The 46,912-nt window shown below is 68.8% G+C and carries 48 protein-coding genes; 20 read left to right on the forward strand and 28 right to left on the reverse strand.

Annotation, left to right across the window (positions count from 1 at the left end):
• Window positions 1-219 precede the first annotated feature (219 nt).
• The 5 genes from ACYVF6_RS38380 to ACYVF6_RS38400 all read right to left on the reverse strand — a co-directional run bounded on the left by ACYVF6_RS38380 (window position 220) and on the right by ACYVF6_RS38400 (window position 3,744).
• Window positions 220-1,137 carry an NADP-dependent oxidoreductase gene (locus tag ACYVF6_RS38380; protein WP_460529042.1) on the reverse strand — a complete coding sequence of 306 codons (918 nt, stop codon included), beginning with the start codon at window positions 1,135-1,137 and terminating at the stop codon, window positions 220-222.
• Between the two features lie 189 nt (window positions 1,138-1,326).
• Complete coding sequence (locus ACYVF6_RS38385) at window positions 1,327-1,956, reverse strand: TetR/AcrR family transcriptional regulator (RefSeq protein WP_460529044.1); 630 nt, start codon at window positions 1,954-1,956, stop codon at window positions 1,327-1,329.
• Between the two features lie 10 nt (window positions 1,957-1,966).
• The gene (locus ACYVF6_RS38390; protein ID WP_460529046.1) at window positions 1,967-2,503 is read right to left on the reverse strand and encodes a nucleotidyltransferase domain-containing protein; all 537 of its coding nucleotides are present in this window, start codon (window positions 2,501-2,503) and stop codon (window positions 1,967-1,969) included.
• Window positions 2,504-2,539: 36 nt separating this feature from the next.
• Window positions 2,540-3,499 (reverse strand): quinone oxidoreductase family protein, encoded by a 960-nt coding sequence (locus ACYVF6_RS38395; protein WP_460529048.1) that lies wholly within the window; start codon window positions 3,497-3,499, stop codon window positions 2,540-2,542.
• On the reverse strand, window positions 3,496-3,744 hold the full coding sequence (locus ACYVF6_RS38400; protein ID WP_460529050.1) for a hypothetical protein: 249 nt from the start codon (window positions 3,742-3,744) through the stop codon (window positions 3,496-3,498). The genes ACYVF6_RS38395 and ACYVF6_RS38400 overlap by 4 nt, the downstream gene beginning before the upstream one ends.
• 110 nt (window positions 3,745-3,854) lie before the next feature.
• Between ACYVF6_RS38400 and ACYVF6_RS38405 the strand changes: the two genes are divergently transcribed.
• Complete coding sequence (locus ACYVF6_RS38405) at window positions 3,855-4,487, forward strand: TetR family transcriptional regulator (RefSeq protein ID WP_460529052.1); 633 nt, start codon at window positions 3,855-3,857, stop codon at window positions 4,485-4,487.
• A 68-nt stretch (window positions 4,488-4,555) separates the two neighbouring features.
• Here the strand turns inward: ACYVF6_RS38405 and ACYVF6_RS38410 are convergent, their stop codons facing one another.
• From ACYVF6_RS38410 to ACYVF6_RS38420, 3 genes are all read right to left on the reverse strand, one after another.
• A complete protein-coding gene (locus ACYVF6_RS38410) occupies window positions 4,556-4,915 on the reverse strand; it encodes an MmcQ/YjbR family DNA-binding protein (protein WP_460529054.1) in 360 nt (119 codons plus the stop codon).
• Between the two features lie 66 nt (window positions 4,916-4,981).
• Window positions 4,982-6,229: an MFS transporter gene (locus ACYVF6_RS38415; protein WP_460529056.1), complete on the reverse strand. Its 1,248-nt coding sequence runs from the start codon at window positions 6,227-6,229 to the stop codon at window positions 4,982-4,984.
• Window positions 6,226-7,431, reverse strand: coding sequence for a cytochrome P450 (locus ACYVF6_RS38420; protein ID WP_460529058.1), 1,206 nt, complete (start codon window positions 7,429-7,431; stop codon window positions 6,226-6,228). The genes ACYVF6_RS38415 and ACYVF6_RS38420 overlap by 4 nt, the downstream gene beginning before the upstream one ends.
• A 383-nt stretch (window positions 7,432-7,814) precedes the next feature.
• Here ACYVF6_RS38420 and ACYVF6_RS38425 point away from each other — a divergent pair, with 383 nt between their 5' ends.
• From ACYVF6_RS38425 to ACYVF6_RS38460, 8 genes are all read left to right on the forward strand, one after another.
• Window positions 7,815-8,780: a nucleotidyltransferase family protein gene (locus ACYVF6_RS38425; protein ID WP_460529060.1), complete on the forward strand. Its 966-nt coding sequence runs from the start codon at window positions 7,815-7,817 to the stop codon at window positions 8,778-8,780.
• A 29-nt stretch (window positions 8,781-8,809) separates the two neighbouring features.
• Window positions 8,810-10,669, forward strand: coding sequence for an FAD-dependent oxidoreductase (locus ACYVF6_RS38430; protein ID WP_460529062.1), 1,860 nt, complete (start codon window positions 8,810-8,812; stop codon window positions 10,667-10,669).
• Window positions 10,666-11,490, forward strand: coding sequence for a phosphotransferase family protein (locus ACYVF6_RS38435; RefSeq protein WP_460529064.1), 825 nt, complete (start codon window positions 10,666-10,668; stop codon window positions 11,488-11,490). Before ACYVF6_RS38430 ends, ACYVF6_RS38435 begins: the two co-directional genes overlap by 4 nt.
• A gap of 207 nt (window positions 11,491-11,697) precedes the next feature.
• Entirely contained in the window at window positions 11,698-12,654 is a 957-nt protein-coding gene (locus tag ACYVF6_RS38440; protein ID WP_460529066.1) for a cyclase family protein, read from the forward strand.
• A gap of 215 nt (window positions 12,655-12,869) precedes the next feature.
• The gene (locus ACYVF6_RS38445; RefSeq protein ID WP_460529068.1) at window positions 12,870-13,289 is read left to right on the forward strand and encodes a hypothetical protein; all 420 of its coding nucleotides are present in this window, start codon (window positions 12,870-12,872) and stop codon (window positions 13,287-13,289) included.
• 123 nt (window positions 13,290-13,412) lie between these two features.
• Window positions 13,413-13,907, forward strand: coding sequence for an aminoglycoside phosphotransferase/kinase family protein (locus ACYVF6_RS38450; protein WP_460529070.1), 495 nt, complete (start codon window positions 13,413-13,415; stop codon window positions 13,905-13,907).
• A gap of 178 nt (window positions 13,908-14,085) precedes the next feature.
• Entirely contained in the window at window positions 14,086-14,868 is a 783-nt protein-coding gene (locus tag ACYVF6_RS38455; RefSeq protein ID WP_460529072.1) for a sigma-70 family RNA polymerase sigma factor, read from the forward strand.
• Complete coding sequence (locus tag ACYVF6_RS38460) at window positions 14,849-15,007, forward strand: hypothetical protein (RefSeq protein ID WP_460529074.1); 159 nt, start codon at window positions 14,849-14,851, stop codon at window positions 15,005-15,007. The genes ACYVF6_RS38455 and ACYVF6_RS38460 overlap by 20 nt, the downstream gene beginning before the upstream one ends.
• Before the next feature lie 78 nt (window positions 15,008-15,085).
• Here the strand turns inward: ACYVF6_RS38460 and ACYVF6_RS38465 are convergent, their stop codons facing one another.
• The 3 genes from ACYVF6_RS38465 to ACYVF6_RS38475 all read right to left on the reverse strand — a co-directional run bounded on the left by ACYVF6_RS38465 (window position 15,086) and on the right by ACYVF6_RS38475 (window position 18,551).
• Entirely contained in the window at window positions 15,086-16,600 is a 1,515-nt protein-coding gene (locus tag ACYVF6_RS38465; protein WP_460529076.1) for a SpoIIE family protein phosphatase, read from the reverse strand.
• 489 nt (window positions 16,601-17,089) lie between these two features.
• Window positions 17,090-18,097: a DNA topoisomerase IB gene (locus ACYVF6_RS38470; protein ID WP_460529078.1), complete on the reverse strand. Its 1,008-nt coding sequence runs from the start codon at window positions 18,095-18,097 to the stop codon at window positions 17,090-17,092.
• Between the two features lie 118 nt (window positions 18,098-18,215).
• Window positions 18,216-18,551, reverse strand: coding sequence for a hypothetical protein (locus ACYVF6_RS38475; RefSeq protein WP_460529080.1), 336 nt, complete (start codon window positions 18,549-18,551; stop codon window positions 18,216-18,218).
• 334 nt (window positions 18,552-18,885) lie between these two features.
• Between ACYVF6_RS38475 and ACYVF6_RS38480 the strand changes: the two genes are divergently transcribed.
• Window positions 18,886-19,251 carry an STAS domain-containing protein gene (locus ACYVF6_RS38480; RefSeq protein ID WP_460529082.1) on the forward strand — a complete coding sequence of 122 codons (366 nt, stop codon included), beginning with the start codon at window positions 18,886-18,888 and terminating at the stop codon, window positions 19,249-19,251.
• Between the two features lie 32 nt (window positions 19,252-19,283).
• Here ACYVF6_RS38480 and ACYVF6_RS38485 read toward each other — a convergent pair whose 3' ends face one another.
• Window positions 19,284-19,754 (reverse strand): hypothetical protein, encoded by a 471-nt coding sequence (locus tag ACYVF6_RS38485; RefSeq protein ID WP_460529084.1) that lies wholly within the window; start codon window positions 19,752-19,754, stop codon window positions 19,284-19,286.
• An 84-nt stretch (window positions 19,755-19,838) separates the two neighbouring features.
• Here ACYVF6_RS38485 and ACYVF6_RS38490 point away from each other — a divergent pair, with 84 nt between their 5' ends.
• Window positions 19,839-20,483, forward strand: coding sequence for a DUF2461 family protein (locus tag ACYVF6_RS38490; RefSeq protein WP_460529086.1), 645 nt, complete (start codon window positions 19,839-19,841; stop codon window positions 20,481-20,483).
• 189 nt (window positions 20,484-20,672) lie between these two features.
• Here ACYVF6_RS38490 and ACYVF6_RS38495 read toward each other — a convergent pair whose 3' ends face one another.
• A complete protein-coding gene (locus ACYVF6_RS38495) occupies window positions 20,673-21,647 on the reverse strand; it encodes a phosphotransferase family protein (RefSeq protein WP_460529088.1) in 975 nt (324 codons plus the stop codon).
• 293 nt (window positions 21,648-21,940) lie between these two features.
• Here ACYVF6_RS38495 and ACYVF6_RS38500 point away from each other — a divergent pair, with 293 nt between their 5' ends.
• On the forward strand, window positions 21,941-22,402 hold the full coding sequence (locus ACYVF6_RS38500; RefSeq protein WP_460529090.1) for a hypothetical protein: 462 nt from the start codon (window positions 21,941-21,943) through the stop codon (window positions 22,400-22,402).
• 14 nt (window positions 22,403-22,416) lie between these two features.
• Here the strand turns inward: ACYVF6_RS38500 and ACYVF6_RS38505 are convergent, their stop codons facing one another.
• From ACYVF6_RS38505 to ACYVF6_RS38535, 7 genes are all read right to left on the reverse strand, one after another.
• The gene (locus tag ACYVF6_RS38505) at window positions 22,417-23,070 is read right to left on the reverse strand and encodes a transcriptional regulator (protein ID WP_460529093.1); all 654 of its coding nucleotides are present in this window, start codon (window positions 23,068-23,070) and stop codon (window positions 22,417-22,419) included.
• 80 nt (window positions 23,071-23,150) lie between these two features.
• Window positions 23,151-25,838 (reverse strand): bifunctional acetate--CoA ligase family protein/GNAT family N-acetyltransferase, encoded by a 2,688-nt coding sequence (locus ACYVF6_RS38510; RefSeq protein WP_460529096.1) that lies wholly within the window; start codon window positions 25,836-25,838, stop codon window positions 23,151-23,153.
• The gene (locus ACYVF6_RS38515; protein ID WP_460529099.1) at window positions 25,835-28,342 is read right to left on the reverse strand and encodes a cation-translocating P-type ATPase; all 2,508 of its coding nucleotides are present in this window, start codon (window positions 28,340-28,342) and stop codon (window positions 25,835-25,837) included. The genes ACYVF6_RS38510 and ACYVF6_RS38515 overlap by 4 nt, the downstream gene beginning before the upstream one ends.
• A 59-nt stretch (window positions 28,343-28,401) precedes the next feature.
• On the reverse strand, window positions 28,402-29,016 hold the full coding sequence (locus tag ACYVF6_RS38520) for a DoxX family protein (RefSeq protein ID WP_460529102.1): 615 nt from the start codon (window positions 29,014-29,016) through the stop codon (window positions 28,402-28,404).
• Window positions 29,017-29,181: 165 nt separating this feature from the next.
• Complete coding sequence (locus tag ACYVF6_RS38525) at window positions 29,182-29,874, reverse strand: CBS domain-containing protein (RefSeq protein ID WP_460529105.1); 693 nt, start codon at window positions 29,872-29,874, stop codon at window positions 29,182-29,184.
• Window positions 29,834-30,373: a flavodoxin domain-containing protein gene (locus ACYVF6_RS38530; protein ID WP_460529108.1), complete on the reverse strand. Its 540-nt coding sequence runs from the start codon at window positions 30,371-30,373 to the stop codon at window positions 29,834-29,836. The genes ACYVF6_RS38525 and ACYVF6_RS38530 overlap by 41 nt, the downstream gene beginning before the upstream one ends.
• A complete protein-coding gene (locus ACYVF6_RS38535) occupies window positions 30,370-30,849 on the reverse strand; it encodes a universal stress protein (protein WP_460529111.1) in 480 nt (159 codons plus the stop codon). The genes ACYVF6_RS38530 and ACYVF6_RS38535 overlap by 4 nt, the downstream gene beginning before the upstream one ends.
• Window positions 30,850-31,131: 282 nt before the next feature.
• Between ACYVF6_RS38535 and ACYVF6_RS38540 the strand changes: the two genes are divergently transcribed.
• From ACYVF6_RS38540 to ACYVF6_RS38555, 4 genes are all read left to right on the forward strand, one after another.
• Window positions 31,132-31,383, forward strand: coding sequence for a hypothetical protein (locus tag ACYVF6_RS38540; RefSeq protein WP_460529114.1), 252 nt, complete (start codon window positions 31,132-31,134; stop codon window positions 31,381-31,383).
• A gap of 206 nt (window positions 31,384-31,589) precedes the next feature.
• On the forward strand, window positions 31,590-32,420 hold the full coding sequence (locus tag ACYVF6_RS38545) for a universal stress protein (RefSeq protein WP_460529117.1): 831 nt from the start codon (window positions 31,590-31,592) through the stop codon (window positions 32,418-32,420).
• Window positions 32,395-33,288, forward strand: a complete 894-nt coding sequence (locus ACYVF6_RS38550) for a class I fructose-bisphosphate aldolase (RefSeq protein WP_460529120.1) — start codon at window positions 32,395-32,397, stop codon at window positions 33,286-33,288. Before ACYVF6_RS38545 ends, ACYVF6_RS38550 begins: the two co-directional genes overlap by 26 nt.
• Window positions 33,289-33,322: 34 nt before the next feature.
• Window positions 33,323-34,147: a universal stress protein gene (locus ACYVF6_RS38555; protein WP_460530496.1), complete on the forward strand. Its 825-nt coding sequence runs from the start codon at window positions 33,323-33,325 to the stop codon at window positions 34,145-34,147.
• A 10-nt stretch (window positions 34,148-34,157) separates the two neighbouring features.
• Here ACYVF6_RS38555 and ACYVF6_RS38560 read toward each other — a convergent pair whose 3' ends face one another.
• Genes ACYVF6_RS38560 through ACYVF6_RS38570 form a run of 3 tightly spaced genes read right to left on the reverse strand, consistent with a single transcriptional unit; the run spans window position 34,158 to window position 38,250 of the window.
• Window positions 34,158-34,814, reverse strand: a complete 657-nt coding sequence (locus ACYVF6_RS38560; RefSeq protein ID WP_460529123.1) for a potassium channel family protein — start codon at window positions 34,812-34,814, stop codon at window positions 34,158-34,160.
• 14 nt (window positions 34,815-34,828) lie between these two features.
• Window positions 34,829-35,488 carry a potassium channel family protein gene (locus tag ACYVF6_RS38565; protein ID WP_460529126.1) on the reverse strand — a complete coding sequence of 220 codons (660 nt, stop codon included), beginning with the start codon at window positions 35,486-35,488 and terminating at the stop codon, window positions 34,829-34,831.
• Window positions 35,485-38,250 (reverse strand): cation-translocating P-type ATPase, encoded by a 2,766-nt coding sequence (locus tag ACYVF6_RS38570; RefSeq protein ID WP_460529129.1) that lies wholly within the window; start codon window positions 38,248-38,250, stop codon window positions 35,485-35,487. Before ACYVF6_RS38570 ends, ACYVF6_RS38565 begins: the two co-directional genes overlap by 4 nt.
• A 225-nt stretch (window positions 38,251-38,475) precedes the next feature.
• Here ACYVF6_RS38570 and ACYVF6_RS38575 point away from each other — a divergent pair, with 225 nt between their 5' ends.
• Entirely contained in the window at window positions 38,476-39,315 is an 840-nt protein-coding gene (locus tag ACYVF6_RS38575; RefSeq protein WP_460529132.1) for a universal stress protein, read from the forward strand.
• A 40-nt stretch (window positions 39,316-39,355) separates the two neighbouring features.
• Here ACYVF6_RS38575 and ACYVF6_RS38580 read toward each other — a convergent pair whose 3' ends face one another.
• A complete protein-coding gene (locus tag ACYVF6_RS38580) occupies window positions 39,356-40,006 on the reverse strand; it encodes a DUF4232 domain-containing protein (RefSeq protein WP_460529135.1) in 651 nt (216 codons plus the stop codon).
• A 277-nt stretch (window positions 40,007-40,283) separates the two neighbouring features.
• On the opposite strand from ACYVF6_RS38580, the gene ACYVF6_RS38585 reads away from it, so the two are divergent.
• The 3 genes from ACYVF6_RS38585 to ACYVF6_RS38595 all read left to right on the forward strand — a co-directional run bounded on the left by ACYVF6_RS38585 (window position 40,284) and on the right by ACYVF6_RS38595 (window position 43,334).
• Entirely contained in the window at window positions 40,284-41,195 is a 912-nt protein-coding gene (locus tag ACYVF6_RS38585) for an ABC transporter ATP-binding protein (RefSeq protein WP_460529138.1), read from the forward strand.
• Entirely contained in the window at window positions 41,192-42,793 is a 1,602-nt protein-coding gene (locus tag ACYVF6_RS38590) for an ABC transporter permease (RefSeq protein WP_460529141.1), read from the forward strand. Before ACYVF6_RS38585 ends, ACYVF6_RS38590 begins: the two co-directional genes overlap by 4 nt.
• Window positions 42,794-42,911: 118 nt before the next feature.
• The gene (locus tag ACYVF6_RS38595) at window positions 42,912-43,334 is read left to right on the forward strand and encodes an Hsp20/alpha crystallin family protein (RefSeq protein ID WP_460529144.1); all 423 of its coding nucleotides are present in this window, start codon (window positions 42,912-42,914) and stop codon (window positions 43,332-43,334) included.
• Window positions 43,335-43,398: 64 nt separating this feature from the next.
• On the opposite strand, the gene ACYVF6_RS38600 is transcribed toward ACYVF6_RS38595, so the two are convergent.
• The 4 genes from ACYVF6_RS38600 to ACYVF6_RS38615 all read right to left on the reverse strand — a co-directional run.
• Window positions 43,399-44,802: an NAD(P)(+) transhydrogenase (Re/Si-specific) subunit beta gene (locus ACYVF6_RS38600; RefSeq protein WP_460529147.1), complete on the reverse strand. Its 1,404-nt coding sequence runs from the start codon at window positions 44,800-44,802 to the stop codon at window positions 43,399-43,401.
• Window positions 44,799-45,110, reverse strand: a complete 312-nt coding sequence (locus ACYVF6_RS38605; protein ID WP_460529150.1) for an NAD(P) transhydrogenase subunit alpha part 2 — start codon at window positions 45,108-45,110, stop codon at window positions 44,799-44,801. Before ACYVF6_RS38605 ends, ACYVF6_RS38600 begins: the two co-directional genes overlap by 4 nt.
• Window positions 45,107-46,288 carry an NAD(P) transhydrogenase subunit alpha gene (locus ACYVF6_RS38610; RefSeq protein WP_460529153.1) on the reverse strand — a complete coding sequence of 394 codons (1,182 nt, stop codon included), beginning with the start codon at window positions 46,286-46,288 and terminating at the stop codon, window positions 45,107-45,109. Before ACYVF6_RS38610 ends, ACYVF6_RS38605 begins: the two co-directional genes overlap by 4 nt.
• Window positions 46,289-46,310: 22 nt before the next feature.
• On the reverse strand, window positions 46,311-46,912 hold a 602-nt coding region (locus tag ACYVF6_RS38615; protein ID WP_460529156.1), incomplete at its 5' end, for a zinc-binding dehydrogenase.

Consider the following 46,912-nt stretch of genomic DNA (forward strand, 5'->3'; position numbering starts at 1 on the left):
GGAAGCCGGCGTTGAACGCGTTCTCCATCACCTTCGCAGACCGGTTCCCGGCTGCGGAGACCTACTAACAAGCCGCCGGAAACACCGTTAGCGAAACACACCCCAGCGCTGGCGCGGCCCCAGCGGTTCGCTCTTTTGCAAGATTGGGGTGGTGGACGGGCGCGGTGCGGTCAGGTGGCGTGCCGGGAAGCCGACCTTGCGCTCTGGACTCTCACGAACTCACCTACGAACGCTGACGATCGACTTGCCCTTGCGTCGCTCGGTCGAGTTGAGCGCTGCGACGGCGTCGTCGAGGGATACGGTGGTTCCGATGTTCGTACGCAGCCGGCCGTCCCGCACCCGCTGCACGATCTCACCCAGCTGGGTGCGATCGGCCTCCACGACGAAATCCACCGCCAGGCCGTCAGTGGGGCGGGTCTCGACCGGGCCCACGACGGACACCAGCGTGCCTCCGGACTTGATCAGGGCCGCGGAGCGTTCCTGGATGCCGCCGCCGATGACATCGAAGACCACGTCGACCGCGCCGACATCTTCCAGCGCGTCGTTCTCGAGGTCGACGAACTCCTGCGCGCCGAAGTCGAGCGCCTTTTGACGGTCGGCGGCGCGCCCGGTGCCGATGACGTACGCTCCGGCCTCGCGGGCGAGCTGGGTCACCATCGTTCCGACCGCGCCGGCCGCACCGTGGGCGAGGACGCTCTGCCCCGCCTGAAGCCGACCGTGCTGGAACAGTCCCTGCCACGCGGTCAGACCCGAGATCGGCAGGGACGCGCCTACGATGAAGTCGACGTCGCCCGGGAGCGGTGCGAGGTTGCGTGCCTCGATCGCCACATACTCCGCCAGCGTGCCGTCGCGGTGCCAGTCGGCGAGGCCGAACACCCGCTGTCCCACCGACAGTCCCGTCGTGCCGTAGCCGAGGGCGGTGACGACTCCGGCCAGCTCGTGCCCGGGGATGGCCGGCGTTCGACGACGGTTGGCGCGATCGGCCCAGGTCGAGGGCCACTCCAGCTCGGTCGAGACGAATCCCGCGGCATGAATCTGAACGATGACGTCGTTGATCGCGGCAGGCGGCTCGGGCCGGTCGGTCAGCGTCATCCCGGCCGTTCCCGCGGCCTCGTCGGTTACCACGATCGCCTTCATCTCGGCACCTTCCTGTTATCCAGCCCTTGACCACGGCACGCGTTCCAGGCGTGTCACGACCACGATACATGGACTAAATAGTCCACGCCAAGGGACCGCCTGGCGTGAGCATATAGGCAAGCGCAGCCGCCGCGCATGGACTGTAGCGTCCATTCAGGTCGGAAACAATCGGCTCGGAGAACGCCGATGTCAGTCCGGGACGAATGTCCTGACCTGATCGAGCGCCATGTCGAGTGCGATCTCCATGGGTGTGACGTCGTGTGCGGCCTGGGCCAGCAGGTAACCCCCTTGCAGCGCTGCCATCAGCCCGACCGCGAGCTTGTGAGGGTCGGCGTCGCCGGCGAGTGTCCGGGCGTCCTGCATGCGGCGCAGGCCGGCCTCGATGAGCCGTTCCCACTCTTCGAAGGTCTCCGCCAGGGCCATGCGAGCGACCTCGTCCTGGTCGGAGACCTCTCCGGCGATCGAGCCGATGACGCAGCCGTACGCGCCCTTTTGCAGTGCGTTGCGCTGGACGAGCGCGTCCCGCCACCGAACCAGGCCACTGAACGATCTGAGGCGTCGTAGCGCAGCCTGCTCGCGCTCCAGGATCTCCTCCGCACGCACCGAGACCACGGCGCGGACCAGCTGCTCTTTGTCGGCGAAGTGGTTGTAGAGCTGGGATTTGCTCGTGCCGCTCGCGGCCCGGACATCGTCCAGAGTGGTCGAACTGACACCCTTCACGTACATCAGCTCGGCCGCGGCCTCGATGATGCGCCGCCTCGTCGCCGCGCCCCGAGCTGTCAGCCTCGGCTCCCCGTCGCCACTCTCTGCCCTGGTCACAAAGGCAAGGCTACCGGCCGGAACTGTCGGCACCCGACAACGGCGGGTTCCGTTGTCGGGTGACGACCGCACTGCCCAGATCGCTCCAGCACGCTCTCTGGAGCTGGGTTACAAGGCCACGAGCCAGTGATGTTCCGGGTGTGCACGATCGAGTAGCTCGGCAAGCGTTTCGCGCTGAGCTGGGGTCATGTGTGGGACGGTTTCGTTGAAGTCTGCCTGGTCCTTTGGGCGGACGTTTTTCGCCTTGAACAGCAGGACCAGTTCGGGCGCGAGGTACGGGATGCCGTCCCGGGTGTGGTGGATGATGTCGCTGGAAGCGATCGCGGACCTCAGGAAAGCGTGCGGCGGGGATCGCGATCTCGATGTCGCCGTGCTTGCGCGTCTGCCTGCCGAGGAACAGATCCAGCGCCCAGCCCGCGGCCACGCACCAGGGCGCAGCGATGCCGGTCAGGTGATGTGCGATCTCGCTCGGCGTCCAACAGGAGGACCACCTGGCTTTGATCTCGGCGGGTGATCGTTGGATGCCGCCGGGCAGCTGTTCACTCACCGCAGGAATCTATCAACGGATCGAAGACGAGGCCGGCTACGGCAGCACGACGAGCCGTTTGCCGCGCAGGTCGGTGCGTTGCCAGGCGACCTCGATGTCGTTGAGCGGTACCTTCTCCACATCGAAGGTGAGCTCGCCCGCGCGGGTCCAGGTCAGAACCTGCTCGTACGCCTGGGCGATGGTCTCGGCGTTGAAGCCCTTGGCCGCGCCGATGATTTCCAGTCCCGAGGTGCGCAGGCTGGCGGCGGGCAGGGTGACCCGGGCGCCGGCAAGCTCGCCGATCTGGATCAGCCGGGTCCGCTTCCCGAGAGCGAAGGTGTCCGGGATCAGCGCGCGCAGCAGGACGTCGGTGGGCTTGCCCCACAGGTAGTCCGCGATCACGTAGTAGCCCTCGCCCTTGCTGACCTGGTATGCCCGCAGCAGGTCCGCCTCGGGTACGGCGGTGTTGATCACGGTGTCGGCGCCGAGCTCTCGTAGTTCGCGGAGCTGGGTGTCGTCGCGGCCGGTGGCGACGATTCGGCCGGCGCCGAGCAGGTTGGCGATCTTGATCGTCAGCCGGCCCGCGACCCCCGTCCCTCCCTGCACGAGCACCGTCTGGCCGGCTTCGAGCTCGCCGCCCACCTTGACGGACATGGCGGTGACGGCCGCGCTCATCACGGACAGTACGGCCGGGTCGATGCCCTCTGGGATCGGCTTTGTCATCCTCGCGTCCACCGCACACAGCTCGGCGAGTGCGCCGTAGGGCGGGCGGGGATTGCCGAAGGTCACCAGCGTCCCGTCCTCCAGTTCGCCGACACCGTCGAACGCGGGGATCATCGGGAACTCGGTGAGGTACGTGCCGGCGGCATAGTGCTCGCCGTTCACGATCGCCTTGTCGACGTTCTCGACCGCGACCGCCCGCACCCGGATGAGGACTTCACCCTCCTGCGGCACCGGGTCCGGGAAGTCCTCGTAGCGAGGAACGTCTCCGACCTCGTGCACGACCGCCGCCTTCATGACAGCTCCTGACCGAAGAACGTGGCGATCCGTCGCTGCCAGGCCACCAGCACGCGAGGGGCCCGGGCTCGTGAGTGGTTCCACGTGCGGGCAGTCCGATGGCGCTCGGTGGTCGAGGTGTGCGCCGGACGGTCGTGGTGGGTGTCGCCGTGGTGCCCGGCCGGCTGGTTCACGTGAGCGGGAACGCCAGGGAGGCGGTGGGTTGCCTCATGCAGGGCGTCGAGGAGCGAACGTCTGTCGGTCATCGTGAGTCACTGTCCTTCGAGAGGTCTCTATCGGTGATAGACGAGGACTCTATCACCGATCGAGAGCGGTCTCAATCACTGATAGAGTGACCGTGGAGGAGGTGGTACCAATGGCGTTGGACAAGCGGCAGATCGTCAGCGAGGCCGTCGCGCTGCTCGACGCGGACGGCCTGGACGGGGTGACGCTGCGCAAGCTCGCGGCCAGGCTCGGCGTGCAGCAGCCCACGCTCTACTGGTACCTGCCCAACAAGGCCGCCCTGATCACCGCGATCGCAGATGCCGTCCTCGAGCAGCAGTTCCCCGAGATGGTGCCTCCGAAGCCCGAGGAGCACTGGCAGGAGTGGCTGGCCGGCCTCGCCGAGCAGTTGCGCCGAGCGCTGCTGGCCCATCCGGACGGCGCGCGGCTGATCTCGACCTCGCAGCTCTCGCTGAGAATGGCCGCCATCTCCGAACTCGCGATCAGCACCCTGGTCGCCCGCGAGGTTCCCTTGCGGCAGGCCCGCCTGATCGTCCTGACCGTGGAGCACTTCACCGTGGGCCACGTCCTGGAAGAACAGACCGGCCGTCCCACCGCGGAGTCCGCGCAGGACTTCGACCTGGAATCCTTCGCCAAGGCCTACCCGACCGTCGTGGCCGGGATCACCGAATACTTCCAAGCCGACCGCACACCCGACGACCTCTTCCGCGATTGCCTGCGGGTGATCATCCAGGGCGCGGCGACCACAGCCGGACTCAGGTCATAGATCGTCTAGCCCACCGAAAGGCCGCGCACACCGCCGCCGCGATCACGCGATCCTCGACGCGCGGCGGCTCAGGCAGGACCATGGGGGTGAGCTTCGTCGTAGGCACGGGAGACCTTCTGCGGCACGACCATGCGCCAAGCGTCGACGACGAGCTCGCGGGCTTCCGCTGGGTCTAGGGCTGTGAGGTCGGCATGGACCCAGTTGAACCGTAGGTCGGATGTCGACGGCAGTTGGAACTTGTGTGGCTCGGCCGCGACGAGCGCTGCTCGTTCCTCCTTGGGAAACGCGAACTCCATGACGGTCTCGTCGAGGGAGAACGCCACGTAGACGATCTGCTTGACCCGGAACTTCAGCCTGGCACGCACATACACCTCGTAGGAGCGCTCCAGCTCCGTTCCGAGTGGCCTGACATCGCTGATCGTCGCCATGATCGGGTCCTTCTTCTGTTCCTGAGTGCGTCCGTCCAAGCGGTAGACCGAGGTGGCGGCCAGAAGTCATCGGTCGCCGGCGGACCTGTCTGTCGCTGCGGGCATAGCGAGCCCGGCAGCGACGAACACGGCGGCGAGGACGATCCACCCGGCCTGGCCCGCCTCGACGACGGCGACCAGGGCCATGGGAGCGACGACGCTCGTGGCGCTGCGGCCCATGGCCACGACTCCTTGGTACTGGCCGGGTGCGTGCTGGTGTGCGAGCTGGAAGCTGAGTCCCCATTCGCCGGCGACTTGATACATCTCGCCCCAGGTGTGGGCCAGCATCGCCAGGACGAGAACTCCAGCCGCCACCAGGGTGTTTCCCCATCCGGCGGTGCCGTACAGCAGGCAGGCGAGGCCGAGGAAGAGTCCGCCCAGCCGCGAGATGCGCGCCCACGCACCCGGGTTCTTGTTGCTGCGTTGGGAACTGACGTTCACCTGGAAGATCACCACAATGATCGTGTTCATCACGATCAGGACGCTCAGCAGCCAGTCCGGCGCCCTGGTGTAGGTGACCAGCCACAGGGGGAGGGCGATCTCCATCAGCCCGCTGTTGAAGAACAGCACCGAGTTCAGGGCGGTGAACCTCAGGAACCGCACGTTCTTCAGCGCGGCCCACGCCGGCGGCCGCTCGCCGAGGGTGGCGGCCGGAAGTCGCACCGGGATGCGGTTCAGCACGAGCGCTGAACCCACGTAGGCGAGTGCGGCGCCGACCAGGAGCGCCTCGTACGCGGTTCGGTTGTCGACGTACAGGGCTATCCCGGCGGCCCCGGCGCCGAGTGAGATCCCGATGTTGCTGGCAACCTGCTGGTGCGCTCGGGCCACCACCCGTTCCTCCGGCGAGGCGATCACGGCGACCAGTGCGGGCAGGACGGTGCGACATCCACGCTGGATGATCCCGACCAGGCAGGCCGTGAGGACGAACGCCAGGAACGATCCGGCGACGAGATAGCACAGCACCGCCGGGCCGGCGGCGAAGGTGAGTACGACCAGGACGCGTCTGGCGCCGACGCGGTCGGCCAGGTGACCGATCGGCAGCGCCACGAGCAGGCCCGCCAAGCTGGCGAGGGTGAGGCCGAGACCCACCTCCACCAAGGGCAGGCCCATGACGCGGTGGAAGAACAAGACGCTGATGGTGGCGAACAGTCCGTCGCCGAGCGTGGTCAGCGACGTGGACACCGTCAGCCCGCGCACTGGACCGGCCGGAGGGACGGCTTTGACGATGAAACTCCGGACGCCGCCCCGCAGCGCCGGCGGCGCGGTACCGGTCACTCGGAGTCGGCAGTCTGGAACGTGACTGGCAGGGTCGCCAGATAGCGCATGGTGGCAGTGCGATGGCGACGGGGCGTCGCGGCCGGCCGCAGGGGTGCCGAACGCCGTTGGACGGCCTTGATGAGGGCCTGCAGGGTCATCTTGGTGAACAGGTTCCCGATGCAGGTGTGTGGGCCGCGGCCGAACGCCAGGTGCTGATTGGGCGAGCGGTCGAGTATCAGCTCGTCCGGGTGGGGAAACTTCTCCGGGTCGCGGTTGGCGGCGCCGAAGAGCATGACGACGACGTCTCCGCGCGTGAGCGGGACGTCGCCGACGACGGTGGGTTCGGTGACCATCCGGCTGGTTCCCTGCACCGAGGAGTCGTAGCGCATCAGCTCGTCGAAGCCGCTGGACAAGAGTCTCGGGTCGCGCATGGCCTCGAGTGATTCAGGGCTTTCCAGCAGGGTCAGCATGGCGTTTCCGGCGCCCGCGACGATCGAGCTGTATCCCGACAGGAAGACGACGCGCACGGTGTTGCGGATGTACGACTCGGGGATGTCAGTGCCGCCGCGGTTACCGGCGAGGTGACTCAGCAGCCCGGGGCGCGGGTTGGCGACGAACCAGGACTCGACCAGCTCGCTGAGCCGGCCACGGGCTTCGACCCCCTCTTTCCTGAGCTCGGCTCTGGTCTGGGATCCGTCTTCGGGGTTCTCGGGGGCCAGGCCGGTGTCCATGCTGCGCACAATGGCGTTCGATATGGACGCGAAGGTCGCCACGTCCGGGGAGTCGATGCCCATCAGCTCCGAAATGGTCGACAGCGCGAGCGGTTCGACGACGTCCTCTATGAGGTCGAATCGCGGCTTGTCCGCAAGGGAGTCGAGCAGTTCGCCGACGAACGCCTCGCCGTGTCTGCCTATCGCCTCCAGGTCCTGGGCGCGCAGCGCCTTGGTGAAGAGGCTGCGCAACGGGCCATGGTCCGGCGGGTCCAGGGTCTGCATGCTGAGCCAGGGCTCGGATACCGTCTCGCCCGCTCGTCGCCAGTCGGCGGCGAAGACTCCAGGGTTTTGAAGCACCATCTGACAGTCGCGGTAGCGCGACAGCACCCAGCCCTGCATCGTCTCGTGCCAGTGCACGGGTTCCGAAGACCGCAGGGCGGCGTAAACCGGGTAAGGGTTGGCCAGAGTCGAACTGTCAAGCGGGTCGTACTGGACAAGGGAGACCATGGGACGTTCCTCGGGAGCTGGTACGGCCTTTTGAGTGGAAGAGCATGTCGGACTCGAGGAAATTCGAGTCCGACATGGCCCAATCGACACTGGCGAACCGTGTCACGTTGTTGTTGATCGTTGTTGATCTACTCGCTGTAACGCATCGCAGGCTCCTTTCCAAAGTCCGCGCTGCCGAACGTCGTCGATTCGGCAACGCAACCAACGGCTCGGTTTCTCGCCGGCTGTACGCTGCAGTCAGGTTCGGTCGGGAGCACCCGCGGTTGATGCCGCCCACGTAGACGGTGACGCCTCGATACGAAGAGGTCCGTCCCGCAGGCTGGCAGGCGCCTCTAACAAGTCGCTAATCGGCGCGTTGTCTCTCGTATGGCAGGCTGTGCCGGATGGGCGACGGCGCAACCGATCCGCGACTACGGCACTGGCGCGAACGACTGAGCGCCCGGGCCGAGGAGGCCCTCGACGCGCTTGCGGCGGTGCCAGGCGTCGTCGGGCTCGTACTGGGCGGCAGTTACGGGCGCGGGCAGCACTGGCCGCTCAGCGACCTCGACGTGATCGTGGTCAGCGCCGGGCGAGCGATCCCCGAGGTGGCGGCCGAGGTGTCCATGTGCGCCTATCAGATGAGCGAGATGTGGGGCACCAGCGGCATCTACACCGCTGTGGATGCCGGGCGGCTCAGCTTCGACGAGGCCGAGGTCCGCGACCCCGGCGACATCCCGGCGCGCATGGACGACAGCCGCTGGCTGTTCGGTCTCGACAAGGTCTACGGCGGCACACCGCACCGCGACAACGGCGCGGCGGCGGCACTGCTGGAGCTGTCAACGAGGTGGCGTTTCGCCGAGCCCGTCGTCTCCCGCCGGATCGCGGCGTTGCGTGACCTCGGGCGGAAGCTGCTCGCCCAGGCCGAACGACTCACGGAGGAGGGCGACCGGGTCGGCGCCTGGATCGCGGTCCGCCGCGCCGCGGGTGTCGTCTCCGAGATCGCCACCGAGGGCTGGGGCGAACGATCCGGCTCCCTCGGCAGGCATTGGACGCTGTTCGAAGCCCGCGCGCGAAGACACGGTGCCGCTGGCTTCGCCGACCACCTCCTGGCCGTCGCGCGGCTCGAGCCCGCACCCGCACCTGCGGTACCGGAATGGTTGGCCGACCGGATCGCGCTGTCGTACGAGGCTCGCGGCCTGATCGGCGAACCCGTCACGCCAGAGCAGAACGCCCGCGACAACCTGTTCGCCTACGCCGGCCTGTACCGCGGCCGGTTCCCGACCGCGGCGTACGGCTGGATGGCCCCACCACCCGAGGCAGACGTCCGCGCCGCCATCCACGCGATGCGCGAGCTCGTCCTGACAACGTAGGTGACTCTGGTCCTCAGAGTGAACAGATCGTGGCATGGCTTTGGCGGCAGCAGGCACTGGACGGCACCGGACTATGGGAGGCCGGCGGCGTCGTCGGCATTGCGATCGGCGGGGGCCCGAGCCATCCGGCCCGGCTACTGTGGAGCGCTGACCGGCAATCGGCCTGGGAGGGCTGGGGGATGTCGTTTTCGCGAAGAATGCTCCTTGGCGGCGCGGGTGTCACAGCGGTTGGCGCGCTGACGTTCGGCGACTACGAGGCGGCCTATGCGGCAGGCGAAACGTACACGCTGGAGGAGCTCGAGGCGCAGGTCGTCGTGATCGGCGGGGGAGCCGGCGGCGTCGCCGCCGCGCTCGGGGCGCTGCGCAACGGCGCGACGGTCGTGCTCACCGAGAGCACGGACTGGATCGGCGGGCAGTTCACCACCCAGCTCGTCCCGCCGGACGAACACCGCTGGATCGAGCCCAACACCGGTGCGTACGGCCAGACCGCGGCGTACAAGAACCTTCGCGCGGCCGTTCGCCAGTACTACAAGACGTACTATCCCGTCACGGCCGCGTTCAAGAGCCAGAACCAGCCCAACCCCGGCAACGCCTGGGTCTCGCGGCTGGCGGCGGACCCGGCGGTGTGGCGGGTGTGCCTGTGGAACCTCCTGCTGCCCTACGTCGCGGCGGGCAAGCTCGAGATCCTGCTCGGTCACCGGCCGCAGGGCGCGTCGGTGGAGAACGGGCGGATCACCTCGGTACGGCTGGTCGGGCCGGACGGTGTGGCGCGTACGGTCAGCGGGGCGTACGTCGTGGAGGCCACGGAGTTCGGCGACCTGCTGCCGCTGGCCGGGGCGGACTCCGTTGTGGGCCGTGAGGCCGGCGGCCCGTCCGGCACCAACGAGCTGCACAACACCAACCCCGGCGCGGATCCGGTCGATCAGCAGTGCTTCACGATGGTGCTCGCGCTGGGATACAACCGGGCAGGCGGCGACCACCGGATCGGTAAGCAACCGGCCTACCGGAAATACCGCGCGTCGTTCCAGGAGTTCTTCGCCGGCAATCTCTTCGACCCGCGACGCGACTACCCGTTCTCAGAAGGCCCGAACTACTGGCAGTACAGGCGCGTCGCGGCGCTGACCAGCTTCCTGCCGAACACCTTCGCCGAAGAGGTGTCGCTGATCAACTATCCGTGCAACGACTTCAAAACCGGCAACCTGCTCGACGTCACCGAGGCCGAGCGGCGGGAGAACATTCAAGCGGGCAAGGAGCTGTCGCTCTGCCTGCTGTACTACCTGCAGAACGAGATCCCGCACCCGGACGACGACGGCCACGGCTATCCCGCGCTGCGGCCGCGGCCGGACGTCTCCGGCACGTTCGACGGTGTCGCGAAGGTGCCGTACATCCGCGAAGCACGCCGCATGCTCGGTCTCGAGCGCATCTACGAGTGGCAGATCGGTGTCGACAATCGAGTTGCCCTGCTCGGCAAACCGGCCGAGGAGCTGACGGCCGCGGACTTCCCGGACACCGTTGGCGCCGGGCACTACTGGATCGACATCCATCCCGGTCTGAAGAACCAGTACGGTCTGTGGACGCGGTGCTATCCGTACCAGATCCCACTGTCGGCGATGCTGTCGCGCAACATCGACAACCTCCTGGCCGGCGGCAAGACGATCAGCGCCACCCACGTCACGAACGGCGCCTACCGGCTGCACCCCACCGAGTGGAACATCGGCGAGTCGGCCGGCGTGCTGGCCGCGTACTGCATCGCGAACAACACCGATCCACGGTCGGTGTGGACATCGCGGCTGAACGACCTGCAGGACCTCCTGCGCGCACAGGGCGTCCAGACTCACTGGCCCGACTCCGCGCGCAACCAGTGGTTCAAGCCACCCGCGCGATCGTGACAGCTGAGGAGCAGAAGGAGATCACGGCAGCCGCGTCCAAGCTGCTCGGACGTGAGGTCGAGCTGGTACGTCCACTCGCCGGCGGTCAGCATGCCACGACCCTGCTGGTCGCCGACGCCACTTCGCAGTATGTCGTGAGGGCGTTCCCGCCGGCCGATGACGCCGCGGCGCGGGAAGCGGAGATCCTGGAACGCGTGAGCTCACTTGGTGCCCTGGTCCCGCAGTTCGTAGCCCACAGCGAAGACTTCCCGCAACCGGTCATCGTCACCTCGGCGATATCCGGCACCGCGCCCGAGCCGACGCTGCCGTTGGAAGCCGTCGCCTCGCAGCTGGCCGCGGCGCTGGCGCGCGTCCACCAACTCGAGGGCACCGGGCTACGCACCGCCCCCGCACGTCCGCCGTCCGGAGACTCCGAAATCGCCGCTCGTGCAAGACGTGAGTGGGATCGCCTCGACACGAGTGAGACGGTGCTGACCCACTACGACTACTGGTGTGGGAACGCCCTCTGGGACGCGGGCCAACTCACCGGCATCGTCGACTGGTCAGGTGCCCGGAACGCGCCCCGAGGCGTCGATGTCGCATGGTGTCGTCTCGATCTCGTCCTGCTCGGGTCGCCCGATGCGGCCGAGCACTTCCTCGCGGAGTACGAACACCACTCCCGTCAACCGTTGCCCGACGTCAACGCCTGGGACGTCCAAGCTGCCGCCCAAGCCACCTCCGCGGTCGAGTCCTGGCTTCCGAACTACCACGGCATCGGCAGGGCCGACCTGACCGCCGGCATGCTCAGAGAACGCATGGACGCCTGGATCGCCGTCCTCTGACCCGCCGATCAGACCGGCCGGCCATCGCTCTCGCTGAGCTCGCACACGGCACGGCAGGTGTGCCGGCCCGTCCTCCTGACCGGCCGGTTGCTGGTCCGCTGATGTAGTGTCATGCCGGTTCAGCGGGTCTTGGCAGGCCTGAGAAGAGGGCGGGATTCCCTACCTGCTTGGGCCCGACCCGCGTGACCGAAGGGAGTCGATGCCGGGATGACGGCAGGGCGAGCGATGCCCACACAGGACGACGTGCTCGGGTACTTCGACACGTTGTCGAACTGGGGACGGTGGGGCGACGATGACGAGCTCGGGACGCTGAACCACATCACCGACGACGTCCGGCTGGCGGCGGCGCGGGCCGTGCGCCATGGCAGGAGCGTGTCGTGCGGATGGGAGGTCGCCGTACCTGAAGAGATGGAGCGGTCGACGACGGCGTGCCCGTGCTTCGCCGACCTGCCGGGTGCCGAGAACATGCCGCTGCCCGGGTTCCGCAACGACCGGCACTGGGGCTATTCGAACGAGCGGCTCGGCATCCTGTTCCACGGCAACACCATCACCCACGTCGACTCGCCGTGCCACATCTTCTGGGACGGCATGATGTACAACGGGCGGTCGCACTCGTTGGTCGACGCCGAAACGGGATCGGCGTGGGGGGCCGTCACGGCGGCGGCGAACGGGATCGTCACCCGTGGTGTCCTGCTGGACATCACGAAGGTTCGCGATGTGCCGTGGTTGGAACCAGGCGACGGTGTGTTTCCCGAGGATCTCGAGGAGGCCGAGCGTCGCCAGGGCGTGCGGGTGCGATCCGGCGATGCCGTACTCCTGCGTACCGGCTATGGCCGCGTCCGGCACGACTCCGGTCCGTCCGGCGACTTCACGCAGGCCGGCTGGCACGCATCCTGCCTGCCGTGGTTGCGGGAACGAGAGGTCGCGCTGATCGGCGCCGACACCCCTCAGGACGTTCAGCCGTCGGGCTACGACGACCTGGCGATGCCGGTTCACACCGTGGGTCTCGTCGCGATGGGCCTGTGGCTGCTCGACAACTGCGACCTGGAGGCCTGCGCGACGACGGCTGCCGAGCTCGGCCAGTGGGACTTCCAGCTCGCAGTCGCACCGGTCCGCTTCGCCGGCACATCCGGCAGCCCGGTCAACCCGATCGCCACCTTCTGACCGCGGAGCGCCGGCCCCAGATTTGTGTGCCCTCCAGGCTCGGCCTGGAGGGCACGTCTTGCGATCCACAAGGCTCGTCAACCAGCGGAACGTGAGTCGGTGAGGCGGTAGGCGTGGACGAAGGTTTGCTCCACCTCGTCGCCCTTCGAGTCGATCGCCTTCGCCCGTAGGGATGCCAAGCCGGCCCGGCGGGTGTACGGAACGCCGCGACGTAGGTGCGCCCGCTGACCGCCGTCAGCCTGCCCTTCGTCCAGGTCGCGCCGTCGTCGGTGGAGACCTCGAGGCTGGCTTGGCTGATCCTTCCGGTGTCAGCGCCGGGTGCCGCCTCGAACGTCACCAGTACGTCTGTGACGTCGCCGCCGTCATGGTTGATGTCGTGCGCGTCCACCTTCGGCGCCAGCCGTGCGGTCCACAGCGGCAGGACTTCGCGGTGGCCGCGGGGCTGGTTCGAGTGGAACCTCCACGTCACCTGGACCTGGCAGTCGTTTCCGGTGCTTCCAAGCCGCCGCGAACACTTCGGACACGATGTCGTCGACATCATCAGCCGCGACTCGGCGACGCACGTGCTGGCGGATCGGCTGGCCTCGTCGGGCTGCTTCATGTCCAAGGAGAATCCACTTCTCCCGCGGATGTGACACCCTCCCACCGGAAGTCCAACGTCGTCCCCTCCAACGTCCAAGGGCAGTCTGCAGTGAGGCGCCGACGCAACGATCAGGACCTCGGCCGGCCCAGATGTGTGGATAGCGTTGGACATATGGATGACGGGCAACTACTCGGAGACGTCGCCGACACGCTGGCCCGCGCCTACGGCATGCAACCTGTCGCAGCTGACCGTGCAGATCGTGCACGGCGACCTTGCTTCTCCGAACGTTCTGCTGCGCGACGACAAGGTTGCGGCCATCATCGACTTCTGGCCGCCGATGCAGCGTTACGTCTCGTGGGAGATCGTGAGGATTGGATGCGATCCCGGGACCGTCCTCGCAGGTGATCAGTGGGTCACCGGGCTTCCCGACCTCCTCGCCGCCTATCGGGAAGAGCACCCCGCCGCCCGCCCGGTCGACCTCATCTCCAGCGTCGCCGTCGGCTGCGCGTGGACACTGGCCTCGACGTACACGCTCGTCGAGCCGCTGGAACGGCCAAATGTGGTCGACGCGTCTCTGCTGGCATACGGCCGAGCACGGCACGAGGCCGCCCTCGCGGTCCTGGACCGGCTCGACGAGGTCCAAGAGATGCTGCACGACCACTTCCGATGAACGGTCACTACGGCCTGCTCGTGGACCTGGAACGTTGACACCACGAACCTGCGCAGTCACGAATCGTGAACCACACAAGGGCAAAGGATCGGGCTTCGCTGTTTGAGCGGCGATGCGACGGGGGAGCCGTCAGGGGGACGATCGCGGGGGCGAGGAGAACAACCACTGAAGGGTCTCCGTGCCGACTGATCACACCACTCAAGTCTCGGATGGCGTTCCGTCTTCTCTGTCCGAAGAGCTGATCGAGCAACACATAGGACTGGCCAGGAAGCTGGCCTACCGTTATGCCGGTCGTGGCGAGCCCGCCGAGGAGCTGGTGCAAGTCGCCATGCTTGGCTTGGTTCTCGCTGCCAGGCGTTACGATCCCGAACGAGGGAACGGATTCACCTCGTTCGCCATCCCGACGATCCTCGGCGAGCTGCGTCGCTATTTCCGCGACCAGTGCTGGGCCGTCCGCATCCCACGTGCGATGCACGACCTCTACCGCCGGATCGGACCGGCGCGCGAAAAGCTTCAAGCCCGGCTCAGCCGAGCACCCACACCGCGCGAGCTGGCCGCCGAGCTCGACGTGGCAGAGGACGACGTCCTGCATGCGCTCGAGTGCAGCAGCGCCTACAGCGCCATCTCCCTGGACGCACCGGACCAGAGTTCGGACGACGGTGGCCGCACCATCGCCGACACCGTGGGCGAGGACGACAGCCGGATGGACCTGGTCGAACAACGCGAATCGGTCCGGGACGCGCTGGCCCACCTGCCCGCCAGGGAACGACGCATCCTCGTTCTGCGCTACTACGGCGAACGCACGCAGGCCGAGATCGCCGAGGAGCTCGGAATCTCCCAGATGCACGTCTCGCGGCTGCTCAGCACAACGCTGGAACGAATCCGGCGCGCCATCGACAGCGACAGCGCAGAACCCATCCAGTGGCCGTCACCGCGAAACCGTGCTGTGGAAGCCGCGTGAGCGTGGCGGTACGATCGGTGTGGAAGAGGAGTTCCTGCTGGCCGATCCCACCACCGGGCGGCCGGATCCGCTGGCAGGTGAGGTGCTGACCGAAGCGGCCGGCCGTGGCCAAGGTCTTCCAGGTCACGGCGATCGATGAGCTCATACCGGTGTACGAGATGCTCGGCGAGACATGTTCGCCCCAGTCGTCGCTCTTGCGGTGAACGCCGAACGCGGCTCAGGTGTAGGGGAGTGCGGCAAGAGCCAGGACGTGCTGTGCCGTGCTGCCGGCCGGGGCGATCAGGTCCAGCCGCTGGGCGTGCTGGAGACAGCGGCGGTGTGCCGCGTACAAGACCCGCACGCCCGCGCTGGCGAGCAGCGTGACGCCGGACAGGTCGACAGCCCGTGACGTCGTACCGCCCAGCGTGGCAGTCCGCAGCAGGTGATCCAGCTGGCCGGCGTTGGTGGTGTCGACCACTCCTCGCACGATGAGACGGGCACCCGCCTCCTCGGCGGCCAGCTCCGTGGCGAACGGCTCGCCGTAGTCTGCGGCCTGCTGTCCGGCGGGCGTACGCGGTGCGTCGCCCGAGGCGAGCAGCCTCACCTCGTGTCGCACGGCGTGGACCAGGCGGACCGTCGTGCCGGCTTCGCCACGGTCGATGTGCATCTGGTCGGCGAAGGAGCCGGCAACGGCCAGACCCAGCCCACCGGACGAGTCGTCCGTACGCGGCCGGCGCCACCGGCCGCTGTCGGAGACGGCGACCAGCACGCTGCTCTGATCGGTCAGCGATCCGGTGACGCCGATGACCTGGCTCGCCTCCGGCTCGTCGACGTACGCGTGCTCGATCGCGTTGACAACCAGCTCGGTGACCGCCTGCTGAACCGCCGCCAGCAAGGTCCCGTCCAGCCCGAGCTCGCCGAGCCATTCGCCGAGCGCACGTCGCGCGGCGGCCGGCGCGTCGTCCGCGTTCGGCAACGTGAGCTCGAGACTTGGGCGTCGGCCGCGCCGGCGAGCCGCCAGCAACGTGACATCGTCGCGGTAGCCCGACGCGCCGACGAGCAGCTCCAACGTCTGGTCACACACGCGTTGTGCGTCCGATCCCTGCCGGCTCGGTCGCGGTCCGCTGAGCCGTCCGCCCGACGGCACCCGTGTCACGGCCGAGTCCGCGGCGGCCTGGGCGAGTTCGACCATCCCCCGACTCGGTGGGACACCGGGGCGTTCGACGATGCCGTCGGTGTAGAGCAGCAGAAGCTCGCCCTCGGCGAGCGTCGCCGTCAGCTCGATGTACCGCGAACCGCTGGCCAGTGGACCGCCTCGGGACGGTGCGAGAAAGCGGCTGACCTCCCCGCCCGCCGACACCAGCAGGGGCGGCGGGTGTCCGGCGGAGGAGTAGCTGACCGCGCCCGTCGCCGGGTCCAGGACGGCGACGCACACGGTGGTTCCCTCGCCACCTTCGACCTTGGCCGCGAACGTGTCCAGTTCCGACAACGCCGCTGCCGGGCGCATACCGGCCAGCAGCCGTTCGGACAGGACCGCTCGCAGCCGGCCCATCGTCACCGAGGCGGCCACTCCGTGGCCGACGACGTCGCCCACGACCAACGCCAGTTCGCCATCGTTCAGCGCGATCGCCTCGAACCAGTCGCCTCCTGCAGACGCCTCGTCCGCGGGCAGGAGGTAGGTCGCTCCGACGTCGGCGCGGGACAGAACCGGGACCGCGGCCGGCAAGAGGGCTCGCTGCAGGTCAGCCAGCATCGGTCCGGTTCACCTCTCCCGTCCAACCCGCCGCGCGGCAATCGTGCCGGTGTGGCCGGGGACGCCTTCTCGCTCGACATGTCGACGATGCTCACACCCGGCGCGCGTCGGCCGCCATGCTCACCGTCCCTCGAGATCCGGCTCAGCGTCGCCATACCCCGCTGGAAACCAGCCATACGCAGCCGAACCTGTACATCACGCGAGGTTCAACGACCTGGCAGCCGCTGCGTCGGCCGTGCGCGGGGATCGGATGCCCGCTCAGGTCCGCGGCGACAGCTGCCAGGTCGGCGTGGCGATGACGAGGCGAGCCGGACCAGGTTGGTCTCGATGCCCTTTGTTCCTTGGGTTCGTCGATCTGGCCGAGGGCTTCGGCACGACATCGCCGAAGTAGAAGCGGGTCGCTCTGGCGCGGATCCACCACTTCACCCACCGCCGAGGTCGAAGAAGCCGGCCAGCTTCCCGGCCTGTTTGGGTTTCAGCGGAACCTGCTCAGCTCAGCAGCCGGAGCACGGCTTGTTCCGCGGCGCCTTCGGTGGCCAGCCGGCCTGGTTCGACGTCCTTGCCCAGCTCCGGCAGGGCCGGCGCTATCGTCCGGCCTTCGGTGAACCGGTCGACCAGCCTCGGATCCACGTACGAAGTCCGCGCCACCGCGGGCGTGTTGCCCAGGTACCCGGCGACCTCTCGCATGACCCGCGCCACCGCACGCTTCCGGGCCGACTGGCTCTTGGCGGAGGCTCCTGAGACCGCCAGGCCGACGGCAGCCAGGACGGTCGCATGCCAGGTACGGAAGTCCTTCGCGGAGACCTCCCTGCCGAACACGTCCTGCAAGTATGTGTTGATGTCGCTGCTGTGTACGTCGTGCCAGGCCCGGTGCTGCCAGTACGCCAGCAGGTCGGGACTGGGGTCGTTACGCCGGAGCAGGCGCCGCAGCACGTCGATGACGCCCGGGTCGGCGACGCCCTGCTCGAGCTGGGTTCCGCCCTTGCCGGCATAGTGAAACGTGACCGTGCCGCCGCGCTCGATCGTGACATGGTCCCGGCGCAATGTGGCCAGACCGTACGACCCGTTCTCGGCGTACTCGTCGCCGCCGACGCGGAAGAAGCCGAGATCCAGCAGCCGGCCGGCCGCGGCCAGCACCCGCCGTTGGTTCAGGCCACGCGATCGGAGGTCGTGGTCGATGAGGCGACGTGCCTTCGGCAGGGCGCGGGCCATCACCAGTACGTGGTCGTGCTTGATGGCGTCCTGCTTCTCCCGCCAAGCCGGGTGGTACAGATATTGCCGCCGGCCGGCGGTGTCGGTGCCCACGGCCTGCAGATGTCCGTTGTGGTGCGGGCAGATCCAGACGTCCTTCCATGCCGGAGGAACGACCAGGTGCTCGATCCGGCGCACCTCGGCGTCGTCGACCGCCGTGCCGTCGTCCCACTTGTAGCTGAAGCCGCGCCCGCGGCGGCGCCTGCGGATGCCGGGCCCGGAGCAGTCGGACCGCCGAAGTCTCATCGCCGGCTCCGACGGCGGTTTGCCGGGCCGGCGCCGCGTGACACAGGAATCACCCTGGCGCTCTACCCGGAAACCGGCGCCTCAACAGCGGGCCGGCGCGGCCTACGTCGTCGGGCGGTCAACCGCAGTGATCGATCGATGCGTGCGTACACGGCTCGCTCATCCGCGAACTGTTGGCGAGCCAGCGGCCGAAGCCGTCCGGGTCGCGCAGTGCCAGCTCCTCGAGGGTCAGTCGCCGAAGCTCCACGATCGACGCAACCGTGGCAGGCAGGTGCCGTGCCCGCAGTTCCTCCCCGGCGAGCTGCCACAGCTGCCGCAGTTGCCCGACCGACGCCTCCTTCACGACGCGGCCGAGGTCGGTGCCCTTCGCAGGCTCGAGTTCGGAGCAGAGGCAGGGCTTCCGGGGAGAGTGGCGAGGTGGTCGCCACCCGCGGTTTCCGGACTCGTATGCCATCGGACTGGAGCACCACCTGAAGGACGGATGCGGCGGGAGGATTGCAGGTACCCCTGGTTCGGCTCGCCAATCGTGGTCGCCGTCGGTGCCGGCGGCGCAGGCGGGGCCTTGCGGCAATGGGAAAGCGCCTTAGCGGATATGACTGATGACATGACGACATTTCGGGCGTAGCGTGGCAACCGTCGCCGGGTCCCCGATCATGACGCCGGCAGGGTTGTGCCTGGGGTTTCCGCCTCAGTTGCCCGTGCCGCGCGGCTGGAGCGGGGGGTCGAGGCCCGCCTCGGCGGCACCCTGAGCATCACCAGCACGTCGCGGACCTCAGAGATGAGGCACCGTGAAGTATCTCGAAGCTCCCACGGAGCTGGTCATCACCGAAACCGAGGTCGCCGGCTGGGTCGTCGTCCGTCCGGTCGGCGAGTCCGACCTGGCCAACTCCGCGGCGTTTCGGACCTACCTGTGCAGGACCCTCAACCGGTGGCGCCGGCCCGTCGTGGTCGACCTCAGCGGGCTGACGTACATGGACTCCAGCGGGCTCGGCGCGCTGCTCGCGGCGTACCGTCGTGCCACCCAGCTCGGTTGTCAACCCGTTCTTGCAGCCCCGACAGCTCCGGTCGCGAGGCTGCTGGACATGACCGCGATGGGCCACGTCCTCCAGGTCCACGACTCGGTGCACGCGGCCTGCCGTACGAGCGGAGCCTGAGTCTCGTCGTGCGTACCGAGGCGTCCGGCGCCTCATCCCACCCAGGCGGCCCAGTGCGGGCCGGCATCGCGTTCGAGTGCGCGCAGGTAGACGCTCAGCTTGCCGTAGAAGATGTACACCGCCTCGCGGTAGACCTGGTGCTGGACGAACGGTGAGGCGACGAAGCTGCCGCCGCGGTCGATCCGGTCGATGCGCAGCTCTTCCTCGGTGAAGCGGTCAAGAGCGCCTTTCATGGCGTCGTCCTGGGCGTCGAACCAGGCGCGCAGGCTGTCAACCGTGATCGACGGTGGCGGCGGAAGCTGACGGTGTGACCAGTCGAGGGTGAACGTCTCGAACGAATGGGTGTAGACGCCCTGGAGGTCGCCCATCTCGATCAGCAGGCCCCCCAGGGTTGGGTTCTGGCCGGCCAGCTTGTACGCCAGGTCGGCGTCGGACACCACTGTCAACACGTGGTCGCGCATGCTGTGGTGCCCGCGAATCTCCTCGTCGAACAGCTTGTTCATCGGCTATCCCTTCATAGGTGCGGCAAGAGCATCGTCTGTTTGTCGGTACGCCGGCAGGGCGTCTGGTGTGCCATTGTGGGGCACATGGGGATCGATCTCGCGAGCTGGACGGAGGAGGCGTACGACCTGCTTCGGCGCCTGGGAGGTGACCCGTCTCCCGCCGTCCTGCGGGTTCACCGTGAGGAGCACGACCAGCTGGTGCGCCGGCCGATGCAGGCGCTGTCTGATGCGCTCGGTGACGTAGGCGGCTACGGCCGGGCCTGGCTGTCCGCCGTGAGTGCCGATCCGGCGACGTGGCGGCGCACCGTCGCGTCGGTGTGGGTCGCGCGACGCGTGCGGATCGACGTGGTGTTCGGGCTCGACGGGCTGGTGGTCGAAGGCGGATGGACCGGCAAGTCCACCGACCAGCTGTGGCGTTACCGTGCTGCCGTCGACGCCGACCACAGCGGCTGCCGGCTGGCGGAGATCATCGCAGACCTCGACGAGGTCGGGTTCGGCTTGACCAAGGGTCAATGCCTGACCAAGATGCCCCGCGGGTATCCGAGGGACCATCCCCGGGTCGGCTTGCTCCTCCGCCGCACGGTGTTCGTCCGGCGCGACCTCGGCACCGGGACGCGGCCGCAGACCGAGGGCGTCGTCGAGCAGGTCCGCGAGGCAACCGGCCAGGTGTTGCCGTTGGCGTCGTGGTTCGTGGCTCACGTCGCGACCAGTCGGGCGGCGTCGTACTGACACCCGCTCGGGCGCGGAGCGGGTTGCGGTGCCGGTGGCGAGTTCGGCCATTTCGAGAGGATGCTCCGGCTACCGGTCGTATGTCCAGGCGCAACGGCGTGTCGACAGGCGCAACGGCGTGTCCGGGCAGGCGGAGTTGAGCGTGTGCTGGGCGCTTTCGGACGCTGTTGGCCGGGGCCGGACAGGTCGCTAGAAGGCCGGCTCGTCGAGGTCGGCGAGCAGGGTGCGGATCAGCTGGCCTGAGCGTTCGATGCAGGCTTGGTCGTCCTCAGTCACACCGAACCCGAGCGAGCCCATCGCGATGATCAGTGTGTGCAGGTCCAGCTGCCGCCGGTACGTCTGGTCAGCAGGCGCGCCGTAGCCGGCCAGAAGCGGGGGCAAGTCCAGCCGCGGGCCGCGAACCCGGAGCACGGCCAGGTCATGGACGGGGGCAGCGGGCAACCAGTCGCCGAAGTCGATGATCCCGCTCACCCGTACGGCCGCGCCGTCCATGCCGTCACCGGTCACGAAGACGTGCTTCGGGCCGAGGTCCCCATGGCACAGCACCCACTGCTCACAGGGAAAGTCGCGGACGTATCCCTCGAGCAAGTCGAGCATCCGATCGAACTGAAGTGCCGAAAATCCGCCGGCGAGGATCGTGTCCCGTTCCGCATGTCGGTCGGCCAGGACAGCCGCCATCGCAGTCGTCCAGTCGCGTTCGTCATCGATCTGGATCCCGTTGAGTCGGGCGATCAGTCCGCCGATCTCGGCGAGCACGTCGTGCCGTTGCCGCTTCGAGAGGCGATCGATCACCTCCGGGAGCGGACGGCCGGGTACGGTGCGCTGCACCATGACGGGGAACTCGGCGCCGTCGACTCGTACCGTGTCGAGCAGCAGGATCTCCGGGGCGGGCACACCGGCGGCGCGGGCCCGTTCGATCGCCCTGGCCTCGCCAGCCGAGGCCGAGCCGGAGACGTCGTCGTCGAACCGGAGGATCCGGACCACCACATCCTGCTCGTCGGCGCACCGGATCCGGTAAACCTCGTTGGAGTAGCCGTCGATGATGCGATCCACCCGGTCGATCCCGGCGCCGACCGCGCGGCGTACGAGCTCGGCAAGGACCGAGCGTGGCGTACTCGCCTGCGCGAGCTGCCACTCGGCATACGAACCCAGGCGCGTCGACATGCCGGCCATTCCAACAGCTCGGCGCTGATGGGGCAAAGGGTTTCGGGACAGGGAGGTCACTGCCCTAGACGATCTATTCCAAGGGGTCGCCTGACGCGCGGCGCCTGGCATCCACGCTGGCTGCGTTGTCGTCGATCGCCGGAGGCCCCTCCTGGCTCCTCCTCCGGCTGTGCCCACCCCCACGAACGGCGCCATGCGCCGCGCGCTTGACCGGCGACCCCCTGGAACAGATCGTCTAGGCTGAGGCGTGCAGAGCTCGTGGGGACAGCCCGGCACCGGTGGAGGAGTTGCCAATGATCACCGACCCGATGATCGTGCGGATCGGCGAGGGGGTGGAGTTGCACCACCATCGAGGGCAGCGGGAGGCCGCCCGCGACCTGTTCGGGGAGGTCTGGGACGAGATCGGCGGTGAGCAGGGCGATCCGCTGCACGTTTGTGTGCTCGCGCACGCGATGGCCGATGTGCAGGACGACGTCGGCCAGGAGCTGATCTGGGATCAACGCGCGCTCGCCGCTGCCGGCCTGATCACCGACGAGCGGGTCGCCGAAGCGGGCGTGACGCTTTCGGTGGCCGGCTTGTACCCCTCGTTGCACCTGAACGTGAGCGAGTGCTATCGCAAGCTCGGAGATCTCGGCCGCGCCCGTGAGCATCTCCGGCAGGCGCAGGCCACGATCGGTGCGCTTGGCGACGACGAGTACGGGCAGCTGATCAAGGATGGCCTGAAGCGGCAGATCGAGCAGCTCGGACCCGGGTGACGTCCAGGACGCCCCTAGTGCGCGGCAGGTTTGTGGGTACGTTCGACAGCGTAGACGGCGGCTTCGGTGCGGCGTTGCAGGCCGAGCTTGCGCAGCAGCGCGGAGACGTAGTTCTTGACGGTCTTCTCGGCGAGGTACATCGTCTGCGCGATCTCGCGGTTGGTCATGCCCTGCGCGACGTACTCGAGGATCCGCTTCTCCTGTGGTGAGAGGGAGGCATACCTCGGGTCCTCCTCCTCGGTCCCGTGCCGGAGCCGTTCGAGGACCGCGGCGGTGAGCTTCGGGTCGAGCAGGGACTCGCCGGCCGCGAGGCTCTTGACGGCGTCGATCAGGCGGTCGCCCTCGATCTGCTTCAGCAAGTAGCCGGACGCGCCGGCCATGATGGCTTCGAACAAAGCCTCGTCGTCGGAGTACGACGTCAGCATCAGGCAGGCCGGCGGCGGGTCCATGGCCGAACGGATCTCGCGGCAGACGGTGACCCCATCGCCGTCGGGGAGCCGGACGTCCAGCACGGCGACGTCCGGGCGCAGCGCGGGGACGCGAGCCACCGCCTGCGCCGCGGTGCCGGCCTCGCCGACGACCTCGATGCCGGGCTCGCTCTCCAGCAGCTGCCGTAGGCCGACGCGAACGACCTCGTGGTCGTCGAGCAGGAAGACCCTGATTGTCATGCCTCGAGCCTCCCAGGCAGGCGACGGTACGGACAGGTCCCAAGGACCCACTTCAGTACGGGCATTTAGGACCCTTCCGATCACCTGAGGCGGCGGAGGAACGGGTCGTAAGGCCTGCGTGGCTCGATCCGGACCTTCACGTCGATCAGCGAAACACCGTCCGCGCGGGCGAGCACGGGGTTGAGGTCGAGGTCCGCCAGCTCCGGTACGCGTTCGGCCAGCACGGACACCCGTAGCAGGAGGTTCCGGAGGGCGTCGATGTCGACCGGCTTGCCGGCGGCGGCCTGGTCGAGCAGCCTGGCGGCCCGGATCTCGCGGAGCATCCGTTCGGCGGCCAGGCTGGTGAGCGGCGCCAGGCGGACCACCCGGTCGGCGAGAGCGTCGGCTTCGGTGCCGCCGAGGCCGAACGCCACGACCGGGCCGAACACGGAGTCGTTGCTCACACCGACCAGCAGCTCGACGTCTCCGGACGTGATGCGCTGCACGATGGCGCCGTCCATCGCAGCGCCCTGGCGTTCGGCCAGTGAGGTGTACGCGAGCCGGGCCTGCGCCTGGCTGCGGATGCCGAGCACCACGCCGCCGCTGTGTTGCTTGTGGATCAACCTCGGGCCGGACGCCTTCATGACGACGGGCGTGCCGAGCTCCGCGGTGGCGGCCGCCGCCTGCGTGGCGCTGGAGACGACACGTACAGGGACCGGTTCGACGCCGGTCGCCGCGACGAACTCCACGGCGTCGGCCGGTGCGAGCCAGCCGCCGTCGGGATGCGCGGCGAGGAACCGCCGGACAACGCCACGAGCCTGGTCGAGATCGAAGCCCGGGAGGTCGTTCGGGTCCGGCACGAGCCCTGACTCCCTTCGCCGCCAGGCAGCGTAGGCCGCCGCCTTCGCGATCGCCCCGGCGGCATCGCGCGGTGCCGCGTAGACAGGCACGTTCGCGTCACCCTCGACCGCGGGAGCCTCCAGCCGGACTCGTTCGGTCTGGTCGAGGCGTACGCCGGCCAGCGTCGCGGTCGTCGTCGGCCACGGAACGTCGGCCATGTCGTCGAGGCCGGTCGGCACCGGCAGGACGAGAACCGTGTCGACGTTCGAGTCGGCGCTCAGCACGGTGGCGGCCTCGGCCAGGGCGGTACGTGGGCAGCCGGCGCCGCCGTCGACGGGGTTGCCGATCGAGGCGCCGCGGGGGAGCGCCTCCGCAAGCCGCTTCTGGGTCTCCGCGCCGAGCTCCGGCAGCAGCAGACCGGCATCGGTGCAGGCGTCGGCAGCGAGGATTCCGGCGCCTCCGGCATTGGAGACGATCGCCACGCGAGGCCCTGCGGGCAACGACTGCGAAGCCAGCAAGGCGGTTGTCGCGGTCAGGTCGCCGATGTCGGACACGGCGATGATGCCGGCGTCGGCGAAGAGAGCCTGCCGTGCGGCGGTCGGCGTGGCCGCCGCGGCCGTGTGCGAGAGCGCCGCGCGCTGCGCGGGCGCCGACCGTCCGCCGTCGACCGCGAGGACAGGCTTGCGGGCGGCGAGCCGCCGTGCGACGCGCGCGAACTTGCGCGGGTTGCCGAACGACTCGACGTACAGCAGGACGAGGTCGGTCTGGTCGTCGTCGTACCACCACTGCATCAGGTCGGTCGCGCTCACGTCGTACTTGTCACCGAGGGACGCGAACGTCGACACTCCGACCCGGAGCCGGCCAAGTTGCTCCGACAGGGCGATGCCGACCCCACCGGACTGGACCGCCAGCCCTGCCCGGCCGGCCGCCGCGACATGGGCGGCGAACGTCACGTCCAGGTCGAACGGCGGGTTGGCCAGGCCGAGGCAGTTCGGCCCGACCAGGCGCATCCCGTGGCGATGGCAGAGGTGGCGTACGGTCCGGCCGAGCTCGGGCGGGACTCCTGAGGTCACGATGACGACGGCCGCGACACCCGCGACGCCGCAGGCCTCGAGGGTGTCCGCGAGTGCGGGCACCGGAACGGCCAGCACGGCCAGGTCGACGGGGAACGGCACGCGGGCAACGCTCGGGTGACACTCGACGCCGGCGACGGCCGTGGCGGTTGGATGCACGACCGCGACGTCACCGGCGTAGCCCGCTGCCAGCAGGTTGCGCAGGATGGCGCCCCCCACGTTTCCCCGCCGTTCGCTCGCGCCGATCACGACAACCGAGTCCGGCGCGAAGACGTGCCGCAGGCTGGCCTTCTGGGCAAGGCGTTCGCGTTCGCCGACGGCTTCGAGGTAAGACTCGCCGGCGTCGAGTTCGGCGACCACGTAGAGCACGTCATGCTCACGGTGCTCCACCACCCGAAGACCCGCGTCGGCGAACACCCGTAGCATCGCGGCGTTGCGGATCAGCACGTCGGCGACGAAGCGGAGCACACCCGCCGTACGGGCATGGGAGGCAAGGTGCTCCAGCAGCAGTGTCGCGACGCCTCGATGGTGGGCGGAGTCGGCGACCGCGAACGCGATCTCGGCCTCGGACCGCCGCTCCGGCAGCCGTTCGTAGTGCGCGACCCCGATCAGTTCGTCATGGCACCACGCGCCAAGTGCGTACAGGCCGCCCGGCACATCGACGCACAGCCTGGTCGCGATCCACTCCGGTGCGCGCGGCGAGACGCCGAAGAACCGCAGGTAGTGGTTGTCGGGCGAGAGGCCACGATGCAACCGCAGGACGGCGTCGTAGTCGCCGGAGTCGATCGGCCGGATCTGCGTCAGCCCGCCGTCGAGCAGGAGGGCCCAGATCCCATCGGGATCCGTTGCCGGGGCTGGGCGTGCGAGTGCGGTCATCTTGCCTTCCTCAGTTCGATCAGCGCGCTGAGAACCAAGCCAGGAACGAAGGCGAACGCGACAACGATCGCCAGCTCGGTCAGGGCGAGCGGTTCCAGCCGGAGAAGTGTCTGCAACCAGGGCAGGTAGAGGGGAACGATCTGAGCCACGAGCGCACCTGCCACGGCGAGGTAGAGAAAGCGCGCGGAGCTACCGGATCCGCCGCGCGCCCGCAGTGCCAGTGCGATTCCCAGCTGTGCGAGCCCGAGAGTCGCGAAGACGGCGGACTGCCAGGCGCCGCCGACGTGGGAGACCACAGCCGCGGCGCCGCCGACAGCAAGCGAGATCAGCAGACCGATCGAGACGATCTGCCGCCACAAACCGCCGCCGAGCACGGATTCGTTCGGCGAACGTGGTGCACGCCGCATCGAGCCCGCCTCGACGGGTTCGGCGCCCATGGCGACGCCGGGCAGGCCGTGCGTGAGCATGTTGATCCACAAGATCTGGCTGGGGAGCAGCGGTATGGGCACGCCGGCGAACGGGCCGGCCACCATGATGAGCACCTCCGCGAACCCGCCGCTGAGCGCGTAGCCCAGGAACCTGCGCACGTTGGCGTAGATGCGCCGGCCTTCCTCGATCGCGGCGGCGACCGTGTCGAGGTTGTCGTTGACGAGCACCAGATCGGCGGCCTGCCGGGCGACCTCGGTACCGCCGGAACCCATCGCCACGCCGATGTCCGCCCGGCGAAGCGCAGGGGCATCGTTGACGCCGTCACCGGTCATCGCGACGACGTGGCCTTTGTCCTGCCAGGCCGCGATGAGGTCGAGCTTCTGTTCGGGGCGGGTCCGCGCGAAGACGCTGTCGGTGGTGGCGTCATCGAATCCGCCGGCGCGGAGCTCATCGCCGGTGACGACCCGATCGTGCGCGATCCCCAGCTTCGTGGCTATCGCCGACGCGGTGGCCGGATGGTCGCCGGTGACGAGGACGAGTTGGACGCCGGCGGTGCTGAACGTGTCCGCGACCTGTTCCGCACCCTTGCGCAACGGATCGACGATGCCGACCAGCCCGGCCAGCCGCAGCCCGGCCTCCAGCTCGCCGGCCTGCCCGGGTACGCGGTCGGCGTCCGCGACCGCGAGTACCCGGTATCCCTGCGCGGCAAGGGATCCGGCGGCTTCGGCCGCGGCGTCCAGGTCGCTGCCGGTGAGCTGGTCGAGAAGCACTTCGGGCGCACCCTTGCACACGACGAGGAGGTGATCATCCGCATCGTGCACGGTGGTCATTCGCAGCCGCGAGCTGTCGAACGGAAGCTCGGCGCGCCTCGGGTAGGCGGCCCGCAGGCCGTCGACGTCCTGCCCGCCGCGGCGGGCCAGGGCGACCAGTGCCGCTTCCTGCGGATCGCCGAGCGGGAGCCACTCGTCGGCTGGGTCCTTCGGTGGAACGAGGTTCGCGTCGTTGCACAACGCGATGTCACGGAGTATGCGGGCCAGCTCCGGCGCGTCCGTCCGTGGCTGGATCGATCCGTCCGGCGCGTAGCCCTGGCCGGAGGCGACGTACTGACCCTGCGCTGTCCAGACGATCTCGGCCCGCATCCGTCCTTCGGTGAGCGTCCCGGTCTTGTCGGAGGCGATCAGCGTGACGGAGCCCAGCGTCTCGACGGCGGGCAGGTGGCGTACGACTGCCGCGCGCCGGGCCATCCGGTGCGCGCCGAGGGCGAGCGCCAGCGCGACGACGGCCGGCATGGATTCGGGGACCGCGGCCACCGCGAGGCTGACGGCCACGATCACCATCTCGGCAAGGGACCTGCCCTGCACAAGCCCTGCGACGATGACGATCAGGCCGATCGCCAGGACTGCGATGGTCAGCAGCCTTGCCAGGCTGGTGAGCCTGCGCTGGAGGGGAGTCGGCCTGGTCGGCTGGTCGGCGATCAGGGTGGCGATCCGGCCCAGCGTGCTCTGGCTGCCGGTGGCGGTCACCGTACCCTCGCCTCGGCCCCGAGTGACCACGGTGCCCGCCAGGAGTTCGCCGTCACCTGTCTTGTCGACTGGTAGGGACTCGCCGGTGACGGCAGCCTCGTCGACCTGGAGGTGGATCGCTTGGGCCAGCTCGAGATCGGCCGGAACCACGTCGCCGGCTTCGACGAGCACGGTGTCGCCGGGGACGATCTCGCTGGCCGGCAGCAGGACCGGACGACCGTCCCGTAGTGCCCTGGCCGTAGGAGCCGAGAGCTTGCGAAGAGCGGCGACGGCACGTTCGGCGCGCAGCTCCTGGGCGACGCCGACCGTGGTGTTGAGCAGGATGACGGCGGCGATCACCGAGAGGTCTGCGAAGTCGGCGAGCGCGGCTGTGATCAGCGCGGCGGCCAGGAGCAGCAGGATCATCGGGTCGCGCAGTTGCTGGAGTGCGCGGCTCCCGGCGCTGCGAGACCTGGGCTCGGGGATGGCGTTCGGTCCGGCGGCTGCCAGGCGTTCCTGCGCCTCGAGGGACCCCAGCCCAGCACGAACCGGAGCGGATGGCGGCGTGGTCATCGTTGATCAGCTCCATCCGCTCCGGTCGCTGGTTTTCTCTGCGGGGGAAGAGATGTGGTTCAGATGAGCCACGGGAACCGGCGGACCAGCGAGAGCCTGGACCAGGCTTTCCCGAAGCCCCATGTCGCGCCGGCGAAGGTGAGCGCCAGAACGATCAGGACGAGGGCGTAGAGGATGTGGTAGTCCACGATCGGGTTGGTGGACATGGTGGGCTCGCCGGCGGAAGTGAGCTTGTCGAGAGGCCATTCGGCGGCCCACATCAGCAGCATCAGGATCGAGCCGGCGACGGCGGACACCCGCAGGCCGATGCCCGCGATAACGGCGATGCCGACGCCCGCGAGGCAGAGCATGAACAGCCAGTTGGCCCAGCCCGCTCCGGCGATGCTGTGGAACGTCGACTCGAACGGCCCGACGGCGACGCCGGACAGGAAGCCCTTGGTGGGGGAGCCGCCGTTGATCCAGGCGCGCTCGGCCGGTGTGGCGTAACCCCAACCGAACAGCTTGTCGAGGAACGCCCACAAGAACACGAACCCGGTCGTGATCCTCAGCACTGCGAGCACCCGGCCAGGGCCCTTGGTCTCACGCGCCGGGGTGGTGACGGTGGCGGCGGGCACCGGCTGCTTCGCGCTCTGCTCCGGAATCCGGGTGGCGGGCCGGTTGTAGATGGTCTTCATTGCCTTCTCCTTGGCGGTGCTTTGTCGTTGTCACCACTGTCGCGTCTGTTCAGGTGGAGATCTGCGGTCCGATGTCACCGTTCGGCGATGCCGATCGTCGACCGATCGCCGGGATCTGGGCGCTGCTCCAGGCCCTGGTGCATGGGACCTTTGGCACGATGCCCGCTAGTCCGACCGGGCGGAGCGACTGGTGCCGCGCAGGGGAATGGTGTCGTCGACGGCGTAGCGGAGCTGGTTCACGACATCGACCACTCCGTCCACCTGGCGGGCGATGAGATCGGCGATGGGCAGCAGGCTTCGGCGTTCGAGCTCTCCGGTGAGGGTGACGACGCCATCGCGGACCTCAGCTCGGATCGCCTGGGGGTTGCGCCAGAGCGCGTACTCCACGACGTCACGCTGCACTGCCCTGCGAAGCTCCGCGTCCGAGGTGAGGAACACCCGGAGCAGGTCGGATCTGGTGACGATGCCGACGGCCAGCCCATCGGCGTTGACGACGATCAGCCGGGTGATGTGCCGCATCGCCATCAGGCGGGCGGCGTCCGGCAGGCTGTCACCCTGCTCGACGGTCACGGCGGGGGCACTCATCAGCTGCTCCGCCGTACGTGCCGCCGCGCGGGCTCGTACCGTGCGAAGGCGGCGGCTGAGCTTGTTCGGCAGGGGAGGTGCCTGGAACTCCTCTTTGAGGATCAGGTCCGACTCGGACACCACACCGAGCGGGCGGCCGATGGTGTCGAGCACGGGGACCGCGCTGATGTCCTTGGCCGACAGCAGATGTGCGATGTCCTTGAACGATCGGGACGGGTCGACGCTGATCAGGTCACGGGTCATCACGTCGGATACGGTCTTGTGGCTTCGCATCGTCGCCACCTTCCTTGAGCTGCGCCGCGATCTGGTGAGCCCAGGCGGCGATCCGGTCGGGATTGCGGAAGTCGCCACCGCGGCCGTTGGCGGCCATCCGCCGGGCGAGCCAGGAGTCAGCGTCCTCGGTGAGCTTGCCGCCGAAGGTCTGGTGCTCATTGGCGTGCAAGGCAGTGGCGAACTCGGCGACGCTCGGGACGGGTGGTATGTCCTTCTCTTCGGCGGTCGTGTCCAGCGGGCCGCTGCTGAACAGCCAGACCTGCTTGCCACGCAGGTGCTTGGCCTGCCTGCGCACGAACCGCCGGGCGTCGCGTTGCCAGCGGCCGGCATAGAGGGCGCCGCCGATGACGACGGCGTCGTAGGCCTCGACGCGGCGTACGTTGCGGGCGGGCTGTACGTCTGTGTCCAGCCCGTCGTTTCGCAGTGCGGTCGCGATCAGGTCGGCGATGCCGGCCGTCGAGCCGTAGCGGGATCCGTAGGTCACGAGTACAGCGGTCATGGCGTGCTCACCCCAGCCGTGGCGGACGCCTGCCGGTATGAGTCGGGGATTCGCTTGTCGCAGCCGTTGATCACCACGACGCGGCACGGGCTGTTCACGACGCAGTACTCCACGAGGTCGCTGGACGGAAGGCCGCGCGGTGTGAAGGAGTTCGCGCCGAGCACGAGCAGGTTGGCACCGTCGGCGGCGGACACCAGCGTCGGGCCGGGATCACCGTCCAGGACCTCCACTGTAATCTCGACATCCAGGCCGGTGTGGGCTACCGCGTCGACGATCCATCGAGTCGCGTTCTCTTGTACCTCCTCGCGTTCCACGCCAGCGAGCTGCCGGTGCCTGGCGGTGGCCGAGCACGCCCACACGTGGATCGCGCGTAGCCGCGCTCCGGTCCGCCTGGCCTCATCGGCGGCCCAGCGGACGGCCGCGGTGCTGCTCGGCGTGTGGTCCACCCCAACGACGATGTAGGGCAAGGTAGTCATCGGCTCCGCCTTTCCTGTGCGGTGAACGCCCTTACACGTCGATTGTGTGAACGGCGCTCGAGGTCCGGCCAGAGGCGCGTGCATCAGCAGGCGGGGGGCCTTTGCCCCGAATCGCATCGGACATCAGGCTGTCTGCTCACCCCTGCAGCGCGGGCGGAATGGGCCGGCAGCGGTGGCCTTGGGCTCTGGTCGTCGACGTGGGGAAACGCTTCACTTGAAGGTGAAGGTGGTACGGACCGGTCCGTACCAATGCGGCGAAGCCGAAGCGGAGTTGACGAAGCGATGCTCGTCGTCGAGGTCGACGGAAAGAGGATACAGCTGACGGGCCTTCCCCGGAACGTCGGTGAGGTGCTGGGCCGGGCGATCGGCTCGTATCTCGACCAGACAGGCCAGCCGAACCACACGGAGATCGTCAGCCACCGAGTCGACGGCTGGAGCGGCCGGTTCCGGCGCTACGACGTCTACGCCGAAACCGACACCGAGAACGGCCGAGGACGCCGGCACCGCTACTTCGACGTCACGGTCTACAACTGACCGCGGCGCTTCTCCTTCCCGCCAAACCCGTCCGGCCGGGTCCCACCCGCCCATCGGTACGCAGGTCATGGGCGGGTTGAGGGCGGTTGGCGGATGGATGAGGGGCTTCGGACGGATGTGGCGGAGAAGGGATGGCGAGACATTGGAGGCAGGAGGACATTTCGCCGGCACTCGCCCGCGCCGAAGCGGGTGGAGTGGAGGTTGTCATGGAACGTGGTGTGGTTGTCGGTGTCGACGGCACGACGGAGAGCTGGGAGGCCCTGCGCTGGGCGGCCCATGAGGCGCTGGCTCGCGATTGCTCGCTCAGGGTCGTGCACGTCTACCGAACAGGCCGGCGGGCAACGCGGCGCGAAGACGGGCACGACATCTTCGATGCCGCTGTGAGGCACGCGCACAGCCGGCTCGATGCGAGCCGGGTCTCGGGGGCGTTGGTGGCGGGCGATCCCGTTTCTGTGCTGTTGGCCGAGTCGGCGGGCGCCGAGTTGCTCGTCGTCGGATCGAGGCAGAGAACGAACGCCGGTCTGGTCCCGCTCGAGTCGGTGAGTGCCGCGCTGGCGTGGAGGTCCGACTGCCCGGTGCTGATCGCGCGTGGCGAAGATCCCTGGCGCACGGTCGTTGCCGGCATCAGAGAGCCGGAGACGGGCGCGGAGGTTCTCGAGTTCGCCTTCCAGCAAGCCCGTGAACGGTTCCAGGGCCTGTCCGTCGTTCACTGTGCGAGTCCGGACGACGATCCGTTCGAAGACCAGCTCGAGCAGAGTCTCGCGGCCTGGGTGGCGGTGTTCCACGCGAAGTACCCGGAGACCACCGTCACGACCGAGTTGGTGGAACGCGATCCGGTCCACACCTTGGTCGAGCGGTCCCATCGGGCCGGCCTGGTCGTCGTTGGCACTGGGCACCATATCGGCCGGCTTCCCACCAGTTCGATCTGCCAGCGCGTCCTCGACCGGGCCGGCAGTTCGGTCGCGGTCGTACGAGAGCAGCGAGCAAGCAACAGAAAGGTAGTGCGTCAGCATGCCGAACCGTCCACATCTTCGTGAGCTAGGGCTGAACACGGGAAAGAAGGCGCGCCTGCACCGGATCCTGTTCCAGCACGGACTGCGGAACGGCACCGCGCTCTTCCTGCCGTACGACCAGGGCTTCGAGCACGGCCCGCGCGACTTCTTCGCCAACCCGCGGGCGGGCGATCCGGCCTACATCGCTCGGCTGGCGCGGCAAGCGGACTTCAACGGTCTCGCGATCCAGATCGGGCTGGCCGAGAAGTTCTACTGGGACTACGCGGGTGAAGTGCCGCTGATCCTCAAGCTCAACGGCAAGACCGACATCCCGTCCGACGAGCGGGCGCTGTCGCCCCTGCACGCATCGGTGGCCGACGCGGTGCGGCTCGGCGCCGACGCTGTGGGCTACACGCTCTACGTGGGGACGCCCGCCCAGGAGGCGGACTTCGCGCAGTACCGCGTGGTACGCGAAGAGGCGCACCGCTACGGCATGCCACTCATCGTCTGGGCCTACCCGCGTGGCTCGGCCATCGAGGCCAAGGGCGGCAAGGACTCCTTCTACGCCGTCGACTACGCGGCGAGGACCGCGAGCGAGCTCGGCGCGGACATCGTCAAGGTGAACTTCCCGCACCCGGAGAAACGCGCAGGCGTACGCGGCGAGTACGACGCCGACTTCTCCAGGCTGGAGGCGATCGAGGCCGTGGTGCGCTCCGCCAACCGCACGCTGGTCCTGGTCTCCGGCGGCGAGAAGGCCGGCGACGAGGCGATGCTGGACAAGGCCCAGGAGTCGATGGAGGCAGGCGCCACAGGTCTGATCTTCGGCCGGAATGTGTGGCAGCGGCCGTACGACGAGTCGCTCCGCTTCATCGACGAGCTCAAGTCCGTCCTGGCGAAGTACCCGTCGACCTGAGTGACAAGGGGGTGCGCGGATGGCACCGGTGACCATGCCACGTCCGATCGTGGCCGGTTACGACGGATCGGAACACGCCCGCTGGGCCGTCGAGTGGGCGGCTCGGGAAGCCGGCCTCCGGCTGGCGCCCTTGCGGGTCGTGCACGCTTACGTCTGGCCACTGCTGCGCATCCCCCCGATCTTCGCTTCGGCCGGCCCAGCCGGCGGGCTGCGCGGGCACGCCGAGGACCTGCTGGCCGAGGCGGTCAAGCTCGCCCGGTCAGCCGGACCGGAGACCGACGTACACGCCGTGCTGAGAACGGCCTGGCCGGCGGAGCTGCTCGCGGCCGAAAGCCTCCAGGCGTCCTATGTCGTGGTGGGTTCGCGGGGACTCGGTGCGGTCGGACGCCTGCTGGCGGGCTCGGTCACGACCGAGCTCGCTGTGCGTGCGCGTTGCCCCATGGTGTTGATCGCGCATCCGGTCACCAAGCCGAACGACTACGCACCGGTGGTCGCCGGCGTGGACGGGTCGGCACACAGTGAGGCAGCGCTCGAGACCGCGATCGATCTCGCGAGGCACTGGAACGCGAGACTCCAGATTGTGCACGTCGTCCCTGCCCTTCGGCCCGGCCAGCGCGTCGCGGTGGAGCGTGCGGTCGAGCCGTGGCTGAACAAGTACCCCGGCATCGCAGCCGATGTCGCGATCGTGCAGGGCCACCCAGGCGGCGTGCTGGTGGAGTTGTCGAAGTCCGCGCGGGCGATCGTCGTCGGCTCGCATGGGAGTGGCGGGTTCGACGGCATGGTCATCGGCTCGGTCAGCCACAGTGTGATGCAGCACGCCCACGGTCCGGTCGTGGTGGTTCCGGAAGCCCTTCGCTGAGCGAACCCGCTCACTGGAACGCTGCGTGGATCTGTGCTTCGGTCGCGGCCTGGGAGATGATCAGCACTTCGTCGCCCACCCGCAGCTCGAACGAGGGGTTGGGAACGATCGGCGCCTCGTCCCGGATGACGGCAGCCACGACCGATTGTTCCGGAAGCTCGAGCTCGGAGAGCGCGCGGCCCACGGCGCTGGACTGTGCGCCGATCGCCGTCTCGACGAGGTTGACGCCGGCCTTTCCCAGTCTCAGCAGGGACACGGTGTCCGTGCTCTCGGTGGCCTCCTCGATCAGCGAGATGATCGACGCGGCCGACGGGATGGCCGCGTCGACGCCCCAGCGCGAGTCGAACAGCCAGCCGTTGTCCGGATCGTTGACCCGTGCGACGACCTTGGCGACGCCGAACTGCCGTTTGGCCAGCAGGCTGATGACGAGGTTGTCCTCGTCGTCCCAGGTTCCGGCGATCACCACGTCGGCGTTGAGTGCACCGGCTGCTTCGAGTACGTAGGGCTCGCAGCCGTCACCGGCGACCAGCCGGGCGGCCACGCCCGACGGAACCGCGGCCAGCCGGCCGCTGTCTATCTCCACCAGCGTGACGTCGTGCCCCGATGCGGTCATGGCCTCCGCGATCTGGATACCCAGGCGCCCGGCGCCAACGATGACGGCCTTCATCTTTCCAGCACCTCCTAGGCACCGAGGTCCTTGTGCAGAAAACTGCGAAGCAGTCGCAGCGACCGGTCGGCGACGGCGAACGTCGCGATGTCGCCCGGTTCGATCCGGGTCGCGGCTCCGGGCACGAACGAACGCCCCAGCCGGGTCACCTCGACCGCACGGATCTCCCCGTCGACCTCGAACTCCGACAGCGGTCTGCCGGCCAGGTAGTCCGGCAGTCGCTCACGTACCAGCAGCGTCTCGTCGTTCCCGAACGTCTGGGCAGGCGTGAGGTGACGGTGCTCGAGCAGTCTGCGGATCTGCCCGACGGTCCACTGAACGCTCGCCACCGTCACGATACCGAGGTCGCGGTAGATCTCGGCACGTCGCGGATCGTAGATGCGAGCGATCACAGCCGGGACGCGGTAGACCTCCTTGGCGGTGCGGGCTCCCACGATGTTGGTGTTGTCACCGGAGGTGACCGCGATGAAGGCGTCTGCCTGGTCGACGCCGGCCCGCTCCAGGACGGCACGGCTGTAGCCGTTGCCGACCTCGAACTGGCCCGTGAAGTTGCGCTCCAGCAAGGCTCGTGCTTGTGGATTCTTGTCGATCACGCAGATCTCGTGACCTTCGTGCTCGAACTGGCCGGCCAGCGTCGAGCCGACGCGGCCGCAACCCATCACGATGACCTTCATGGTGTACTCCGTTCCTTGCCACGCAAGTAGAGCTTGCGCACCTCGTCCGCAATGAGCACGAGCGAGCCGAGCACGGTCGCGGTCAGCCAGTCGGCGGCGGTCAACGGCACGGTGTTGAACACGGACTGCAGAATGGGCAGGTAGCTGACCGCCGCGAGCATTCCGACGCTGAGCAGCTGCGCGAGAACGTAGCGGGGATTCGACAGGACGCCGGCCTGGAGAATCGACTGCCGGTCGGTTCGCACGGCGAATCCCACGAAGATCTGGGCGATCACGATCGTGGCGTGCGCGAGCGTCAACGCGTGCCGATAGACGGGATCCGCCGAAGTGAACGCCTCGAAACCGATCCCCGACGAACCCACCAGCCAGAAGAACACGCCGGCCGACGCGACCGCTTCGACTCCGCCGAGGAAAAGGATCCGGCGGATGACCGCGGCCGAGAAGAACGCCTCCTTGCGGGGGCGCGGTGGCCGGTTCATCGTGTCCGACTCCGGAGGTTCCATCCCGAGTGCCAGTGCGGGCGCCACGTCCGTGCCGAGGTCGATGGCCAGCACCTGCACAGCTGACACCGGCACCAACGGGAACCCCAGGAAAGTGGCGACCACGATCGGGGAGAGCTCGCCCAGGTTGGAGCAAAAGACGTAGACGAGAAACTTCCGGGCGTTCAGGTAGACGGAGCGACCGAGCTCGATGGCGGCGACGATGGAAGCGAACGAGTCGTCCAGCAGAACCATTTCCGCCGCCTCGCGCGCGACGTCCGTACCGCCGGCACCCATGGCCACACCGATGTCGGCTCGCTTCAGGGCCGGCGCGTCGTTGGCGCCGTCCCCGGTGACCGCGACCACTTCGTCCAGGCCCTGAAGAGTCGCTACGATGCGCATCTTGTCTTCCGGAGACACTCGGCAGAACAACAGCTCCGCGGGGCTCGCGAGCAGTTGCCGGAGCGCGAGCTCGTCCATACCGGCCAGCTCGCCACCGGTCACGACGACCGGCGCGGGTCCGCGAACGATACCGACTCGGCGGGCGATCGCCTCCGCCGTGAGCGGATAGTCGCCAGTCACCATGACGACCCGGATCCCGGCGCGCCGGGCGGCTGTCACGGCGTCGGTGACCTCCGGACGCGGTGGATCCAGCATCCCCACCAGGCCGACGAAAGTCAGGTCCGACTCGGCCAGCTTCTGATCGGGCCGCGCGTCGTCCAACGCGCGACAGGCGACGCCGAGAACTCGCAGGGACTCACGCGCCATCGTGTCGTCTGCCGCCTTGACCTGCGCCCGCAGCTCGTCATCGAGTGGCAGCAGCCGGCCGTTCCACGCTATCCGGGTGCAGCGCTCGACGAGCTCGTCCGGCGCGCCCTTGATGTAGGCCTCGTACTCGAGCTCACCGATCCGATGCACTGTGGTCATCAGCTTGCGAGCCGAGTCGAAGGGGAACTCCAGTACACGTGGAGACTTGGCCTCCTCGCCGGCGACGTCGACGTCAGCCTTGGCCGCCGCGACGAGCAGCGCGCCCTCGGTCGGATCGCCGAGGATCCGCCAGTCGTCCTCGCCAGCCGGCGGGAGCAGGCGAGCGTTGCTGCACAACGCCGCCTGCCGCAACAGCTGCCGGACCGGCTCCGGGTCCTCCACCGCGCCTTGCCGTGGCGAGTAGCCGATCCCCGAGACGGCGTGGACAGATCCGCTCGCCCAGCAGCGTTGTACGGTCATCTCCGCCTGGGTGAGCGTTCCGGTCTTGTCGGTACAGATGACGGTGGTGGAGCCGAGCGCCTCGACAGCAAGCAGCTGCTTCACCAGGGCGTTGCGACGGGCCATCCGGCGGACACCGACCGCCAGCGCCACCGACAAGGTGGCCGGCAGACCTTCCGGTACGCATGCCACCATCACGCCGAGTGCGAAGATGAACGTCTCGAGCACCTGATGCCCGGTAGCCGTCCGGATGCCGAACAGGACCGCACCGATGGCAAGCGCGATCCCGGACACGCGCCGGGCCATACTGACCACCTGGCGTTGCAAGGGGGTCTGCTGCCGCGGCGCCTCTGCTGTCAGGCGGTAGATCCGGCCGAACTCCGTCGCGGCACCGATCGCGTAGACGACTGCCTTCGCGGTCCCCGCGACGACCGTGGTGCCCATGAAGACGCAGTTGCCGGTCTCCAACGCCGGCGTGCCAGGTGGCGAGGGGTCGACCGACCTGCGTACGGGAGTGCTCTCGCCGGTCAGCGGAGCGTTGTCGACCCGCACTGTGTGCGCCTCGACCAGCCGGCTGTCGGCGGGAACCGAGTCGCCGGCCTCGAGGACGAGCACGTCGCCGGGAACCAGATCGGCGGCCGGGACCTCACTACGTTCGCCGTCACGCAGGACCCTGGAGGCGCGGGGCACCATCGCCTGCAACGCTTCGACCGTACGTTCGGCTGAGTACTCCTGTCCGAAGCCGATCAGGGCATTGAGAACGACGACCAGGTCGATCGCCACCGCGAGGTACAACACCCTGGCGTCCGGCGGCTCGCTCAGGGCGAAGACAGCGTAGGTGATCACCGAAGCCGCCAGGAGGACGATCGCGAACAGGTCGGTGAACTGCTTGGCGATCAGCAGAACCGGAGAGCGGCGCCGCGCCTTCGGCAACGTGTTCGGACCGTACCGGCGCGCTCGCTCGGCGACCTGCCCGGCGGACAGCCCGGACGCCGAGGTCTCCAAGCGGTCGAATACGCGGGAGACCGGCAGCGTTCGGACAGAAGCATCCAGGTCGCCGGGTCGCTCGGTTCGCACCGTCCCACAGTGCGCTGCCGAGGTGATCCGCGATACGACCGATCGGACCCGAACCCGCCGGACCTTCAACCCGGGCGCTCCGGGCCGAACTGCTTGGGAGGTGCGGCAGGTGACGGTCCTGCGGCCAGGTCAGAGGTGACATCCGGCAATGTCGCGCCGGCCTGCCGCAGAGGCATCCTGGGCATGTGGGCAGAGCATCGGTGCTCGCCGAGAAGGTGAACTGACATGTACGAGCCTCGTTCGATCGTGGTCGGCGTCGACGAGACCTGGCAGAGCCAGCTGGCATTGGTATGGGCCTGCAGGGAGGCGTTCGAGAGGCATCGGCCGCTTCGGATCGTCCGGGTCTACGGCGTCACGGAGCGCTTGGTGGGCAGCAGACGGTTCGGACCGTTGGGTGCGCCACCCTCTTCCGTACGGCGGCAACTCGAGGACGCCGTGGCCTACGCCGGGGATCGGATGGACTCGGTCGAGGCGACCGGCGTGCTGACGTGTGACCGTCCGGCGCGAGCGTTGCTGAAGGAGTCGGCGAACGCCGAGCTCGTGGTGGTGGGCGCTCACCGCACGATGGGCTCGGCCGCGTTCCGCGTGGCGGCGCACGCCACCTGCCCGGTGGTCGTTGCCCGGCAGAGCCTGCCCGGGCGCTATGCCCGGCCGCCGATCGTCGTCGGAGTGGACGGCTCGGAGCGGTCGGAAGCAGCGATCGGGTTCGCGTTCGAGGAGGCCGATCGCCAGGGACTGCCGCTGATCGCGGTCCACTGCTGGCAGGTCGGTCCCGCCGACCGGGCACGCTGGGATGCCGGCGCGCGGGCCGAGACGCGAGCGCGGCACATCCGGTGGATGGCCGAGAGCCTCGCGGGTTACGGCGACAAGTTCCCGGACGTTGAGCTGACCAGCGATGTGGTGACTGGGCCGGCAGCCAGGCGCCTGGTGGGGTACACCAGGGGCGCGCGGCTGATCGTCGTCGGTACGCGAGGACACGGGGGTGCTGCCGGCGCGCTGCCGGGCTCGGTCAGCCAGGCGCTGCTCCGCCGAGCGCACTGCCCAGTCGCCGTCGTACGGGCCTGAGGTCCGCACAGCGTGAGGGGTGTCGCCCAGGGCGCTCCGTTCAGCTCAGGTCCGTACCCGGGTGAACCGCGCGGACGCTCAGGTGGCCGCCCGGCGGCTTGCCGGCGCAGGCGGTCGTCTCGAGCGGAACGAACTCGGCCCGGGTGTCGTGCGGCGGGTAGACCCGTAGGCCTCGTACGTCGGTGGGCAGGCAGTCGTCAGGATCCCAGTTGCCGACGTTGGGGAACGCCAGCGTCGCCGTTGCCGCCTTGCCCCGGGTGAGGGTGATCACCGGTCCGGTCGGACCGTCCCAGTCCCCGGGTTGTCCTACCTGGTGGCCGTCGTCGCCGGTCACGAAGGACACTCCTGGAAAGCCCTGAATGGTGCAGGTACGGCGGCCGGTGTTGGTGAACACCAGCCCTCGGTACAGCGTTCCCGCGGCGCCGTCCTCGCCGCGCAGCGTCACGGTGAGGTCGGCGATGTCGCACCGTTTGGCGGCGGATCGCGGTCGGGTCGTCCTCGGTGCCGGCGATCGCTTGGTGGGCGGAGCGGACGTGGCCTGGGTAGGCGGCGAGGACGCACCGGGAGCGGTCGACGTTGCCACCGGTGTCGACGGCGACGCCGCGGACTCTGTCGGGACGACCGTGCCGTCCCGGCTGCAGCCGCCTGCCAGCATGGCGGCGGCCACACCGCATCCGGCGATCGCTGTCATGGTCCGCGACACGTCACATCGCCTCCCGTCAAGCTCCTGCGCCAGTCCGGGCCAGGACTCCGTCCTATCGGCCCGGGGAGCGTTCCGGCAGGGGCGTTGGGCCCGTTCAGTGTCAGTGGCCTTCCGCCTCCTTGGGGGAGCGACCGTGACCGCGCCGACAGCGCGACCTGCGACGTTGGGTGGCCTTTCTGCCCAGGCGGACCGGGCCGGGTGACCCGTCGAGGTCGGGCGTTCAGGGAATTCACACATCAGTGAACGATGCGTAGCGTTGGTGGCTATGACGATCGCTGTTTCGGTCTCCGGAGCTGTGAAGAACTTCGGACGGACACGGGCGCTGGACGGTCTCGACCTCAGCGTCACGGCAGGCGAGGTGCATGGCTTTCTCGGTCCCAACGGAGCGGGCAAGACCACGACCCTCCGCATTCTCATGGGTCTGCTGCGGGCGGATGCCGGCTCCGCGACTCTGCTGGGCAAGGACGCGTGGCGCGACGCCATCGAGCTGCACCGCCGGGTGGCCTATGTTCCGGGCGATGTGAGGTTGTGGCCGAACCTGACCGGTGGCGAGGTGATCGACCTGCTCGGCCGACTGCGTGGCGGGCTGAACGAGAAGCGCCGCGCCGAGTTGGTCGCGCGGTTCGACCTCGATCCGACCAAGAAGGGCCGGACGTACTCCACCGGCAACAAGCAGAAGGTCGGCCTGATCGCGGCGCTGGCGTCGGATGTCGAGCTGCTGATCCTGGACGAGCCGACGGCCGGCCTCGATCCGCTGATGGAGGCGTTGTTCCGCCAGACCATCGAGGAAGAGCAGGCGCGCGAGCGATCAGTGCTGCTGTCCAGCCACATCCTGTCGGAGGTCGAGGCGCTGTGCGATCGGGTCACGATCATCCGCAACGGTAAGGCGGTGGAGACCGGAACGCTGGCAGATCTCCGCCACCTCACGCGAACGGCGATCCAGGCCGAGGTCGAGCGCGTGCCGGCGAACCTGGCGACGCTTCCTGGCGTACACGAGCTCGTGATCACCGACAGGCAGGTGCGGTGCCAGGTCGACACTCCCCAGCTCGGAGGTGTGCTGGCCCAGCTCACGAACGCGGGGGTACGCAGCCTGGTCAGCCGGCCGCCGACGCTCGAGGAGCTGTTCCTGCGGCACTACCGCGACGAGATCGACCAGGCCAACGGGAGGGCGTCGTGACCCAGAACCTACGCGGCACTGGCACCCTGATCAGGCTCGCGCTGCGCCGTGACCGGATCGTCCTGCCGGTGTGGATCCTCATCTTCGCGGGGATCGCGGTGGGGTCGGCCGAGGCGTCCATAGAGCTGTTCCCGACCGAGCAGTCCCGCGTGACGGCGGCCGAAGCGGTCAACAACGCTCCGGCGCTGGTCGCGTTGTACGGCAAGGTCTACGACGTCACGTCGCTCGGCGCGGTGTCGCTGATCAAGATGATCGCGCTGTACGCGTTGTTCCTCGGCATGCTCGCTGTCTTCACCGTCACACGGCACACTCGCTCCGAGGAGGAAGCAGGCCGGCTCGAGCTGGTTGGCGCCGGGATTGTCGGGCGGTACGCCGCGCTGACGGCCGCGCTGGTCGTGTCGTTCGGCACGATTCTCCTCATCGGCGTGCTCGTCGCGCTCGGCCTGATCGGCGTCGGCCTGCCCGCGAGTGGGTCGCTGGCGTTCGGGTTGATGTGGGTCGGAGTGGCCTGCTCCTACGCTTCGGTGGCAGCGGTCGCCGCGCAGATCACCGAGAACGCCCGAGCGTCGAACGGCGTCGCGGCGGCGTTCATGGGTCTGGCCTTCGTGTTGCGTGCCGTGGGGGAGACCTCCGGGCCGGGATGGCTGGCCTGGGTGTCGCCCTCGGGGTGGGGCGTACAGGTCCGGCCGTTCGCCGGTGACCGGTTCTGGGTGCTGCTGCTTCCGCTCTTCTTCGTCATCGTGCTGGTGGGCGGTGCCTACGTCCTGGCCACCCGGCGTGACCTCGGCGCCGGACTGATCAGGCCGAGGCCGGGCCCGGCGCGTCTGGCCCGCTGGTTGCGCGGGCCACTGGCACTCGCCTGGCGCCTGCAGCGCGCGACGTTGCTGGCCTGGACGCTGGGATTCGCCTTCGGTGGCGTGATCATCGGAACGATCGCAGCCGACTTCGGCGACATGCTGGAAGGCAACGAGACGTTCAGGGACATCGTGGTGCAGATGGGTGGCGCCCAGGGGATGACCGACGCGTTCTTCGCCGCGTTCCTGGGACTCATGGGTGTGCTGGCTTCGGCCTACGGCGTGCAGGCCTCACTCCGGCTGCGTTCGGAGGAGTCGAACCAGTACGCCGAGGCCGTGCTCGGTGCTTCGGTCGCCCGCTGGAGGTGGGCCCTTGCCCACCTGGCCATCGCGTTCGCCGGGACGGCGTGGATCGTCGTCGTACTGGGGGCGACGGCCGGACTCGTACACGGTGGGCAGACCGGCGATCTGGCGGGCGCGTTCGAACGGGTGGCGGGCGCCGCACTGGTCCAGGTTCCCGCGGCCTGGGTGCTGGTGGGCATCGTCGCAGTGCTCTTCGGGGTGGCGCCGCGCTGGACGCCGCTCGCCTGGGTGCTGCTGGTGTTCTTCCTCCTGCTCGGCGAGTTCGGATCGCTGTTCGAACTGAACCAGGCAGTGCTCGATCTGTCGCCGTACGCCCACGTACCGAAGCTTCCGGGCGGCCAGCTGTCGGTGCAGCCACTGATCTGGCTCACCGCGATCACCGCCGCGCTGACCACGATCGGCGTCGCCGGCTTCCGCCGCCGCGACATCCAGCAGTCGTAGCCCGGAGAAGGGGTCACCTGGACGCACCCGGTTCGGAGGATCGCCTCTACCGCGGCAGCGCCGGGTCGGATGGACTGGGAGGACAAGGCGAGAAGCGTGGACAGGAGGAAGGAATCTCATGGCGACAGTTGCGAAGCGCGACTACAGGCACTTCCCTGATCTGCTGGACATCAGCGAGGTGCTTCCCGGACTGCTCAGCGTGACAGCGCTCGGCACCCGGGCGCCTCGCGTCGAGGAGTATGTCGCCGACGACACCTACGTGATCCGGGTCGAGCTGCCCGGGCTCGATCCCGAGAAGGAAATCAAGCTGCAGGTGCTGTCGGGCGTTCTGTCGATCCGGGCGGAGCGGCACGAGGAGAAGCACGAACGCCGGCACACGGAGTTCCGGTACGGAAGCTTCGCTCGTCGTCTCGAGCTCCCGGAAGGAGCCGACGAGACGAAGGTGACCGCACGCTACGACGCCGGAATCCTCGAGATCACGGTCCCGATCACCAACGGAACCAAGGAAGTCCACACCATTCCGATCGATCGCGTCGTCTGACGGCGACAGCGCACACAGACGGAGGGGCGCGCGAACCGCGCGCCCCTCCGTCTGCGGTCACCCCCTAGCCGACGAGTGCCTGCACGGACTCCTTCAGCGTGCTGACGGCCTGCTTGGCGTCGGAGAAGTACATGCCGGTCCTGGGGTCGGTGTAGAGCTCGTTGTCGATGCCGGCGTATCCCTGTCCCATACCGCGCTTGATGACGACGACGCTCTTGGCCTTGTCGACGTCGAGGATCGGCATGCCCGAGATGGCGTTGCCCGGCCGCCGCGCGGCGGGGTTGGTGACGTCGTTGGCACCGATCACGAGCGCGACGTCGGCTTGCGGGAACTCGGGGTTGATGTCGTCCATCTCCCGAAGCTGGGGGTACGGAACGTTCGCCTCGGCCAGCAGCACGTTCATGTGTCCTGGCATTCGCCCGGCCACCGGGTGGATCGCGTACGACACCTCGACGCCGTGTTCCTCCAGCTCCCGTGCGAGCTCTGCCAGTGCGTGCTGGGCGTGTGCCGCCGCGAGCCCGTAGCCGGGCACGATGATCACCTTGGCGGCGTACGCGAGCTGGATCGCCACGTCGTCGGCCGAGACCGCGCGAACGGCGGCGCCCGAGCTGACGGCGGCAGCCGCGTCGCCGGTTCCGAACCCGCCCACGATGATGTTGGGGATCGACCGGTTCATGGCGTCGGCCATCAGCTTGGTGAGGATGCCACCGGACGCGCCCACCAGGGCGCCGGCGATGATCAGCGCCGTCTCGTCGAGGACGAAGCCCGCCATCGCCACGGCAGTTCCCGTGAACGCGTTCAGCAGTGAGATGACCACCGGCATGTCCGCGCCACCGATCGGCAGCACCATCGTCACCCCGAACGCCAGCGCCGCGACGGCGAGCAGCAGCACGGCCGCGATCGAGCTCGGCGAGGCGACCAGCCAGGCCGCACCGACGCCGAAGGCCAGCGCCAGAAGAAGATTCGCCATCCGCGCGCCACGGAAGACGATCGGCCGGCTCGGCACCAGGCCCTGCAGCTTTCCGGCCGCCACGAGCGATCCGGAGAACGTCACGGCCCCGATGACGATGTCCAGCGCGGCCGGCACCGCGACCCGTCCGCCCAGTGTGCCGGCAGGCGCCTCGGTGAGATGGGACACGGCCAGTAGCGCCGCCGCTCCACCGCCGACCGCGTTGAACAGGCTGACCAGTTGTGGCATCGCGGTCATCTGGACCCGGCGCGCGGCGTACAACCCGGCCAGCGATCCGACCGCCGCGGCCGACACCAGAACCATCCACCCGGTCGGTGTGATCACGCCCTGCTCAAGAAGCAGCACGACCGTCGCGGCCACGGCCGTCGCCATCGCGCCGGCGGAGAGCAGGTTCCCGCGCCGGGCGGTGGCCGGAGAGTTCATCAGGTGCAGGCCGAGGACGAAGCAGGCCGCCGCGGCGAGAAGGAGGTACCGGACAACGGTTTCGACCGCACTCATGACCCGATCTCCTTCCGGTCGCCGGCAGGCCGGGCCCGGAACATGTGCAGCATGCGGTCGGTGACCACGTAGCCGCCGACGACGTTGGCCGCGCCGAACGCGACGGCGGCGAAGGCGAGCACGTAGCCCACCAGGTTGTCGGCGGTAGCGGCGATCAGCATCGCGCCGATCACGACGATGCCGTGGATGGAGTTCGCTCCTGACATCAGCGGCGTGTGCAGTGTGGCGGGGACCTTGCTGATCACCTCGAACCCGACCAGCACGCTCAGAACGAACACCGTGACGGCGACGAACAGGTCCGTACTCATAGGACTCCTCCAGACAGCGCTTCACCGCGCACCAGAGCGGCGACCGCGGGGTTGACCACCGAACCGGCATGGGTGACGACGATGCTCGCCTGGATCTCATCCGCCAGATCGATCACCGGGACGCCGGCTGGTGCCAGGTGCTCCAGCAGGCTGGTGACGTTTCGGGCGTAGGCGGTGGACGCCGCCGGCGCCATGCCGGACGGGAGGTTTCCGGCACCGATCACCGTCACCCCCGTGCCGAGCACGACGGTCCGGTCAGGCACTGATCCCTCGACGTTCCCGCCCAGGGCGCTCGCCGCGAGGTCGACCACGACCGAGCCGGGCCGCATGCGGTCCAGCGCCTGTGCGGTCACCAGAACCGGTGGCCGGCTGCCTGGCACCTGCGCGGTCGTGATCACCACGTCGAAGCGGGCAATCCGCTGGTTCAACTGTCCCTGCTGAGCTTCGCGCTCGCCGGCAGTGAGCTCCCTCGCGTACCCGCCCGTGCCGGAGCCCGACACGGCAGTCCCGCCGGGGCCCGCCAGGTCGAGGAAGTGCGCGCCCAGCGACTCGGCTTCCGCCTTGGACTCGGGCCGGACGTCGTAGGCCGTGACCACCGCACCGAGCCGGCGTGCGGTGCCGATCGCCTGCAGCCCGGCCACGCCGGCGCCGAGGACGAGGACCGTGGCCGGCTTGACCGTTCCGGCCGCCGTCATCAGCATGGGGAAGTAGCCGCCGTACGTGGCGGCCGCGAGCACGGCCGCACGGTACCCCGCGACGTTGGCCTGCGAGGTCAGGGCGTCCATGCCCTGTGCGCGGCTCAAGGTACGCGGGATCAGGTCCAGGCTCACCGCCGTGACGCCACGCTCCGCCCAACGGCCCACGAGGCCCGGATGCCGCTGGGCGTCGAGCATCCCGAGCAGGACCTGTCCGGGACGCGTCGACCAGCCGGCGTGCTCTTCGGGTGGACCGACGCACAGCAAGACGCCGGAACGCTCGTACAGCTCGCGCGCCGAAACGACCGCGGCACCCGCGGCCACGTACGCCTCGTCGGGGAACCATGCCCGCGCGCCGGCGCCGGTCTCGACCAGCACCTCCATGCCCGCGGACCGGACTCGCTTGACGGAGTCCGGCACCAGCGCCACCCGGCGTTCGCCGGGTGCGCGCTCCTTCACCACACCGACCGTTGTCGCGGTCATCGTGAGCACTCCTTCTTCGTCCTCAGAACTGGAACACCAGCCGGGCCGGCACCCGGCCGGCAAGGATGTCCTCGAAGCAGATGTTCACGTCGGCGAGCTCGCGACCCTCCGCGACGACCTTCGTCCGGCCGGCGGCGTGCAGCGCGAAGACCTCGGCGAGGTCCTGCCGGGTGCCGACGATGGAGCCGACCACCGAAAGTCCGCCGAGCACAGTCTGGAAGATCGGCACATCCACGCTGGCGTTGTCACCGGGCAGACCGACCATCACCATCCGGCCGCCCCTGCGCAGTGACTGGTAGGCCTGCGCGAACACCTTCGGCGAGGCCGCCAGCACGACCGCCACGTCCGCGCCACCGACCTGCTGGATCGCTTCGGCTGGGTCGGCTTCCGCCGCGTTCACCAGTTGGTCCGCCCCGAGTTCCTCGGCCAGGTCCAGCTTCGCCTTGTCGATGTCGACGGCGCTGACCAGGCCGCCGACGATCCGGGCGTACTGCACCGCCAGGTGGCCCAGCCCACCGATGCCGAACACCGCCACCCGTTCGGCCGGCGTGACGCGGGCGACCTTGATCGCCTTGTACGTCGTCACGCCGGCGCAGGTCAGCGGTGCCGCGTCGAGCGACGAGA

It is taken from the genome of Flindersiella endophytica (genome assembly GCF_054779015.1).

Excerpts from the sequence above, each read along its gene's own strand:
- ACYVF6_RS38380 (WP_460529042.1), bottom strand. The coding sequence starts at position 1,137 with ATGAAGGCGATCGTGGTAACCGACGAGGCCGCGGGAACGGCCGGGATG.
- ACYVF6_RS38395 (WP_460529048.1), bottom strand. The coding sequence starts at position 3,499 with ATGAAGGCGGCGGTCGTGCACGAGGTCGGAGACGTTCCTCGCTACGAG.
- ACYVF6_RS38400 (WP_460529050.1), bottom strand. The coding sequence starts at position 3,744 with ATGACCGACAGACGTTCGCTCCTCGACGCCCTGCATGAGGCAACCCAC.
- ACYVF6_RS38405 (WP_460529052.1), top strand. The coding sequence starts at position 3,855 with ATGGCGTTGGACAAGCGGCAGATCGTCAGCGAGGCCGTCGCGCTGCTC.
- ACYVF6_RS38410 (WP_460529054.1), bottom strand. The coding sequence starts at position 4,915 with ATGGCGACGATCAGCGATGTCAGGCCACTCGGAACGGAGCTGGAGCGC.
- ACYVF6_RS38420 (WP_460529058.1), bottom strand. The coding sequence starts at position 7,431 with ATGGTCTCCCTTGTCCAGTACGACCCGCTTGACAGTTCGACTCTGGCC.
- ACYVF6_RS38425 (WP_460529060.1), top strand. The coding sequence starts at position 7,815 with ATGGGCGACGGCGCAACCGATCCGCGACTACGGCACTGGCGCGAACGA.
- ACYVF6_RS38440 (WP_460529066.1), top strand. The coding sequence starts at position 11,698 with ATGACGGCAGGGCGAGCGATGCCCACACAGGACGACGTGCTCGGGTAC.
- ACYVF6_RS38450 (WP_460529070.1), top strand. The coding sequence starts at position 13,413 with ATGACGGGCAACTACTCGGAGACGTCGCCGACACGCTGGCCCGCGCCT.
- ACYVF6_RS38465 (WP_460529076.1), bottom strand. The coding sequence starts at position 16,600 with ATGCTGGCTGACCTGCAGCGAGCCCTCTTGCCGGCCGCGGTCCCGGTT.
- ACYVF6_RS38470 (WP_460529078.1), bottom strand. The coding sequence starts at position 18,097 with ATGAGACTTCGGCGGTCCGACTGCTCCGGGCCCGGCATCCGCAGGCGC.
- ACYVF6_RS38475 (WP_460529080.1), bottom strand. The coding sequence starts at position 18,551 with ATGGCATACGAGTCCGGAAACCGCGGGTGGCGACCACCTCGCCACTCT.
- ACYVF6_RS38485 (WP_460529084.1), bottom strand. The coding sequence starts at position 19,754 with ATGAACAAGCTGTTCGACGAGGAGATTCGCGGGCACCACAGCATGCGC.
- ACYVF6_RS38490 (WP_460529086.1), top strand. The coding sequence starts at position 19,839 with ATGGGGATCGATCTCGCGAGCTGGACGGAGGAGGCGTACGACCTGCTT.
- ACYVF6_RS38495 (WP_460529088.1), bottom strand. The coding sequence starts at position 21,647 with ATGTCGACGCGCCTGGGTTCGTATGCCGAGTGGCAGCTCGCGCAGGCG.
- ACYVF6_RS38500 (WP_460529090.1), top strand. The coding sequence starts at position 21,941 with ATGATCACCGACCCGATGATCGTGCGGATCGGCGAGGGGGTGGAGTTG.
- ACYVF6_RS38505 (WP_460529093.1), bottom strand. The coding sequence starts at position 23,070 with ATGACAATCAGGGTCTTCCTGCTCGACGACCACGAGGTCGTTCGCGTC.
- ACYVF6_RS38510 (WP_460529096.1), bottom strand. The coding sequence starts at position 25,838 with ATGACCGCACTCGCACGCCCAGCCCCGGCAACGGATCCCGATGGGATC.
- ACYVF6_RS38515 (WP_460529099.1), bottom strand. The coding sequence starts at position 28,342 with ATGACCACGCCGCCATCCGCTCCGGTTCGTGCTGGGCTGGGGTCCCTC.
- ACYVF6_RS38520 (WP_460529102.1), bottom strand. The coding sequence starts at position 29,016 with ATGAAGACCATCTACAACCGGCCCGCCACCCGGATTCCGGAGCAGAGC.
- ACYVF6_RS38525 (WP_460529105.1), bottom strand. The coding sequence starts at position 29,874 with ATGCGAAGCCACAAGACCGTATCCGACGTGATGACCCGTGACCTGATC.
- ACYVF6_RS38530 (WP_460529108.1), bottom strand. The coding sequence starts at position 30,373 with ATGACCGCTGTACTCGTGACCTACGGATCCCGCTACGGCTCGACGGCC.
- ACYVF6_RS38535 (WP_460529111.1), bottom strand. The coding sequence starts at position 30,849 with ATGACTACCTTGCCCTACATCGTCGTTGGGGTGGACCACACGCCGAGC.
- ACYVF6_RS38540 (WP_460529114.1), top strand. The coding sequence starts at position 31,132 with ATGCTCGTCGTCGAGGTCGACGGAAAGAGGATACAGCTGACGGGCCTT.
- ACYVF6_RS38545 (WP_460529117.1), top strand. The coding sequence starts at position 31,590 with ATGGAACGTGGTGTGGTTGTCGGTGTCGACGGCACGACGGAGAGCTGG.
- ACYVF6_RS38550 (WP_460529120.1), top strand. The coding sequence starts at position 32,395 with ATGCCGAACCGTCCACATCTTCGTGAGCTAGGGCTGAACACGGGAAAG.
- ACYVF6_RS38555 (WP_460530496.1), top strand. The coding sequence starts at position 33,323 with ATGCCACGTCCGATCGTGGCCGGTTACGACGGATCGGAACACGCCCGC.
- ACYVF6_RS38560 (WP_460529123.1), bottom strand. The coding sequence starts at position 34,814 with ATGAAGGCCGTCATCGTTGGCGCCGGGCGCCTGGGTATCCAGATCGCG.
- ACYVF6_RS38565 (WP_460529126.1), bottom strand. The coding sequence starts at position 35,488 with ATGAAGGTCATCGTGATGGGTTGCGGCCGCGTCGGCTCGACGCTGGCC.
- ACYVF6_RS38575 (WP_460529132.1), top strand. The coding sequence starts at position 38,476 with ATGTACGAGCCTCGTTCGATCGTGGTCGGCGTCGACGAGACCTGGCAG.
- ACYVF6_RS38580 (WP_460529135.1), bottom strand. The coding sequence starts at position 40,006 with ATGACAGCGATCGCCGGATGCGGTGTGGCCGCCGCCATGCTGGCAGGC.
- ACYVF6_RS38585 (WP_460529138.1), top strand. The coding sequence starts at position 40,284 with ATGACGATCGCTGTTTCGGTCTCCGGAGCTGTGAAGAACTTCGGACGG.
- ACYVF6_RS38595 (WP_460529144.1), top strand. The coding sequence starts at position 42,912 with ATGGCGACAGTTGCGAAGCGCGACTACAGGCACTTCCCTGATCTGCTG.
- ACYVF6_RS38600 (WP_460529147.1), bottom strand. The coding sequence starts at position 44,802 with ATGAGTGCGGTCGAAACCGTTGTCCGGTACCTCCTTCTCGCCGCGGCG.
- ACYVF6_RS38605 (WP_460529150.1), bottom strand. The coding sequence starts at position 45,110 with ATGAGTACGGACCTGTTCGTCGCCGTCACGGTGTTCGTTCTGAGCGTG.
- ACYVF6_RS38610 (WP_460529153.1), bottom strand. The coding sequence starts at position 46,288 with ATGACCGCGACAACGGTCGGTGTGGTGAAGGAGCGCGCACCCGGCGAA.